The 42,169-nt window shown below is 69.4% G+C and carries 30 protein-coding genes and 1 tRNA gene (1 of these 31 only partly in view); 19 read left to right on the forward strand and 12 right to left on the reverse strand.

Annotated features, from left to right (window positions below; translation table 11 throughout):
- The 5 genes from ACH442_RS37190 to ACH442_RS37210 all read left to right on the forward strand — a co-directional run.
- A protein-coding gene (locus tag ACH442_RS37190; protein WP_396342791.1) for an RRQRL motif-containing zinc-binding protein crosses the window boundary here: on the forward strand, positions 1-104 show its end. The gene continues 268 nt to the left of window position 1, outside the view; only the last 104 of its 372 coding nucleotides appear in the window; its start codon lies off the left edge, out of view; the stop codon is at positions 102-104.
- Positions 101-1,324 carry a bifunctional DNA primase/polymerase gene (locus tag ACH442_RS37195; protein WP_396342824.1) on the forward strand — a complete coding sequence of 408 codons (1,224 nt, stop codon included), beginning with the start codon at positions 101-103 and terminating at the stop codon, positions 1,322-1,324. The genes ACH442_RS37190 and ACH442_RS37195 overlap by 4 nt, the downstream gene beginning before the upstream one ends.
- Positions 1,321-2,439 (forward strand): AAA family ATPase, encoded by a 1,119-nt coding sequence (locus ACH442_RS37200; protein WP_396342792.1) that lies wholly within the window; start codon positions 1,321-1,323, stop codon positions 2,437-2,439. The genes ACH442_RS37195 and ACH442_RS37200 overlap by 4 nt, the downstream gene beginning before the upstream one ends.
- Before the next feature lie 182 nt (positions 2,440-2,621).
- Positions 2,622-2,858 (forward strand): AlpA family transcriptional regulator, encoded by a 237-nt coding sequence (locus ACH442_RS37205; RefSeq protein WP_285691907.1) that lies wholly within the window; start codon positions 2,622-2,624, stop codon positions 2,856-2,858.
- Positions 2,859-2,947: 89 nt separating this feature from the next.
- Entirely contained in the window at positions 2,948-4,063 is a 1,116-nt protein-coding gene (locus ACH442_RS37210; RefSeq protein WP_396342793.1) for a tyrosine-type recombinase/integrase, read from the forward strand.
- Positions 4,064-4,143: 80 nt separating this feature from the next.
- On the opposite strand, the gene ACH442_RS37215 is transcribed toward ACH442_RS37210, so the two are convergent.
- The 3 genes from ACH442_RS37215 to cmk all read right to left on the reverse strand — a co-directional run bounded on the left by ACH442_RS37215 (position 4,144) and on the right by cmk (position 6,382).
- Positions 4,144-4,217, reverse strand: a tRNA-Pro gene (locus tag ACH442_RS37215).
- A 51-nt stretch (positions 4,218-4,268) separates the two neighbouring features.
- Positions 4,269-5,705, reverse strand: a complete 1,437-nt coding sequence (der, locus tag ACH442_RS37220) for a ribosome biogenesis GTPase Der (protein WP_396342794.1) — start codon at positions 5,703-5,705, stop codon at positions 4,269-4,271.
- Positions 5,702-6,382 (reverse strand): (d)CMP kinase, encoded by a 681-nt coding sequence (gene cmk / locus ACH442_RS37225; protein WP_396342795.1) that lies wholly within the window; start codon positions 6,380-6,382, stop codon positions 5,702-5,704. Before cmk ends, der begins: the two co-directional genes overlap by 4 nt.
- A 318-nt stretch (positions 6,383-6,700) precedes the next feature.
- Here cmk and ACH442_RS37230 point away from each other — a divergent pair, with 318 nt between their 5' ends.
- Positions 6,701-7,540, forward strand: a complete 840-nt coding sequence (locus ACH442_RS37230; protein WP_396342796.1) for a hypothetical protein — start codon at positions 6,701-6,703, stop codon at positions 7,538-7,540.
- On the opposite strand, the gene ACH442_RS37235 is transcribed toward ACH442_RS37230, so the two are convergent.
- On the reverse strand, positions 7,484-8,023 hold the full coding sequence (locus tag ACH442_RS37235; RefSeq protein WP_396342797.1) for a GNAT family N-acetyltransferase: 540 nt from the start codon (positions 8,021-8,023) through the stop codon (positions 7,484-7,486). The two genes, ACH442_RS37230 and ACH442_RS37235, sit on opposite strands and share 57 nt — an antisense overlap.
- A 164-nt stretch (positions 8,024-8,187) precedes the next feature.
- Here ACH442_RS37235 and ACH442_RS37240 point away from each other — a divergent pair, with 164 nt between their 5' ends.
- The gene (locus tag ACH442_RS37240) at positions 8,188-8,517 is read left to right on the forward strand and encodes a hypothetical protein (protein ID WP_396342798.1); all 330 of its coding nucleotides are present in this window, start codon (positions 8,188-8,190) and stop codon (positions 8,515-8,517) included.
- Between the two features lie 5 nt (positions 8,518-8,522).
- On the opposite strand, the gene ACH442_RS37245 is transcribed toward ACH442_RS37240, so the two are convergent.
- Complete coding sequence (locus ACH442_RS37245) at positions 8,523-9,407, reverse strand: glycosyl hydrolase (protein WP_396342799.1); 885 nt, start codon at positions 9,405-9,407, stop codon at positions 8,523-8,525.
- Positions 9,408-9,602: 195 nt separating this feature from the next.
- On the opposite strand from ACH442_RS37245, the gene ACH442_RS37250 reads away from it, so the two are divergent.
- On the forward strand, positions 9,603-11,690 hold the full coding sequence (locus ACH442_RS37250; RefSeq protein WP_396342800.1) for a bifunctional polysaccharide deacetylase/glycosyltransferase family 2 protein: 2,088 nt from the start codon (positions 9,603-9,605) through the stop codon (positions 11,688-11,690).
- Between the two features lie 181 nt (positions 11,691-11,871).
- A complete protein-coding gene (locus tag ACH442_RS37255) occupies positions 11,872-12,765 on the forward strand; it encodes a DMT family transporter (RefSeq protein ID WP_396342801.1) in 894 nt (297 codons plus the stop codon).
- Between the two features lie 732 nt (positions 12,766-13,497).
- On the opposite strand, the gene ACH442_RS37260 is transcribed toward ACH442_RS37255, so the two are convergent.
- Positions 13,498-14,031, reverse strand: coding sequence for a nucleotidyltransferase domain-containing protein (locus ACH442_RS37260; RefSeq protein ID WP_396342802.1), 534 nt, complete (start codon positions 14,029-14,031; stop codon positions 13,498-13,500).
- Positions 14,032-14,386: 355 nt separating this feature from the next.
- On the opposite strand from ACH442_RS37260, the gene ACH442_RS37265 reads away from it, so the two are divergent.
- The 5 genes from ACH442_RS37265 (at position 14,387) to ACH442_RS37285 (ending at position 17,569) form a co-directional block, all read left to right on the forward strand.
- Positions 14,387-15,232, forward strand: a complete 846-nt coding sequence (locus tag ACH442_RS37265; RefSeq protein WP_396342803.1) for a hypothetical protein — start codon at positions 14,387-14,389, stop codon at positions 15,230-15,232.
- A gap of 95 nt (positions 15,233-15,327) precedes the next feature.
- On the forward strand, positions 15,328-15,753 hold the full coding sequence (locus tag ACH442_RS37270) for a ricin-type beta-trefoil lectin domain protein (protein WP_396342805.1): 426 nt from the start codon (positions 15,328-15,330) through the stop codon (positions 15,751-15,753).
- 41 nt (positions 15,754-15,794) lie between these two features.
- Entirely contained in the window at positions 15,795-16,745 is a 951-nt protein-coding gene (locus ACH442_RS37275; protein WP_396342806.1) for an NADP-dependent oxidoreductase, read from the forward strand.
- Between the two features lie 10 nt (positions 16,746-16,755).
- The gene (locus tag ACH442_RS37280) at positions 16,756-17,376 is read left to right on the forward strand and encodes a DUF2625 family protein (protein WP_396342807.1); all 621 of its coding nucleotides are present in this window, start codon (positions 16,756-16,758) and stop codon (positions 17,374-17,376) included.
- A 49-nt stretch (positions 17,377-17,425) separates the two neighbouring features.
- Positions 17,426-17,569 carry a hypothetical protein gene (locus ACH442_RS37285; protein ID WP_396342808.1) on the forward strand — a complete coding sequence of 48 codons (144 nt, stop codon included), beginning with the start codon at positions 17,426-17,428 and terminating at the stop codon, positions 17,567-17,569.
- 50 nt (positions 17,570-17,619) lie between these two features.
- Here the strand turns inward: ACH442_RS37285 and ACH442_RS37290 are convergent, their stop codons facing one another.
- Positions 17,620-18,834: an MFS transporter gene (locus ACH442_RS37290; protein WP_396342809.1), complete on the reverse strand. Its 1,215-nt coding sequence runs from the start codon at positions 18,832-18,834 to the stop codon at positions 17,620-17,622.
- 81 nt (positions 18,835-18,915) lie between these two features.
- On the opposite strand from ACH442_RS37290, the gene ACH442_RS37295 reads away from it, so the two are divergent.
- The 3 genes from ACH442_RS37295 to ACH442_RS37305 all read left to right on the forward strand — a co-directional run bounded on the left by ACH442_RS37295 (position 18,916) and on the right by ACH442_RS37305 (position 23,582).
- Positions 18,916-19,809, forward strand: a complete 894-nt coding sequence (locus ACH442_RS37295; protein WP_396342810.1) for a LysR family transcriptional regulator — start codon at positions 18,916-18,918, stop codon at positions 19,807-19,809.
- A gap of 71 nt (positions 19,810-19,880) precedes the next feature.
- The gene (locus ACH442_RS37300; RefSeq protein ID WP_396342811.1) at positions 19,881-21,098 is read left to right on the forward strand and encodes an alpha/beta hydrolase family protein; all 1,218 of its coding nucleotides are present in this window, start codon (positions 19,881-19,883) and stop codon (positions 21,096-21,098) included.
- Between the two features lie 93 nt (positions 21,099-21,191).
- Positions 21,192-23,582 (forward strand): transglycosylase domain-containing protein, encoded by a 2,391-nt coding sequence (locus ACH442_RS37305; protein WP_396342812.1) that lies wholly within the window; start codon positions 21,192-21,194, stop codon positions 23,580-23,582.
- Positions 23,583-23,794: 212 nt separating this feature from the next.
- Here ACH442_RS37305 and ACH442_RS37310 read toward each other — a convergent pair whose 3' ends face one another.
- The 3 genes from ACH442_RS37310 to ACH442_RS37320 all read right to left on the reverse strand — a co-directional run bounded on the left by ACH442_RS37310 (position 23,795) and on the right by ACH442_RS37320 (position 26,283).
- On the reverse strand, positions 23,795-24,697 hold the full coding sequence (locus ACH442_RS37310; protein WP_396342813.1) for a hypothetical protein: 903 nt from the start codon (positions 24,695-24,697) through the stop codon (positions 23,795-23,797).
- A gap of 174 nt (positions 24,698-24,871) precedes the next feature.
- Positions 24,872-25,168 carry a hypothetical protein gene (locus ACH442_RS37315; RefSeq protein ID WP_396342814.1) on the reverse strand — a complete coding sequence of 99 codons (297 nt, stop codon included), beginning with the start codon at positions 25,166-25,168 and terminating at the stop codon, positions 24,872-24,874.
- A complete protein-coding gene (locus ACH442_RS37320) occupies positions 25,165-26,283 on the reverse strand; it encodes an RNA ligase RtcB family protein (protein WP_396342815.1) in 1,119 nt (372 codons plus the stop codon). The genes ACH442_RS37315 and ACH442_RS37320 overlap by 4 nt, the downstream gene beginning before the upstream one ends.
- Before the next feature lie 174 nt (positions 26,284-26,457).
- Between ACH442_RS37320 and ACH442_RS37325 the strand changes: the two genes are divergently transcribed.
- Positions 26,458-27,852: an AMP-binding protein gene (locus tag ACH442_RS37325; protein ID WP_396342816.1), complete on the forward strand. Its 1,395-nt coding sequence runs from the start codon at positions 26,458-26,460 to the stop codon at positions 27,850-27,852.
- Between the two features lie 10 nt (positions 27,853-27,862).
- Positions 27,863-29,743 (forward strand): purple acid phosphatase family protein, encoded by a 1,881-nt coding sequence (locus tag ACH442_RS37330; RefSeq protein ID WP_396342817.1) that lies wholly within the window; start codon positions 27,863-27,865, stop codon positions 29,741-29,743.
- 94 nt (positions 29,744-29,837) lie between these two features.
- Here ACH442_RS37330 and ACH442_RS37335 read toward each other — a convergent pair whose 3' ends face one another.
- Together ACH442_RS37335 and ACH442_RS37340 are read right to left on the reverse strand one after the other, a co-directional pair.
- Positions 29,838-30,275 (reverse strand): hypothetical protein, encoded by a 438-nt coding sequence (locus ACH442_RS37335; RefSeq protein WP_396342818.1) that lies wholly within the window; start codon positions 30,273-30,275, stop codon positions 29,838-29,840.
- A gap of 7 nt (positions 30,276-30,282) precedes the next feature.
- Positions 30,283-41,832 carry a LamG-like jellyroll fold domain-containing protein gene (locus ACH442_RS37340; RefSeq protein ID WP_396342819.1) on the reverse strand — a complete coding sequence of 3,850 codons (11,550 nt, stop codon included), beginning with the start codon at positions 41,830-41,832 and terminating at the stop codon, positions 30,283-30,285.
- Between the last annotated feature and the right edge of the window lie 337 nt (positions 41,833-42,169).

Consider the following 42,169-nt stretch of genomic DNA (forward strand, 5'->3'; position numbering starts at 1 on the left):
GCGCCCGCCGCACCTGCCCGACCTGCCGTGAGGTGCGCGGCTACTACATCCCACGATCGCTCGGCGAGTGCCTGACCTGCCACGACGCACGGCCGGGCCGATGACCGGCGGGCACTGGATCGCCGCGAGCAAGGCCCTCGGCCGCCTCGTGCCGGCCGAATCGCCCTACCCGCACATCTGCGACCGCACCATCGCCGCCGAGGACACCGTCTCCGGCCAGCCGCTCACGGTCGCCCGGTGGGAGAAGCCCCGCTACTGCGCCGCCTGCGCCGAGGCAGCCATGCCGGACCGCAGGATTTCCCGTCCGACCCGTGGAGCTCCACTACCTCCACCGCAAATCTTCCTGTCCACACCCGACACCGGGAGGCCGAACACCATGCCCGACACCGCAACCCTGCGCGAGACGGCCCTCGCCGCCGCCGCGCGCGGCTGGCACGTCTTCCCCCTGCGGCCCGACGACAAGCGGCCCGCCTTCCCCGACCACCCGGCCGACGCCTGCACCGGCACCGACCGGCGCTGCCGCGACGGACACACCGGCTGGGAGCAGCGCGCCACCATCGACCCCGACCGGATCCGGCGCGGCTGGGCCAGCACGCCGTACGGCGTCGGCATCGCCTGCGGCCCGTCCGGCCTGGTCGTCGTCGACCTGGACGTGGCCAAGCCCGACCAGACCCCGCCGCCGGGCTGCCCGCACCCGACCGCGACCGACGGCGTCGACGTGCTCGCCGACCTGTGCGCCACCGCCGGACAGCCGTTCCCGTCCGACACCCACGCCGTGACCACGGGGAGGGGCGGCGTCCACCTGTACTTCCGGCACCCGGCCGCCGGTCCAGCCCTGCGCAACACGGCCGGGGCGCGCGGCAACGGCCTCGGCTGGCTAGTCGACACCCGCGCCCACGGCGGCTACGTCGTCGCGGCCGGGAGCACCGTCGCCGGACGGCCGTACACGGTCGCCCGTGACCTGCCGGTCGCCGACCTGCCCGGCTGGCTCGCCGAACGTCTCGCCCCGGCGCCGCTGCCGCCGCAACGCCCGGTTCTGGTCGACCTGCCGGGCGGCCGGGCCGGTGCCTACCTGGACGCCGCGATCGGCCGCCAGCTCGACCACCTCCGGCACGCGGCCGAGGGCGAGCGCAACCACACGCTCTACGTGTCCGCGGTCGCCCTCGGCCAGCTCGCCGCCGGGGGAGCGCTGCCCGCCGAACAGGCCGAGGCGCTGCTGACCGAGACGGCGCTGTCGATCGGGCTGTCCCCGTTCGAGATCCGCCGCACGATCCGCTCCGGCTTCACGGCCGGTGCGAAGCGTCCCCGGACGGTGGCCGCATGAGCCGCGTGCCGGCCGAACGGCCCGACCGCCCGAGCCTGCACGTCGCCGGGCCGGACGACGCCGCCGAGGTCCTGTCGCCCGAGCAGACGCGGCCCGCCCGGATCCGCACGTCCTGGTCGGCCGCCGACATCATGGCGATGGAGTTCGCCCCGCCCAAGTGGGCCGTGCCCGGAGTGCTGTCCGAGGGCGTCAACCTGCTGTGCGGCCCGCCCAAGGTCGGCAAGTCCTGGATGTCGCTCGGCCTCGGCGTCGACGTCGCCCTCGGCGGCAAGGCGTTCGGCTCGATCCCGGTCGAGGCCGGGCCGGTCCTGTACCTTGCCCTGGAGGACACCGCCCGGCGGCTGCAATCGCGGCTGTCCAAGGTCCTCGGCCAGCGTAAGGCCCCGGCAGGGCTCACCCTGGCCACCGAGTGCCCGCCGCTGCCGCAGGGCGGCGACCAGGCCATCGCCGCGTGGCTCGACCGCAACCCGGCCGCGCGGATGGTCATCATCGACGTGTTCGCCAAGCTCCGGGGCAACTCCGCTCCCGGCGCATCGGCGTACGACGCGGACTACGCCGCCGTGGGCCGGGCGAAGAAGGTCGCCGATGACTACGGCGTCGCGTTCGTGCTGGTCCACCACGTGCGCAAGGCTGGATCCGACGACTTCCTCACCGAAGTCTCCGGCACCAACGGCCTCGCCGGGGCCGCCGACGCGACCCTCGTGCTCAAGCGGGCGCGCAACCAGGGTGACGGCGTCCTGCACGTCACCGGCCGCGACGTCGACGAGAACGAGTACGCCCTGAGCTTCGACCCCGCTGTCGGTGCCTGGCAGATGCTCGACGGTCCGGCCGAGGACCACCAGGTCGGCGAGACCCGCGCCGCGATCCTGCGGTTCCTGCGGGCAACGCCTGGCAGCACTCCGGCGGGCATCGCCAGCGCCGTAGGGCTCAAGGCGGCGACCGTGCGGCAGACGTGCTCGCGGATGCTCGCCGATGGGCAGCTCGCCGCCGAACCGGGCGGCCGGTACCGCGTACCCGGTGTCACCGGTGTCACTCCTGTCACTGCCGTCACTCAACCCGCGCTGACCTGCGAAAACGACGGTGACACGGCCAGTGACTGTGAGGGGGATGACTGATCATGGGAGATTGGCTGAAACAGGGAGATAGCGGCACGATCAGGGCGACATGCATAGGAACACACCAGGCGAGCCGAGATCTTGGCTCAGAACGGCTCTCAGCGGGCCGCGCACAGGGCCGCAGAGACATCGACCCCCACACCCTCGCCATCACCGCACCGCAGCACCGGGAGGCCGTCACCGTGCGACTCAGGGCCGTCGACAGCATCGACACGACCGCCGCAGAGGCCGAACTGATCACCACCGAGGAGCTGGCGCGCATGCTGCGCGTCGACCCGTCCAGCGTGCGCCGCTGGCGTACCGCCCGTCCGATCCAGGGACCGCCGTTCATCGCCCTGTCCGAGCGCGTGATCATGTACGCGATCGAGGACGTACGGGCGTGGCTGGCGAGCCGTCGCGTCACTCCGGAGGCAGCGTGAGCAGCACAGCACAACACCCGCCCCTCACTGTTTCAGTCAAGTCCGACGTGGAGTACCGCGCCGGGCGACCCAAGCCCTACAAGGCTCGCGTGCGCTGGATCGACCCCACAACCGGGGACCGCCGGTCCAAGTCGCAGTCGACGGAGACCCGTGACGAGGCCGACGAATGGATCAAGAGCATGATCCAAGCGGCACAGGGCGGGATCGACCCCGCCGCCGCTACCCAGTGCCTCGCCGAGTACGGCGAGAACGTGATGCCCCTGGCGACCCGAGGGTTGGAGCGCAAGACCCTTGATCCGTATCTCGCGGGGTGGCGCCTGCGCGTCGTGCCGACCCTCGGCCACATCTCCACGGCCGCGATCACCAACGGCGTCGTGGACCGAGCTGTCTACTCGTGGATCGAGGACGAGTGCAGCCGATCCACCGTCAAGAACACCCTTGCCATCCTGGTCAGGGTGCTCGAACAGGCCAAGCGTGACGGCATCGTGGATCACAACGTCGCGCACGTGAAGGGCTGGCAGCGCGAGTACCAGCAGGCCGAGGACGAGTTGGACGACCCGCGCACGCTCGCCCTGCCGAGCTGGGAGGCCCTGACCACCCTCGCGGACGCCCTCGTCGCTCGCTCGCGCGGCCACTTCACCGGATGGGGGCACATCGTCACCTTCGCTGCCTGCACGGCCGCCCGGATCGGCGAGGTGTCCGGCGTCCGGGCCGGGGACATCGACCGGGCAACGTGGACGTGGACCGTGCGCCGGCAGACCACACCGGGACCGGGCGGTCTGATCGACAAGGGCACCAAGGGCAAGCGTGCTCGCAAGGTGCCGATCATCGAAGAGGTCCGGCCGATGGTGAGCGAGCGGCTTGCCTCGGCGGCAGGCCCGGACGCACGGCTGTTCACCGGACCGCGCGGCGGCCGGATCAGCACGGCGGTACTGCGCGACGCCACGCACTGGGACGAGGTGGTCGCCGCGCTGGGCTACGAGCACCTGCGTCGGCACGACCTGCGGCACACCGGCCTGACCTGGCTCGCCGACGCGGGCGTGAAGGTGCACGTCCTACGGAAGATCGCCGGACACGGATCGCTGACCACCACACAGCGGTACCTGCACCCGGATCAGCGCTCGATCAACGAGGCGGGAGACGCCCTCAGCGCCCATCTGAAGGCGCCCCGGTCCCCAAGCGGTCCCCAAATCCGGGCAGCCTAGTAGGAATATTCGGATCTAGCAGAATGACAGAAGGGCCGCTGACCAGGGTTTATACCCTAGCTAGCGGCCCTTCAAGATTGTCGGGCTGACAGGATTTGAACCTGCGACCCCTTGACCCCCAGTCAAGTGCGCTACCAAGCTGCGCTACAGCCCGATCCCGCCCCGAACCGCAGCCCGGCGCGACATCTCCTAAAGCTTACCAACCTCACCCATGCGCTTTCCCGCGACCCCCCGGCCCCGTCTTCTTGCGGGGTTTGACGGACAGCTCGATGGGGGTGCCTTCGAAGCCGAACTCCTCGCGGAGTTTGCGTTCGATGAAGCGGAGGTACCCGGCGTCGAACGGGCCGGTGGTGAACAGGACGAAGCGCGGCGGGGCGACTCCGGCCTGGGTGGCGAAGAGTGTTCGGGGGGCGCGCCCACCGCGTACGGGATGAGGGGTTGCCTGGGTCAGGGCGGTCAGCCACTGGTTGAGGGCACCGGTGGGGATCCGCTGTTCCCACGACTTGAGGGCGCGGCGGACGGCGGGGGCGAGTTTGTCGACGGCGCGGCCGGTTTTGGCGGAGATGTTGACGCGGACGGCCCACGTCACCCGTTTGAGGTCGCGGTCGATTTCCTTGTCGAGGTAGAACCGGCGGTCTTCGTCGACGAGGTCCCACTTGTTGAAGGCGATGACGAGGGCACGACCGGATTCGATCACCTGGGAGATGACGCGCTGGTCCTGTTCGCTGATGACTTCGCCGGCGTCGAGGAGGACGACACCGACTTCGGCGGCTTCGACGGCTCCGGCGGTGCGCAGTGCGGCGTAGTACTCCGTACCGGAGGCCTGGTGGACTCGTTTGCGCAGGCCGGCCGTGTCGACGAGCTGCCAGATCTCGCCGTCCATCTCGACGAGGCTGTCGACCGGGTCGACGGTGGTGCCGGCGACCGAGTCGACGACGGCGCGTTCCTCTTTGGCGATCCGGTTGAGCAGGCTGGATTTGCCGACGTTGGGGCGACCGACGAGGGCGATGCGCCGGGGGCCGCGCGGGGCGCCTTCGATGATCGGCGGGGTCGGCGGGAGCGCTTCGAGGATGTCGTCGAGCAGGTCGCCGGAGCCGCGGCCGTGCAGCGCGGAGATCGGGTGCGGTTCGCCGAGGCCGAGTGACCAGAGCGACACCGCCTCGAGTTCGAGGTTCTGGTTGTCGGCCTTGTTGGCGACGAGGATCACCGGTTTGTGGCTGCGGCGCAGCATCTTGACCGCGGCCTCGTCGACGTCGGTGGCGCCGACCGTCACGTCGACCACGAAGATCACCACGTCGGCGGTCTGTACCGCGATCTCGGCCTGGGCGGCGATGGCGGCGGCCCGGTCCTTGGCGTCGGGTTCCCAGCCGCCGGTGTCGACGACGGTGAATCGCCGGCCGGTCCACTGCGCGTCGTAGGGGACGCGGTCGCGGGTCACGCCCGGGACGTCCTCGACGACCGCTTGGCGGCGGCCGATGATGCGGTTGACCAGCGTCGATTTGCCGACGTTGGGGCGACCGACGACGGCGACCACCGGCACCGGGCCGGAGTAGGAGTCGTCGTCGACGGCGGATTCTGTTGACGCGAAGTCGAACCCGCCTTCGAAATCGTTGATGTCGAGCCCGGCGGGAAAGTCAGTCACTTACTTACCTTGCTGTTCAGCAGTGCGAGAATGTGCTGCACGACCTCGTCGATGCCCATTCCGGTGGTGTCCACCTCGATGGCGTCGGAGGCCTGGCGCAGCGGGTCGGTGGCGCGGCTGGAGTCCAGCTTGTCGCGGCGCGCCAGGTCCGCCTCGGTGGCGGTGACGTCGGTGGCGTCCTCGGCGCTGCGCCGTTGCGCGCGGGCGGCGGCGGACGCGGTCAGGTAGACCTTGAGGTCGGCGTCGGGCGCGACGACCGACGCGATGTCGCGGCCTTCGACGACGATCCGCGGGTGCGCCGCGATCACCGCTTTCTGCAGCGCGACGAGGTGTTTGCGCACGGCCGGGACCGCGGCGACGGCGGAGACGGCGGCGGTGACTTCGGGGCCGCGGATCGGCGCGTCGACGTTCGTCCCGTTCGCGGCGAAATGCGGCGCTTGCGGGTCGGTGCCGATCGACAGCTCGGTCTCCAGGGCGATCTTGGTGATCGCGTCCGGGTCGGTCAGGTCCGCCCCGGCCTGCAGGACGGCCCAGGTCACCGCGCGGTACATCGCACCGGTGTCCAGGTAGACGCCGTCAACCGTGGTGGCCAGTCGCCGCGAGACGGTGGATTTGCCCGATCCGGACGGGCCGTCGACCGCGACGACGCACCTCTCCGGCCGTTCTTCTAGCGCCACCGCTCCTCCTGACATCCCCACGGCAACAACCCTCCCATTGTGCCCGCCGCCGCGTCCCCCGACGAACGTGGGGCTCGAACCCCCTGCGCCTGCGGCGCGGAACCCCGCGTTTCCCTCACGGCAAGCCTCGGAGCAGGCCAATCAGGGGGTACGGACGGTCAGCGCCCCCGTCGCGGGGACGGGCCGGGCGGCCTCGACAGCGGGTCCGAATCCAGCCTACCCGACCCCCGGGTCACCCGCCGATCGGGTGAACACCCCTCTTGACCTGCGCATACATATGCCTAGGCTGACACCTACGTCGATCCGTCAGGAGTGTGGATGTACGCGGGTAGGGCCCGACCCCGATCCCTGTCAGAGCAGCGTCGCTGGCCGCGGTTCCCGCCACCGGACGCGATTCTGGAAGGCCTCGCCGTCAATCCCGCGCTCCCCGACGACCTCCTGGTGACCCTGATCCGGGTCCACGGCGGCCCGGCCGCGACCGGTCTGGCCGAGCGCCGGCCGCTGGCCGATGCCGCCGTGACCGCCATGGCCCGGCACCCGGATCCGTGGGTGCGCGCGGCTCTCGGCGCGAACGGCGCGGGCGGTCCGGAGATCCGGTTGCGGCTGCTCGGCGACCGGGATCCGTACGTGCGGCGGCGGGTGGAGCCCGACCTGCGCGACGAAATGCCCGATGAGCCGGTCGGGCCCGGCCGGCCGTGGAGTCTCGGCGACCTGAACGGCAGCCGTGGCTACGACCGCGCCACGATCCTGCGGGGGCCGCTCGACGACGAGCTGATGGCCTGGGTCCTGGCCGAGGGCGACGAATACGACCTGACCGATCTCGCCCACAATCCGCACCTGCCGCCGACGGCCGGCCTGGCCCGCTTCGCCGAGGACGCGCGTCCGCACGCCCGCCTGCTCGCCGCCCGCGATCCGCAGGTCGACCCGCGGGTCCTGCAGCGCCTGCTCGGTGACCCGGACGAATCGGTGCGATGGGCCGTCGCACGGTCACCGCTCATGCCCGTACGGGAAATAATTGCTCTTCTCGATGATGCGGAACTGTGCGGATCGGCGGCGGCGAATCCGGCGCTGCCGGTGGCGGAAATGGCGCGGCGGATCGGGTCACCAGACGTCGCCGTCACGCCAGTCGCAGATGATCGGGGCGAATTCGTCGAGTGATGCGCCGCCCGGCACGCGGCGGATCAGCGTGCTGCCGTCGTCGTCGGGGGTGCGGGTCACGCCGGACGGGGTCAGAGCCGCGGTGCCGCCCGGCCAGGGCTGCCAGCCGCGGCCGCGGTAGAGGTTGCCGGCGGCCCTGGACGCGGAGAGTGCGCCCAGGTCGTAGGCATGATCGATGAGGCGTTCGGCCTCGGCCGTGACGGCCGAGGCGCACCCGCGGCGGCGGTGGGCCGGTTGCACGGCGACCGCCTCGACATAGCCACATCGCAGTGACATTCCTCGATGTAAAAACTGTCGTTGAACGACCGATCCGTGTGCGATCAGGGTGCCGTCCACGCTGACCAGAATGTGCTGGCCACCGAGCGAATGGTTCCAGTCGTGGTCGTCGAAACAGCCACCGAAGGCCTCGTCCAGCAGGGCGCGGATCCGGGCGCGGTCGCCCGCGGTCAGGTCGGCGGTGTGCACCGTGCGGAGAACGGTCATGCCGCATGATCGCAGAATTGCTCCGCAAATGCGGTAATCGCCACGGATACGAAGGGTCACAATTTTGCACAGAACGCACTGGGGGCCGGCACAGTTCCCGCCCAGATTGCATTCCTAGGTTGCTGCCGGGAAGAAATTTGCTCTGTCCGGGAGGGACCAGCGCGATGATCTACGCGTCTACCAGACTCAACGAATCCGACGGGACGAAGGTGTTCGTCGATTCCAGCGGACGGCGGAAGCGGATTCTCGCGCTGTTCGGCGGGGCGGCCGCGCTCGGTGCGCTCGCCTACATCGGCGTGGTGATAGCCAGTGTCGTCCAGGCACCGGCGGCGGAACTCACGACGAAAGCGACCGTGTCGAGCACCGCCACGGCAACGGCCACCGCTACCGCCACGAAACCCGCGACCACCACGGCGAAGGCGTCGACTCCGGCCTCGGCGCCGCCCGGTTCCCGAAATCCCGGCCCGATGGGTGCGCCGGGCGGCCCGCGGTGATCCGGCTATCCGGTGAAAAGCGACGTGAACGCGTATTCGTCCTGCGAGATCCCGCTGCAAGTACCACTCAGCGTGCCCGCGGCGCAATCACCGTTGTCCCGATTGACCGACCAGAAGCGCAGAAATCCGAGCCCGTTCTCGCGGGCATATCCGGCGAGAGTCCGCGCGTCGTCGATCGTCGTGACCGCCCCGGTGTCATTGACGCCGATCATCGGCGTCACCCCGAGCATGCCGTAGATCTGCGCCGCGTTCAGACCTGTCCAGACAGCGGCGAGATCGCCGCGGACCGCCTCGGTCGCGGTCACCATCGCCGTCCCCCAGTCGCCACCCGCTGCGAAGTTCATCACCATCGCGTTGACGTTGACCTGCAGGTTCGCCGCCGCAGCCGCGCGCAGCAGGGAGACACCCCCGTCGGTCAGCCCGGCCGTCCCGACCGGAACGGTGAACGTGATCTCGGCGTCACGCGACTGCTGCAGGCTGGTCAGCGCGCTGATCACGGTGGTGACGTCGACGTCCTGCTCGATGTCGACGTCCAGGTGATTGCTCCCGGCAAGATCCAGGGCTTTCCCGTACGCCGTAGCCAGTTCCGTCGCATCACAGGACTGCTCGAGATACGTGCCGGTCGCCCCGCCGGTGGAAATGACCGCCTGCCCGCCGAGCGCCGTGATCTTCGCGATCTCGGCCTGAACAGCGCTGTCGGTGAGCGCTTTCGTGCCGCCCCACGTCGGCGTGCACGTCCCCGCCTTGTCAGCGAGCAGGAATGCGAGCGTGAAATCCGAGAGTCCCGTTGCCGCGTGAATCGCGGCGACATCCGCCGTCCCGCTGACGACATCGAGATAGGGCGCTACCGCGAACTCGGCCGCAGCCGCGCTCGGAGCGGTACTCGGCACGGCACTCGGCGTGACGACAACGGGATCGGCGGAACTGCACGCGCTCACGAGCAGAGTTAGCGCGGCTGAGAGACAGATCAGGCAGCGACGAATCGGGTCCATCGCCGGATGGTGACATCGCTTCCTTTGATCGCCCTATGGGAATGCCTGTCCACAGAAAGGAAAAATGTGCCGAAGGAACCGCGAAGAATCCGGGTGCCGAAACCACGCTGGATCGTCTTCGCCGTGCTGATCAGCCTGTTCGCCAGCATTCTGCTGGTGAACGGCCTGGTCCAGGGCGAATTCACCCAGGACGGCGCGACCGCCTCCACGTCGCAGACCGATCAGGTCCCGGGTGAGGCACTCGAGGGCGGCCCGATCATCCAGACCGACGGCACCACGACCACGACGGTCTCCGTCCCGGACAAGCAGATCGTGCTGACCTTCGACGACGGCCCGAACCCGGACTACACCCCGGAGATCCTCGAGGTCCTGCAGAAGTACGACGTCCCGGCCACATTCTTCATGATCGGCTCGCAGATCGCGGAGTACCCGGACGTCGTCAAGGAGGTCGCCGAGTCCGGCAACGAGATCGGCATTCACACGTTCACGCACCCGGAGCTCTCCGGCACGAGCGAGTGGCGCCGTACCGTCGAAATGGAGGAGACGCAGCTCGCGCTCGCCGGCGCCGCGGGCGTGACCAGCGTGATCTTCCGGCCACCCTACTCGTCGACGGTCGCCGCCCTCGACAACAACAACTGGGCGGTCATGCAGGACATGGGTGAGCGCGGCTACCTGACCGTCGTCAACAACCTGGATAGCCGCGACTGGGAGGCCGACGTCACGGTCGACGACATCGTCGACGCGGTCACGCCCGACGACGGCTCCGGCGCGATCCTGCTCTTCCACGACGGTGGTGGCGACCGTTCGCTGACCGTCGAAGCCCTCGAGAGAGTGATCCCGGCACTCAAGGCGGCCGGTTACACGTTCACCACCGTCGCCGCGACCTCCGGAATGGACACGGTCAACCCGGCCGCGACCACCAACGAGCGTCTGCTCGGCTCGGGGATCGTCGGGGCGGTGCAGATCGCCGAGAACGTGTCGATCTGGTTCACGGTGTTGTTGCTGGTCTTCGGCGTCCTCACGGTCGCCCGGCTGCTGATGATGCTGGTGCTCGGACGGCGGCACGCGCGGCGTGCCCGGAGCGGGCACGTGTGGGGTCCGGCCTATACCGAACCGGTCACGGTGGTCGTTCCGGCGTACAACGAAAAAGAATGCATCGCCGACACGGTGCGATCGCTGGCGGCGAGCACCCATCCGATCCGGATCATCGTGGTCGACGACGGGTCGACAGACGGGACGGCCGAGATCGCCGAATCGCTCGGCTACCGCAACGTCACGGTGATCTGGCAGCCGAACAGCGGCAAACCGGCCGCGCTCAACACCGGCATCGCGGCCGCGGACACCGAGGTGGTCGTCATGATGGACGGCGACACCGTGTTCGAACCCGACACCGTGCGCCACCTGGTGCAGCCGTTCGCCGACCACCGCGTCGGGGCGGTCGCCGGCAACGCGAAGATCGCCAACCGAACCGGGATGATCGCGCTCTGGCAGCACATCGAATACGTCGTCGGGTTCAGCATCGACCGTCGCGCCCACGACGTGATGGGCTGCATGGCGACCGTGCCCGGAGCGGTCGGTGCCTTCCGCACCGCCGCATTGAAGCAGGTCGACGGCCTCAGCGACGACACCCTGGCCGAGGACACCGACCTGACGATCGCGATCGTGCGAGCCGGCTGGCGGGTCGTCTACGAGGAGCAGGCGCGGGCCTGGACCGAAGCGCCACGGACCGTCTCGCAGTTGTGGCGGCAGCGGTACCGGTGGAGTTACGGGACCATGCAGGCGATGTGGAAACACCGCGGGGCGCTCGTCGAGAAAGGCAGCTTCGGACGCCGCGGCCTGCTCAACCTCGCGCTGTTCCAGACGCTGATGCCCCTGCTGTCACCGCTGATCGACGTGTTCCTGATCTACGGGCTGCTCTTCCTCGACCCGGTCGAGACGATCGTGGCATGGCTCGCCATGCTCGCCACGCAGATCCTCAGCACCGCCTACGCGTTCCGGCTGGACAAGGAGTCGCTGAAGCCGCTGTGGCGGGTACCGATCCAGCAGTTCGTCTATCGCCAGCTCATGTATCTGGTGCTGATCCAGTCGACGCTCGCCGCCGTGGGCGGGATCCGGCTCGGCTGGCAGAAACTTCAGCGGGCCGGCGGGCTCAGCGCCCTCCTCGGATCGAGAGCGTCCTGATCTCTCCGCCGTTTTGAGTGCTCCGGCAGCTTTCGGGCGACACGCTGCTTTTAGGGTGCCTCGGCTTCTTCTAGGATGCCTCGGCCGCTTCTGGGGTGCCTCGGCCGCTCCTGGGGGTGCCTCGGCCGCCGCCGCGCATATTGCGGCGGCGGCCGAACAGTCACGGCTCTACGGTGTGCCCATGTCCGTCTCCGCTGTGCCCGACGACCGCGTCCGCCCCTCGATCACCGTCCTCACCGCCGTCGTGATCACGGTCACCGCCTGGGCGTCCGCGTTCGTGGCCATCCGCGCCGTCCACGCACACTTCTCCGCGGGCTCGCTCGCTCTCGGACGCCTCGCGACCGGCGCGGTGGCGCTTACCATCGCGGTCCTCGCGACCCGCACCTGGGTCCGGCCGACCGCCCGTGAATGGGTCCGGGTCGCAGGCGTCGGCGTCATCTGGTTCGGCCTCTACAACGTCACCCTCAACGCCGCCGAGCAGCGCCTCGACGCCGGTACCTCGGCGATGCTGGTCAACGTCGGACCGATTCTGATCGCCGTGCTGGCCGGGATCTTCCTCGGCGAGGGCTTCCCCCGCAGCCTCCTGACCGGCGCCGGCGTCGCCTTCGCCGGCGTCCTGCTGATCGGCTTCGCGGGCCGCGGCGGCGCCTCCGCCGACCCGCTCGGCGTGACCCTCTGCCTGATCTCCGCCGCCGCCTGGGCCGTAGGCGTCACCCTGCAGAAACCCACGCTCCGCCGCCTGCCCGCCCTGCAGGTCACGCAGATGGCCTGCGTCGTCGGCATGATCGTCACGCTGCCGTTCGCCGGCAGTCTCGCCGGCGACCTGCGCTCGGCCCCGGCCGGCTCGATCGCCGGTGTGATCTACCTAGGCCTGGTCCCGACCGCGCTGGCGTTCGGCACCTGGGCCTACGCCCTGGCCAACATGAGCGCGGGCCGGCTGGGCGTCACGACCTACCTCGTGCCACCGCTGACGATCCTGCTCGCCTGGCCGACCCTGTCCGAAACCCCCCACCTCCTGGCTCTCGTCGGGGGCGCTGTCGCCCTGGTCGGCGTGGCCCTCGCCCGCCGCCGCTGACCAGGTGGCGGCCACGCGCCGACGTAGGCGCCGCGCAACTCGCCGAACGCGCGGCCCCCGCCCACCGCCGCCGACCCCGGGCGGCGGCCACGCGTCGACGTTGACGCCGCGCAACTCGCCGAACGCGCGGCACTCGCCTGCCGGCCAGGACGCCACGCGAGGCTCACCCGGCGTTGACCGCACGCTGCGGTCCAGGCGGGCGCCATCGGTGCCGGCCTCAGTCAAAGGCTTTGCCGGTACGGCCGTGGGACCGGCTCGCCGTCGATGATTCCACGCTCCGAAGATCGTTTGGAGTTGTCCACAGTGTCGGTTCGTCCACAGGGCAGCCCCACGATCTTCGGATTTCGCGGGAGAATGACGGTGGGTAGGAGCTCCCCCCTCGGGAGGGTGGGGTCTGCGCTTCGGCGGGGCGGATCGGCGGCCGGATCTTGGCCGAGTGACGGTGTCCCAGCTCGGCCGTGCACCCGGGTCGCCGACACGGCCACCGGACAAGTGGCCGGCTCGCGGGATGTGCCATCGGCCGCACGCGCCTCATTCCCGCGGGCTCGTTCCACCGATCGGCGCACGCCCCGGTCACAAGAGCTCGTTCCGGGCGACCGACACGCGCCGCACTCCCCCTGGCCCGTTCCGCCAGCCGACACACCTCGGGCTCCGTGCCCGCCACTCGAACGATCACCGCGCCGGGGCTTTCACGGCGTACGCCGGAACGCTTTTGATCGGAAACCTCAGACGTCACGCACGGTAGCCGTCGAACAGTGGACCGCCGGCGTTCTCGAGCACCTCCTTGACGAGCGCGGCCGGGTCGTCGCGGGCCGACAGCCGGCGTTCGGCGAGGATCGGGTCGTGTTCGCGCAGCTCGCGCAGTAACCATTTGCCGCTGCTGACCCAGCGTCCGCCCAGGGAAAGCATCGCCTCCCCTACCCGCGTCCAGAAGGTCGTCGCGATTACTGTGCGTTCGCCCGGGTCGGTGGCGTGGTGCAGGTCGTCGAGGCCGTCGGTGAGGCGGTAGCGCATCCAGTCGTGTTGTTCGCGGGTCGGTGGGCCGGGGCCGTCGGCGAGGACCCGCGCGCACCGGGCGGGCAGGTCGCCGGGGTCGCCGAGCAGGACGACGCCTTGGGCGAGCATGCGGTGGGTGCTGGGTTTGCGTTTGGCGCGTTCGCTTTCCAGGGTTCCGGTGAGTCCGGCCCGGGTGTGGACGAGGAGTTCGACGGGCCAGCCCTCGTGGCGAGGGCTTTCGCGGTGTCCGGGGTCGGTCTCGTCGAGCACGACGATGTCCAGGTCGGAGCCGGCGGTGCGGTGTGACGACGCTGCGGGTGAGCATCGCCCAGTCCGCGGGCGGGGAGCGCCGGTGGACGAGTTCGCGGGCGACATCGATCGGGTCCATGCGGGGGTCATCCCGCCTTGACCGGTTCCGACCATGCCGGGCGGAGCGGACCACCCGTTCGCTCGATTCGGGCAATTTTTTCCAGCTTTTTTGAACAGCGCTGTGACCTGCGATTTCACCCCCTGATGCGGGCTGCTGGGGCGGGGCGGTCGCGGATCGGTGTTGAACCGGGCGGGCTGCGGGCCCCGTATGGCCCCCCAACCGGTGAACATCGACGTCCAACGACGAGGAGTGATCATGAGGTCGCGCACGTACCGACGTAACCTGGGTAACCGGCGGAAGACGATCGGCGCGGTGGTGGTCGCGGGGGTGCTGGCGGTGTCCGGCGTCGCCGGCGTGCAGTTCGCGAACGCGAGCACGACGCCCAAGGCGGGCAACCTGTTGAACGTGGACGGTCAGCAGTTCGACGTGTCGAAGTGTCAGCAGGTGCAGGTCAACGCGGGTGCCGTGGTCTGTGACGGCGAGGAGTTGCAGCCGGTCAAGGCGCAGGACGCGGGTGCGGCGGCGACCGGTGCGGCGCAGGCTCTGGAAGTGGCGTGTGACCAGTTCGCGGCGGATGCCGCGGCGGCTGCCGGTGAGCAGGCGGGCGCGGCCGCGGACCAGAGCGCGGCGGAGAACAAGGCCGACAACAAGAAGCTGGCCAAGAAGTATCTCAAGTCGTTGAAGGGTGCCAAGGGGGCCAAGGGCGCCGGTAAGCAGGAGGCGGCCGGCCGGCCGGGCGCGGCCGACGACCAGAACGCCGAGGATCAGAACGCGGGCGATCAGGGCGCGGCCGACCAGAACGCCGGTGACCAGGGCGCGGCCGACCAGAACGCCGGCGACCAGGGCGCGGCCGACCAGAACGCCGGTGACCAGGGCGCGGCGGCGAACGATGCCGCGGCGACCGCGGTGACCTCCGCCCAGGCGAGCCTGCTGCAGGCGTGTCTGGCCCTGGCCGACGCGAAGGCCGTGGTGGCTGCTGGTGCCGGCGCGGGCGCTGACGACCAGGGCGCGGCGGGTGACCAGGGTGCCGGTGCCGACGAGCAGGGCGCGGCGGGCGACGCCGGGGCGGCGAGCTCGGCTCCGGCCACCAAGAAGAAGTAACTGCCGACGGCGTACGGGAAATGGGGGGGCTTTTCTGCCTGCCCCTTTCCCGTTTTCCTGCGGTCGGGCGGCGGGCATTCCTAGAGTGAATGGTCATGCGCCGCCTCACCCGTTTCCTGGCCGCTCTGACGACCGGCATGGCGGCCTCCGCGCCCGTCGTGGCACCGCCGCCGCTGCATCAGGGCTGGATCCGCCCGAAGGCCGACGACAGCCGTTGCCTGACCGGCGGGGCGGCCGGAACGATTCTGAGCCTTCGTCCGTGCGGTGACGGAACGGCCGGGCAGGAATGGTTCCAGGCGAGTACCGGAAAGTTCTACAACGGCGAGAACTGCATCAGATCCGAGGGTACGGTCGTCCGGGTCGCCGCCTGCAACGGCGCCGATCCGGCCCAGGAGTGGTGGTTCGTCGACACCATTCGCAACGGCCGGTACGGTCCGTGCCTCACCGAGGAGCACAACGGCCAGGTCCGGCTGCGCGCGTGCACGGGGCGGATCGAGCAGAAGTGGGTTTCCACGTCTTAATCGGTTGACCGTCCGATCCGCCGATCCCTAGCGTCGCCGCCATGCGCGCAGTGGTAGCGACCGGCTATGGCCCTCCCGAACAGTTCACGCTCGCCGAGGTGCCGACCCCGGAACCCGGCCCGGGTCAACTCCAGGTGCGGGTCGCGGCGGCAGCATTGAACCCGGCCGATCTCGCACTGCCGCGCGGCGATCTGCGCAGCCTGGTCGAGCTGCCGTTTCCGCACGTTCTCGGCAATGATTTCGCCGGGACGGTCACAGCCCTCGGGGCCGGCGTGTCCGGCTACGCGATCGGCGACGAGATCTTCGGCCACGCGGTGCCACGGGTCATGCGGACGATGGCCGGTTCTGATCGGCCGTCTCTCGGGACCGGAACCCTTGCCGAGTACGTCGTGATCGAGGCCGCGACCCCGTTCGTCGCCCACCGTCCGGCCGCCCTGTCGCCCGTCGACGCCGCGGCGCTGGGCACCAGCGGCCTGACCGCCCGGGCCGTGGCGCTCACCGCAGCCGTCGCACCCGGCGAGACGGTGCTGGTCGTGGGAGCCACCGGCGGGATGGGAACCGTGCTGATCCCGCTGCTCGACGCCGCGAAGGCCACGGTCGTCGCCACCGGGCGGGCCGGTGACGCGGAGCTGCTGCGGGGGCTCGGCGCGACCGAGGTGATCGGGTACAGCGACTATCCGGCGGGGGTGGACGTGGCGGTCAACTTCGCGGTGCCGGGCCCGTCGCTGGCGCCGATCGCGGCGGCGTTGCGTCCGGGTGGTCGTCTCTACACGGTGACGTTCCCGCCGCCGCGACCGGAATGGATCGGGCGCGACGACGTCTCGTACCAGCTGGTCCTGGACACGAACGCGACCCTGGGCACGATGACCGACGTCGCCGCCGACGGGTTACGGGCGTACGTCTCGGCGCGTTACCCGCTGCCGGAAGGAGCCCGTGCCTATGCCGACCTGGCGAAGGAGCACACCGTCGGGAAGCGCGTGATCGTCATGTGATGATCAGCGAATGGATCCTTCCGCGTGGGACGAGATCACGGCGACGATCGAGGCCGCACCGTACCCGGTCCGAGTGCTTCCGGCGGATCCGGAGAATGCCGAAGCCGCGCTGGCCGCACTCGGTGTGACCACCAGGTCGTGGCTCGGCGCCGTGGTCGCGAACACCGGCGGCCTGTTGATCGATCACGGCTGGATGCGGGTGCTGGGCAGTGGCGCCGAAGGCCTGCCCGATGTGCTCGCCGGAGCAAATCCGGAATTGCGCGGGCTGATGGTGGCCTACGACATTCTCGGCGGGCAGTTCGCGTGGATCCCGAACGAGCCGGGCAAGCCGCCGACCGTGCACTACTTCGCTCCTGACACCCTCGAATGGGAGGACCTGGGGCAGGGCTACACCGATTGGCTGTACGCCGTGCTGGCCGGCTCGCTGGACGCCTTCTACGAGAATCTGCGCTGGCCCGGGTGGGAGTCCGAGGCCGGCGCGCTCGCCGCGGATCAGGGTCTGACCGTTTTTCCTCCACCCTGGACCAAGGAGGGACAGGACATGGCGGCGACCACGCGCAGCCCTGCTCCGCTGCTGCAGATCGTCGACTTCCACCACGACGTGGTGCGACAACTGGGTGGGTACGACTGATGTCAATGCCCACGTGGACGCGGCATGGGTTGTGGAATGGCGTGAGGGCGTGCGGCGACTGGTGCCTCGGGTGATCGACGGGTTCGAGGAACGGTTCGGGTTTCCGCCCGGTGAGCACGAGGTCGCCGACGGCATCGCCGGGGAGGAGTGGGACGGGGCGGCGGCTGACGACGTACCGGGAGCCGCAGACTGAAGCCCGCACCCTGTTCCGGGGTGCGGGCTTCAGAGATGTGAGCAGGGCGGTCAGGCGGTGCGGCGGGTGGTCATCGCGGCGACCGCGGCGAGCAGGCCCAGCATCAGGACGACGAAGCCGGTCATCGCGGCCAGCGCCGTGAACGTCTGGGTGGCGAGTCCGACGCCGATCACCGGCAGGGTCAGGCCGAGGTAGCCGATCAGGAACAGTCCGGCCAGTGATTCACCGCGGCGGGCCGGGGCGGCGAGGGCGGTGACCGAGCCGATCGCGACCTTGAGCAGGGTGCCCGCGCCGACGCCGACGATCACACCCCCGACGACGAAGGTCGGCAGGCTGGCCAGGTACATCCCGGTGAGCAGGATCAGGACGCCGGCGGCCTGGGCGGTGAGGCCGAGGGTGAGTTTGGCGGTGGCACCGAGCCGGCCGGTGAGGGCCTGGGTGACGGCCGCGGCGCCGAAGACGGCGAAGACGAGGGCGCCGGCCAGGATGCGCGACGGGTGGTGCAGCGTGCCGGCCACGAATCCGGGGGCGACCGAGGTGAACAGGCCGAAGACGGCGAACGCGGCGAACGCGGCGGCGAGGTATCCGGCGACGGTGCGGTCCGCGCTGATCTTCTGCGGGCGGTAGGCGGGCTTGACCGGCCGCTCCTGCACGGTCTCCGGGGTCAGGGCCACGGCGACCAGCGCGAGGACGAGGAGGACGGCGAAGACGACATACGGCGTGCGGAGCGGCGAGACGACGTACGCGGAAAGCAGGCCGGCCACCAGCGACCCGGCGCCGAGCCCACCGGTGTTGGCCGCGGTGGAGACCACCTCGAAGCGCTGCCGGGACGCCCCGGGCCGGTGCGCCGCGTGCAGTTCGTGCAGGTAGGCGGTCGCCGTGGCGGTGATCAGGCCGACGCCGAGGCCGGTGACGAACCGGGCGGCCAGCAGCACCGGCAGGGACGTGCCGGTGAGGAAGAGGACGGCGGCGACCAGTTCCAGCCCCAGCGCGGGGATCAGGATCTTCTTGCGGCCGACCCAGTCGGAGACGTGCCCGGCGAGGATCAGGCTGATGATGACGCCGACGGCGTAGACGGCGAAGACGATGGTCACGGTGAACGTGGAGAAGCCGTCCCGGGCCACGTAGAGCGGGTAGAGCGGGGTCGGGACGGTGGAGAACGCCATCGCGATCAGGAAGACGGCGGCGATCATCCAGAACCCGGCGCCGTGCCGGGTCTTCACAGGCGCTTCGGTGAGACGCGGAGCAGGAGCCAGAAGTGTCATGCCCTCAGCTTCCGCACCAGCAAGCATCACGTCCAACGAAAGATGGTGGAGAGAAGAATCAGTTTCAGTGATACTTGCAGCGTGGAGCTGCGCCAGTTGGAGTACTTCGTCGCGGTCGCCGAGGAGCAGCACTTCTCCCGCGCCGCGACCCGCCTGCACGTCGTGCAGTCCGCGGTCTCCGCGGCGATCAAGAGCCTGGAACGCGAGCTCGGCGCCGCGTTGCTGGACCGTAACGCCAAGCGGGTGCTGCTCACCGACGCCGGCGCGGCGCTCCTGCCACGGGCGCGCATCGCGCTGGACGCGGCGCGCGACGCCCGGGACGCGGTCGGCGAGGTGCGCGGCGGCCTCCGGGGGACGTTGCGGCTGGGCGTGCTGACCTCGATCCGGCTGCTCGACCTGCCGTCGCTGCTCGGTGAGTACCATCGCCGGCACCCGGGCGTGCTGCTGCAGACGACCGCCGCGCCGTCGGGTTCGGCCGGCCTGGTCGAGCAGCTGACCGAGCACCGGCTCGACCTGGCGTTCGTGTCGGTGCCCGGGCCGCCGCCGCCCGGCATCCGGCTGATCGACCTGGCGTTCGCGCCGCTGCACCTGGTGGTTCCGGCCGATCATCGGTTGGCCGGGCGCGGGAGAGTGCCGATCACCGCGCTGGACGGGCTGGACTTCATCGACTCGCCGGTCGGTTTCGGCAACCGGGCGGTCGCCGACCGGGCGTTCGCCGCGGCCGGCGTCCGGCGCCGGGTCACGATCGAGATCAGCGACATCAGCACCGGCCCCAGCTATGCCGAGCACGGGCTGGGCGTCGCACTGCTCCCCGGTTTCGTGCTGGAGGGCGCGGCCGGCGTGGCGGTCCTGGAGGTGACCGGCGCCGACCTGCAGTGGCCGATGTCGCTGGCGATTCCCGCCGACCGCGCGCCGGGCGCGGCCACGCGAGCCCTGATCTCCCTGGTCAGGTCGGTTTTCCCCGATCCGGGGTAGTGCTGTCACCACCCCTGGGACTAACGCCTGCAGGATCGATACGGTCCCTCCGGATCCCTAGCGTCGTTCTCATGAGGACACTTCGACGCACCATCGCGGCAGTGCTGTTCGCGGCCGTCGCCGCGACAGCGGTCACCACGCCGGCCACGGCCGGCACACCCCCGGCCGGCCGAGGCTCACTGGTCTCGGCCACACCCCTCGCGACCTACGATTCCCCGGCCCGGGTCCGCGACCTGCTCTCCGCCGGTGGTTTCGCCGACCCGATCACTCGGTACGGCGTGAGCCTGCAGCGCCTCGTCTACCGCACGATCGACCCGCAGGGCCGCCCGGCCGTCGCCAGCGGTCTGCTCGTGCTCCCGCTCAGCACCGCCCGTCACCTGCGCACGGTGTCGTTCGCGCACGGCACGTCGGTCTATCGCGGCGACGCCCCGTCGGTCGGCGAGGACACGTTCCTGACCGGCCCGGCGATCTCCTTCGCGAGTGCCGGGTTCGCCGCGGTCGCCCCCGACTACCTGGGGCTCGGCAGTGGCACCGGCCCGCACCCGTGGATGGACGTGCGCAGCGAGACCAGTGCTTCGCTCGACCTGCTCCGCGCGGCCCGGGTGTTCACCGCCCGGCAGGGTACCGGGCTGGACCGTGAGGTCTACGCGTCCGGCTTCTCCCAGGGCGCCTCGGCCGCGCTGGGACTGGCCCGGGCGCTGCAGGAGGGAGCCGACCCGTGGTTCCGGATCGCGGCGGTGGCACCGGTCAGCGGGGCCTACGCGATGCGACGGGTGGAGATCCCGGCGGTCTTCACGCCCGAGGTGCAGCCGCGGCTGGCGGCGGCTTACATGGCCTACCTGCTGACGTCCTACGACCGTCTGCACGACATCTACCGCGATCCGGCCGAGGTCTTCATGCCCGCCTACGTCGGGATCGGGGACCTGTTCGACGCCGGCCATCCGGGGCCGGAAGTGCTGGCAGGGGTGCCGGACACGGTCGACGAGCTGCTCACCGACGGCGGAAAGGCGTTGCTGCGGCAGCCGAACGACCGGTTCGCGGCGGCGCTGCGCGAGGCCGACAGTGTCTGTGAATGGGCACCCCGGGTGCCGGTACGGCTGTACTTCTCCCCCGGGGACGAGCAAGCTGTCACCGGCAACACGGTCGCCTGCCGGCAGTCCTTCGCCACCCACGGCGTCCGCGTTCCGCCGGTCGACGTCGGGGTGGACACGTCCTACAGCGGGATGGTCCACGAGGGGTCGGAGCTGTTGGCGGTTTCACAGATCGTGCGCTGGTTTGCGGGTCTGTAGTTAAATGCGCGGTTGGCCCGATCCCCCGTGATCGGGCCGACGGCATGACGACCGTCACACTTCTCGCCGAAGGACTAACCGGGGCCCTCGCTGATGCGTCTATCTCACGTGCGAAACAACTTCACAAAGGTGTCGTCCCTGCTGGTGTGCGGTCTCCTGGCCGGTGTGGTGGTGGCCGCGGCCGCCTTCCCCGCCGCCGCGATGTCCGGTCTCGCCGCCAAGGCCGGCGGGACGTCGTTCGCAAGCCTGCCCAGTGAGCTGAAGGATTTCAGTTCCCCACAGGTCACTCGCGTCTACGCCTCGGACGGCCGCACCCTGCTGGCGCAGTTCCACGACGAGTTCCGCAGCGATGTCCCGATCAAGGACATCTCCAAGAACATCCAGAACGCGATCATCGCCGCCGAGGACCGGAAGTTCTACCAGCACAACGGCGTCGACCTCAAGGGTGTCGCCCGCGCGTTCGTCAGCAACAACCAGGGCGGTTCCCAGCAGGGCGCCTCGACCCTCACGATGCAGTACGTGCGGATGGCCCTGGCCTACTCGGCCACCAACCCGCAGGAGGTGATCGATGCGACGAAGGACACCCCGACGCGCAAGCTCACCGAGATGAAGTACGCGTTGCAGATCGAGAAGGAGCTCACCAAGGAGCAGATTCTCGAGCGCTATCTCAACATCGCGCCCTTCGGTAACCAGGCCTACGGCATCTACGCCGCCAGCCAGGTCTACTTCAACAAGACGCCCAGCAAGCTCGACGTCGCCGAGGCGGCCATGCTCGCCGGCATGGTGAAGGCCCCGACCAGCTTCAACCCGACCATCAAGACGGGCCACGAGCAGATCCAGGCGCGGCGCGACAACTACATCCTGCCGGGCATGGTGGCGATGGGCGCGATCACGCAGGCCGACGCCGACAAGGCGAAGACCGAGAAGATCCCGACCAAGGTCAAGTCCATCGCGAACGGCTGCATCTCGGTCCCGAAGAACAACTGGGGCTTCTTCTGCGACTACTTCTACCGCTGGTGGATGGACCAGGACGCGTTCGGCGCCACGACGTACGACCGGGAGCGCCGGCTGAAGAGCGGCGGCTACAAGGTCGTCACCACGCTGGACATCAAGGGGCAGAACTCGGCCCGGGCCGAGATCACCGAGCGCCAGTCCGACAGCAGCCAGAACGCGCTGCTGCTGGCCGGCGTCGAGCCGGGCACCGGCCGGGTCCGGATCCTGGCCACCAACCGGACGTACGGGCTGGACGACCCGGCCCACCCCACGAACAAGCTCTCGCCCGACCCGGCGAAGAAGGCCAAGAAGATCCGCGGCTCGTTCCCCAAGACGACGAACCCGCTGATCACCGGCGGTGGCGACATCACCGGTTACCAGGCCGGCTCGGTCTTCAAGATGTTCACGATGGTGGCCGCGCTGGAGAAGGGCTTCCCGCTCAGCTACCCGATCAACTCGCCGGCCACCTACCACTCGCAGTACAAGACGTCGCCGAGCGACTCGTCGGCCTGCCCGAACTCCAGTGACTGGTGCCCGAGCAACGCGAGCGCCAAGGAGGCCGGCGTCTTCAACATGTGGACCGGTTTCGGCAAGTCGGTCAACACGTACTTCGTGCCGCTGGAGGAGAAGGCCGGCGCGGAGAACGTGGTCGACGTCGCGAAGCGGTTCGGCGTCCAGTTCCGCGTCCCGAAGGAGGCCGAGATGGCCAACGACGAGGACCAGGCCGCCGGCTGGGGTTCGTTCACCCTCGGCACCATGAACTCCACGCCGCTGGACATGGCGAACGCGTACGCGACGCTGGCCGGTGACGGCAAGCACTGCGACCCCACGCCGATCACCCAGATCACCACCGAGAGCGGCGAGAAGATCGACGTCGGCAAGCCGCACTGCACGCAGGCCACCACCAAGGACGTGGCCCGGGCGACCATCGACGCGGCCCGCTGCCCGGTCGGCGACTCGGCCCAGCTCGGCAGCTGCGCCGGTGGCACCGCCGCCGACACCCACGGGATCGTCGGGCACCCGGTGTTCGGCAAGACCGGCACCACCGACGCCGACAAGACCGCGTCGCTGATCGTCGGCACCACGTCGCTGGTCGTGGCCGGTTACATGGCCAATCCGGACTGGCAGAACCACAAGGAACACATGTCCCACGACGTCATCAACGACGCCGTGCAGCACACGCTGGCCGACTTCATGAAGGGCAAGCCGAGCGTCCAGTTCAAGACGCCCGGCAACGACAAGATGTCGACCGGCGACCTGCGCAACGTGCCGGACGTGACCTGTGACTCGATCGCCGACGCGAAGGACAAGATCAGCGGCGCCGGCTTCGACCCCGTGGTCGGTTCCAAGGTCGACTCGGACTGCCCGGCGGACACCGCCGCCGGCACCTCCGAGAGCCGCACGGTCAAGGGCGGCGCGGTGACGATCCAGGTCAGCAACGGCAAGAAGAACCAGCCGCAACCCGGGCAGTCCGCGCCGGGCGGCAACTAGCGATCGGTGCTGACGGACGGGCGGGAGACGAGGTCTCCCGCCCGTTCCCGTTCCACGGTGCTCACGCGGTGAGCTGCTCGCTCAGCAGATCCAGGCGCAGGATGACCGGCTCGACGGAGCGGTGCCGCTCCACCTCCGGGCCACTGCTTCTTTCACCCAGGACCCACGAGCATCGACCCGAAGGGAAGCGGCCCGGTGGCGGGGACACCCGCTCAGCGGCTGGGGGCCCGGGCCGGGGCCGGTGCGGCGGCGCTGAGCCGGATGCTGGTCGCGGGGGCGGCGGAGACCAGGCTGAACAGGCCCAGCAGCGTCGGCTGCTGCTGGGTGAGGCCGTCGGCGTAACCGAGCAGGTTCTCCGGGGTGGTGGACGCGGCCGCCTCGACCAGGTCGTGCAGGAAACCGGCCAGCGACTCGGGCTGGTCGTGCGGGTCGGCCAGCAGCTCCACATACGCCCGGGCCAGGTCCTCGTCGGCGGCCAGCAGCGCACCGGCCGGGACGGTGGTGACCTCCAGGACGAACCGCGGGGCCAGCCGGGTCATGGCGTCGTCGCCGAGCACCACCGCGGCGGCCTCGTGCACGGCCGCGGAGCAGGACGCCCGGACCGGGCGGGGAAGCCTACGGGTGTCGAGCTGGTCGGCGAGGGCCGCCCGCAGTTCCCGGACCACCGCGGAGTTGTCGCGGCCGGCCCCGGCGTGGGCGAGGATCTCCCGGATCGGCGCGAGGCGCAGCGGGTCGTCGTGCGGGACCTCGGCCCGGCGGACGTGGACGTGGTCGACCTGGGTCAGGTCGCAGTTGTCGGTGCCGGCCGGGGACGTGGAGTCGCGGGCGTGCACGGTGTACGGCGGGAACATCACCCCGAGCCCGTACGTCCGCGCCTCGGCCCCGCCGTCCAGGGTGACCGTGTGGTACTCGGGGCGGATCCGGCCGGCGCTGGAGAAGCGCAGTTGATAGTTGCGCAGCGGCCGGGCCTCCACGTCCAGCCCCCGGCTCTCCAGCTCGCCCTGCCGGAGCAGGCTCAGCAGCCCGAAGACGCGCAGGTCGTCGGCGGGCGGCTCGGCCTGTTCCGGGGACGGGGAGGGCGGGAAGATCAGCATCTCGATGGAGGACGGGGACACGGCGGGTTCCTCCTCGTGCTGTTCCGGGCGGGATGCCGGAGGAGAAGACGGGACCTCGCGCAACAGACACCCCCCACGGCTTCGGGACGCAACTCATCGAGCCTGACAGATCGCGAGCGGCGCGGACAGAGCCAGTCGGCGCAACTTTGATCGACTTCGGAGCGCCGGAACCGATTACGGGCGCTCGGTCCGGGTCGGATCACCGCGGATCAGGTCGTCGTGCAGGCGCCACCGGGCGGTGACCGTCGCCTGCCCGGCGGTCGCGTCCGACCTCTGCAGACGCTCGCGCAGAAGGTGCAGGGCGAGCCGCCGGTTCAGCGTGAACCGGCGTTCGGTGTCCACCGTCTCCACGCGGTCGACGACCACTTCCCGGGTACGGGCGTCGGCCTCCAGCCGCCGCAGCAACTGCGCGACCGCCCACGAGCACTCCTCCGGCCCCCGCCCGGCCGACATCAGCAGATGCGTGCTCATCGGCGGCCCTTGCGCTCGCGCGCGACGTCCGCGGTCTTGTACGTCACCAGCGGCACCGTGCTCACCACCCGGGTCGCCAGCTCGAACGACACCAGGTCACCGATCACCTGCTCGATGCGTTTGTACGCGGTCGGCGCCTCCTCGAACAGCAGCTGCCGGTCCCCGCACACCACGAGCGAGCCCAGCGGCGTACGCCGGAGCTCCTCGACCGTGTGTTTGGCCTTGCCCCGCCGGAGCGCGTCGGCGCGCGACATCTTGCGCCCCGCCCCGTGCGCGACGGAGTAGCCCGCCTCCGCGCCCGCGTGCCCGGCGACCGGGAACGACGGCGTGCCGCGGGTCCCGGCGACGAGCACGTCACGCCCGTCGCCGTTCGCGGCACCCTTGCGGTGCAGGTAGAACCCGTCGCGGACCTCCACCGAGTTGTGGCACTCGTCCACGATCGGCGGCTCGTGATCGGCGCCGAGCGCGTCGGCGATCCGGGCCGCCATGACCCGGCGGTTGAGCGACCCCCAACGCACGGCGTCGTCGTGCGCCGCGAGATACGCCGCCGGGTCCTCCGCCGGGCCGGCGCCGTGCACCTCGGTGTGCGCGCGCAGGATCCGCTCACCGAGACCGCGGGATCCGCTGTGGACGATCAGCACGAGGTCGCCGGCGGCGAGCCCGAGCCGCTCGGCGTGATCAGAATCGAACACGGTGCCGACTCGGGCCAATTCGGCGAAGTGATTTCCGCGGCCGACGGTGCCGAGGCTCTCGGTGTGGCCACCGGGAACGCCGGCCGCGTCGAAAAAAGAATGGTCGACGACGTCCAGGTCGGGGAAGCGGGCGGCCAGCTTCTCCGGCACCGGGCGCTTGAGCCGGAACGGGAAGACGGCGACGCCGCAGCCGATGTCCGACCCGACCAGGAACGGGTAGAGCACCGACGAGGTCATCGCGGCGCCGATCGGGGCGCCCTTACCGGGGTGCAGGTCGGGCAGGCCGGCGACGTGCCGCATGCCGGGCAGCGCGGCGACCTGGTGGCACTGGTCGACGGCGGCGGACTCGATCCAGCTGGACGGCGAGGCGAAAATGGACACGCGGGAAGACAAAGCAGATGCTCCACAGGAAAACGGCAGCACGACGGAAGGCGTGCCGGCGAAAGACAAGGACCTGGGGGTGGAGACATCAGTAAGTCATGCCCGGCACCTTTCCCGATCGCGTGCGGCCGGGCAACCGATTAACGGCGGTGCGTGATCGTAAACGGACAACGACATCACTACGGGACAGCCCGGCAAGCCTGGCATGATCCACCCATGCCCTTGCTTGCCGCGCTGTTGCAGGACGCCGACGTCGCCGACTTCGTGGTCACCCCGGACCGGCGGGTCACCCGGCACGAACTGCTCGGCTGGGCCTGCGGGCTGGCGGCCGGGATAGCCGGCCTGCGGATCGTCGCGGTGGAGGCGGCGCCCGGCCTGCCGACGATGGTCGCGGTCACCGCGGCGCTGCTCGCGGGCGTGCCGATCGTGCCGATCCCGCCGGACGCCGGCGAGCTGGAGCGCGCACACATCCTGCGGGACTCCGGCGCGCAGCTGATCCTCACCGACGAGCCGGCGGGGAGCGCTGCTGACGACGTACCCAGGAAAAGAATTTCCGGGGTGAAAGCCGGCAGCGTGCCGCCGGAGCCCGACCCGAACCTGCCCGGCCTCGTGCTCTACACCAGCGGCACCACGGGCGCGCCCAAGGGCGTCGTGCTCTCACGCGCCGCGCTCGCCGCCGACCTCGACGCACTCGCCGCCGCCTGGCTGTGGACCGCCGGCGACACGCTGGTGCACGGCCTCCCCCTTTACCACGTGCACGGACTCGTCCTGGGGGTGCTCGGCCCCCTGCGCATCGGCTCGAAACTGCATCACACCAGGAAACCCACCCCTGAGGCGTACGCCGAAAGCCCGGGTTCGATGTTCTTCGGCGTCCCCACGGTCTGGTCGCGGATCGCGGCCGCCCCGGTCTCGGCGGCCAAGCTGAAGGGGGCGCGTCTGCTGGTCTCCGGCAGCGCGGCGCTCCCCGTGCCGGTCTTCGACGCGATCCGTGAGCTGACCGGCCAGGCCCCGGTCGAGCGGTACGGCATGACCGAGACCCTGATCACGGTCAGCGCCCGTGCCGACGGTGAGCGCCGCGCCGGGCACGTCGGCCTGCCGCTGGAAGGCATCCACACCCGGCTGGTCGACGAGGTCGGCAACCCGCTGCCGGACGACGGAGTCAGCATCGGCAGCCTGCAGGTGTGCGGGCCGACGCTGCTCGACGGCTACCTGCGGGCCGGCGGGGTGCGCCCGGCCGAACTGATCGACGGCTGGTACCCGACCGGCGACGTGGCCACGATCGGGCCGGACGGCTGGCACCGGATCGTCGGCCGCGCCTCCACCGATCTGATCAAGAGCGGCGGCTACCGGATCGGCGCCGGTGAGGTCGAGGACGCGTTGCTGCTGCACCCGGCGGTGCACGAGGCGGCCGTGATCGGCACGCCGCACGACGACCTGGGCGAACAGGTGACCGCGTTCGTGGTGGCCGACCCGGTCACGCCGGAGGAGCTGATCGCGTTCGTCGCCGAGCGCCTGGCCGCCCACAAACGCCCCCGCACGATCCACTTCGTGTCCGGTTTGCCCCGCAACGCGATGGGCAAGATCCAGAAAAAGCAGCTCCTGGGCGATTAGCGTCTCTTGTGTGACTTTGACCCTCGACGAGTTCAGCGAGTGGAACCAGCAGCACCTCGCCCGCCAGGCCGTGACCCGGCGGTCGTTGCTCCTGGCCACGGCGGCCGGGCTGGGCAGCCAGTTCGCGGTCGCCCGGCGGGCGTTCGCGGCAGCCGGCGGCACGGCCGGGAACGCCGGCGTGGTCGTCTCCGGCCGGCACCTGTCGTTCGTGCCCGGCGCCGGTGACGTGCCCCGCGACGCCATGGCGGTGACCGCGCAGCTGGTCAGCAGCACCGGGACCATGCCGGCCGGGCTGCGCGCGTTCGTCGACGTCGGCGACGCGCCCGGAGCGTACGGCACCCGGGTCGAAGCCGGGATCACCCACCTGACCGGGCAGTACGCGATCCCGGGCGGCCCGGTCGGCAGCCAGTTCTACGCCAAGGCGCGGATCACCGGGCTGCGACCCGGCACCGTCCACCACTACCGGGTGCGGCTCTCCGACGGCACCGTGACCGGAGACGCCCATTTCACCACGGCACCGGAGACGGCCCGGCCGTTCACGTTCACGGCGTTCGCCGACGTCGGGACGGACACCGCGCCGAAAGATCCCGCGTACGCGTGGAAGGGCACGCCCACGGTCTGGCCGAAAGGGATCTTCGACAACGACGCGTACGGCATCCTCGACCCGATCGGCGGCCCGAAAGGCACCGACAAACAGCCCGCGTCGACCATCACCCGGCTGATGGGAACCCAGCGACCGGCGTTCACGCTGCTGGCCGGGGACATCTGCTACGCCAACCCGTCCGGGACGGGACTGCCGGCCGACGACACCACCGCACTCACCGGGCGGCCTCCGGTGGGGAAGAACCTGTTCAACCCGTACGTCTGGGATGTCTTCCTGAATCAGATCGAGCCGCAAGCGGCCTACACGCCGTGGATGTTCGCGACCGGCAACCACGACATGGAACCGCTCTACGGCAACACGAGCTACCTCGGCGGCAGCCCGGCCCACGGATACGGCGGGCACGTGCAGCGGCTCGACTTCCCGGCGACCGGGCCGAAGGACTGCCCGTCGGTCTACCGCATGGTCTACGGCAACGTCGGGGTGATCTCGCTCGACGCCAACGAACTGTCGTGGGAACTGCAGACGAACACCGGGTACTCCGGCGGGGCGCAGGTCACCTGGCTCAAGGAAACCCTCAAGCGCTGGCGGGCGGGCGGATCCGGGGTGGACTTCATCGTCGCGTTCTTTCACCACTGCGCGTTCTCGACGGCGCACAACCATGCGTCGGACGGTGGGGTGCGGGCGGCGGTCGATCCGCTGTTCACCAAGTATCGGGTGGACCTGGCCGTGCAAGGGCACAACCACCTCTTCGAACGAACCGACCCGATCAAGCACGGCAAGCGCACGAAGGCGGCGCCGGACGGGTCGACGGTGTACCCGGCCGAGGACGGGACGGTCTATGTGTGCGTGGGGTCGGGTGGGCGGCCGCGGTATCCGTTCCGGCCCGCTCCGGGCGCGGAGGCGCCGCCGCCGGCCGGGGTGACACCCAAGGGCGAGCAGAAGTTGCCGGAGGGGCAACGGTTCCGTGGGCACAAGCCGAGCGGCCGGGAGAACACCTCGTCGGCCGTGGCGAACAGTTACTTCTGGGCCAAGGAGAAGAACAAGCCGAAGAAGGGCAAGGGGGCGCCGACCGGGCTGCGGGTGCCGGAGGCGGTGGAGTGGTCGCAGGTTCGGTACGACGGGTACGCGTTCATCGCGGTCGACGTGGTGCCGCCGGCGCAGGCAAACGGGGAGACGACGCTGACGGTGCGGACGCTGGCGGACGCCTTGCCCGGGACCACCGACCCCTACACCGAGATCGACCGCATCACCCTCAAGCGGACGTCGTCTCCGCTCATCACCGGGTAGCCAGAACTGGCCTGCCTGATCAGCGGGCCTCGGGGGTGGTCTCGTGATCCCGGCGGCGCCAGGGCACCACCGACGAAACCACCCCCGGCTGACGTCAGCTGATCCGCTTCTCCTCGCCGGCCTCCAGCCCGGCCACGAAGGCCAGCCAGCGCACCGCCTCGGACGGGAACGGGCTGTCCTCGTGCTCCACGAGCATCGTCAGGCCGCGGCCATCATCGTCGAGGCGGACGTCCTTCAGGGTCCAGAACTCGTTCTCCGAGGAGAACCAGTAGAGCCAGCCCGACGCGGTCCAGCCCGACTCGTTCATGAACGCCACCGGATCGTCCGAGGCCAGCCACCGGGCACGCCACTGATTGCTCTCCTCGTCGGTCCGTTCCGGCGCGAAGGCGTCGACCAGCCAGCCCGGAAGGTCCTCGAGGACAAGCTGCCAATCATCGTCAAGACGGGTCTTCAGCAGCTGGAGCAGGCCAACAGTTTCCTGAACCCGCCCGTGCCCACCGGGCGCCGGGGCCAGTTCGATTTCGCTTATCATCCGCTGCCTATCCGATCTTTCCGCTGTTGGGAACAATGAATTCCATCATCAGCCCCAGATGAAGCGGCCGTAACCCGTACTGGTCCTTGTTGAAGGTTCCGTCCCGCTTCTTCTTGGTGAAGTCGACCAGGAACGGACGCGTCTTGAACTTCTTGGCCTCGGACTCCAGAACCATGTCTTGCCGCAGGTACTCAAGGAACTCGCGCCGGACCTTGAAGCTCTTGATCACCGTGTCCGGGAACTCGTCGATGTGCATGTCCCGGAATTCCTCCGCCCGAGCTCGGTCACCGAAATTCAGGAACAGTGGCTTCCGCTTGGCGTCCCTGATCAGGAAGCTGCCGTCGCCGTGCATCCTGATGCGTTCGTTACCGGCGCCTTCCACCCGGTAGACCGTGACCGTGTCGTCGCACTCATCGGCGTCGGCCTTGTTGTTGTTGTGGACCAGGACGGGATCCGCACCGGCCAGCACATAGTAGGTGTGGACACCGGCGACGGTGAGGTCACGCATGACCTCGGCACCGGCGAAGTTACGGACGCCGGTGACGTACTGGGTTTCGCCGTCGGGGCCGACCAGGGTCGACTCGCCGGGCACCAGTTCCGCGGCGTCGACCCACTTCTCGGTGGTCGCGTCCCAGAAGGGATGGTGCGCGGTCGTCTTGAGGGTCGTGGACTCGGTCGGTCCGCGGGTACTACGGCCGCCCTTGCCCTCGACCTGGGTCTCGGTTCCGGTCACGGCGTCGGCCGGCTTGGCGGAGACCGTGACGTCGGTCAGGTCCAGGTCACGGTTGGAGTGCAGCAGGGTGACCTGCCGCGAGCTGATCTCCCCGGTGGCCGGGTCCTTGGTCAGAACCGAGTCACCGACATTGACCTCGGAGATCGGCCGCGTCGTGCCATCGGCCATCAGCACCAGCGTCGAGGGATCGAAGCTGTGCGTGTTTTGCTGCACCTGCCGCTGCGGAATCGGGCAGGACGCCCCGCCGGTCTCGTTGTCGCTGTCCTCCCGATCGTCGTCGTCATCGTCCTCCTGCCGCGACGACGACTGCTTCTTCTTGTTCTTGCTGGGCTCGGACTTGTTGGCGGCCTTCGACTTCGTCTTCTGGGGCTTGCTCTTGTTGGGCTTGTCCTGCTTCTTCGGCGCCTTCTCCGGCTTCGGTTTCTTGGCAGGCTTCGACGGCGCCGGCTTCTTCTCCGGTTTCGGCTTCGGCTTGGGCTTCTTCTTCGCCGGCGGCTTCGGCTTCTTCTTCGGCGGCTTCGGCTTCTTCGGCACCTTGTTCATCAGGTCACCGAGCTTCTTACGCGCCGCATTCACCAGGTCCTGGGCCCGGCGCATCACCGTGCGCGCACCTTCGACGATGCGCTTCCACAACCGGTACCCGGAGAACGCCCGCTCAGCGGACTTGAAGAGCGACCGGCCGATCTTGAGTGCTTTGAGCGGGCCGACAGCGCTCAACGCCAGATCCACGCAGTCCATGATGCTGCCGCCGAGACAACCGACCACCGAGTTGTAGCCGATCATGTCGAGCAGCATCCCGACGCCGACCTGCAGCAGGATGTCGAGCAGGTTGGTGTTGCTCTCCCGCAGCGCCCGGACGTACTCGGCCTCCTGCGCCACGATCTGCGCGCCGACGGCCTTCATGTCCCGGTCGCGGGCCTGCATCGCCAGGTTGTAGACCTGCAGCGCGGCCTGGTACTTCTTCACCTCGCAGGCGTAGTCGTACTGACCGCACTTACCGCCCACACCTTCACCGGACGGGTCGGTGTTGGTCAGCGGGTTGCCCTCGGCGTACGCGAACCGGTTGGCTGCCCCGGAGTCCGGGTTCGGGTTGTTGTTCGCGGTGTCGCGGGTGTCGAACGCGCCGGTCTCCGGGTCGTACCAGCGGGAGTGCATGTTGACCTTGCCGGTGCCCTGGTCGGTCCACTCCTGCTGGAAGCCCAGCTTGCCGACCATGCCACCGGACGCGACGACCTTGCCCCACGGGTCGTAAGTGACCGAACCCGACAGTGTCGTGCCGGCCGCCCCGAACTCGCCGACCACATCACTGTGCACGTCGGTCCAGGCGTAGCGCTGGGTGCTGCCGGAGACCACACCGACCAGGTCGTCGGCGACGTCCCGGACATAACCCGTCGCGCCGTCGGAGGCCACGTCGTTGCCCAACCCCGTGTAGGTCAGGTTCGGCAGGATGACGCGACCCACGCCGTCGTACGAGTAGGTGGTCGTGCCCCCGGTCTTGGTGCCCTGGGTGATCACCTGGTTGAACGCGTCGGTCGTGGTCCTGGTCTCGATGCCGTTGACCACCGTCGAGGTGAGCGTGCCCCGCAGCGAGTACTCGTAGCTGGTGCCGGTCGAGTTCTCCCGCAGCAGCTCGTTGCGCTCGTCGTACTCGTACGTCTTCGTCCCGGCCTGAACCCGGTTACCGGACTTGTCGTAGGCGTAGACGACCGGGGTGACCCCGTTGTCGTAGCCGACGAGCCGGCTGGCCCAGTCGTACTTGTAGGTGTTGGTCCCGGCCCCGTTGAACCCGGTGGTCGTCTTCTTGACCATGTTGTCGTCCAGGTCGAACCCGTAGGCGATCTTGCCCACCGACGCCCCGGCCGACGTCTTGACCTCGTCGGACTCCAACTGCTTGTACTTGTTGTACGTGAACGTGCGGGTGTTACCGCCGTACTGGATGTCCTTGACCCGCGACAGCGCGTCGTAGCCGTACACCATGTGCACGCCGGCCGTGCTGTTGTCCACCTTCGACGGACGACCCAGGGTGTCGTACCCGTAGGTCGTCGTGCCCGCCCCATCGGTCCGCGACGTCAGGCCGCCGTCCGGGTTGTAGGCGTACGACGAGTTCCCCGACACCCCGGTGATCTTCGTGACCAGGCCACGGTCGTCGTACTCGACACTGTTCTCACCCGCCGAGCCGGTGAACGACGTCACGCGACCCGTCTTGTCGTACGCGAAGGTGCGGTCCTTGGTCGTGGCCTGCGCCCCCGTGCCGGAGCTCTTCTTGAGCCGGCCCATCACGTCGTACTCCGACGTGGTGCTGACCCCGCCCGGCGAGTCCAGACGCGTCGCCCGCCCCGCGGCGTCGTACGACATCGTGAACGTCCGGTCGTTGATCCCCGGCGTCCGCGTCGTGGCCGGCTCGATCTGCGACTCCGGCAACCCCCACGCGTTGTACGTGGTGATGAACCGGTTACCCCGGCCGTCGGTGAACCGGGTCTGCTGCCCGGCGACGTCGTAGCCGTACTTGGTCACGATCGCATCCGAGCCGCTGATCGGCTCCCGCTGCACCACCAGCTGCCCGAGCTCGTTGTACTCGAACGTGGTGTCGTGCCGGCTGCCGGCCGCATCGGTGTTCGCCGCCACCGCCGGGTTGTACGCGTTGCTGGCCGCGAGGGTGTTACCGGCGATGTCGAACCGCTGACTACGCGTCCGCAGCAGCTCGGCAGTACCGGCCGCGTACTCCGACGAGCTGACGCCGCGGCCGAGCAGGTCGTAGGTGACCGTCGAGTAGCTGCCGTCCGGCGCGATCGACTTCACCGGACGCCCGGCCCCGTCGTAGCGCGTCTTCGTGGCGTTGCCCGCGGCGTCGGTCACCACGGTCTGCTCACCCAGGCTGTTGTACTTCAGGCTGGTGACCACCCCACCGGCCGACTTCACGCTCGTCGGCCACGGGCTACCCGCGTCGTACGTGTAATTGGTCGTGAACCCGGTCCCGGCCTGCCGCACCGCCTCGGTCGCGGTGATCGTGCGACCCAGGTAGTCGACCGTCGACAGCGCCTGCGCCCCGGTCGGGTCGGTGTGCGCGAGCAGCTCACCGTTGTCGTCGTAGGAGTACCGGGTGACCCCGTCGTCCGGCGTGACCACCTTCGTCGTCCGGCCCAGCTGGTCATAGGTGTACTTCGTGACCGCACCCAGCGGATCGGTGCTGGTGATCACCTGACCGACGTTGTTGTACTCGACCTTGGTCTTGGCCCGGATCGCCGTGGTCGTGCCCGGCGCGGTGTACGCCGGCGACTCCTGCTCGATCATCTGACCCAGCGCGTCGTACTTGTTCGTCACGACCCGCCCGTACGGGTCCATCTGCTCGGTCGTGTCGCCGAACGTGTTGTACCCGATCCGGGAGATCGCCCGCTGCCGCACCTCGGCCGCGTCCCCGACGACCGTGCCGACCTCCGGGCTGACCGTCACGACCGGCCGGCCCACCTCGTCGTTGGTGACCGTCGTGACCGCACCACTCGGATCGGTCGCCGACGTCACCGTGCCGTCACTGTCCAGCCCGTACGACGTCCGGCTGATCTGCGCCCCGGCCACCGGCAACGTACCGGCCTGCACCTGGCCGACCTCAGCCGCGCTCAACGCCTTCTGGTACGCCTGCACGTCGTCGATCTGCCCGGCGAAGATCCCGGACGTCTCGTTCTGACCGCCCACGATCAGGCCGGTCGCCTGGTTGTTGAACTGCTTGGTCGTCGTCAGCGACGCCTTCACCACACCGTTGACGTACAGCTGAGCGACGTTGTCGCCACCGGCCACCGCGTTCGGCGTGACCGTGACCGCCAGATGCGCCCAATCGCCCGCGGTCGCCGACCCGCTCGTGTACGTGCTGGCACCACTCGGCCAGCTCGTCTCACCATTCGGCTCGCGCACCGCCATGGCCAGACGCCACGAGTCGGTCGCCTTCTCGTAGTACACCTTCAGCGCCGAACTGCCGATGTCACCACCGAGCGACGCCACGTACCGGTCGGCGTCCTTGCTGCTCAGCTTCGCCCACGCACTCAACGTGTACGGCTGCAACGTGTCGACCGGCGCCGGACCACTGATCGTGCCGTTCGCACCACCGGCGAACGACGCCGCCCCACCACGCTCCGTCGACCGGGTCACCGCACCCGCCAAGGTACCGATGCTGTTACCGGCCGCGTCCGCGGTGGTGGTCCCGGACGTCTCGTCCAGCTTCCACCGCAACGTCGGCGTGACCCCCGTGGTCAGGTAACCGGTCTGCTGCCGGATCCGGCCCAACCGGTCGTACGTGCTCCCGCCCGTCCCGAGGACCGTCGAACCGTCGCTGAGCGTGGTGTTCAGCAACTCGTCCTCAGCCGAGTACGTGTACGTGCTGATCCGGCTGGTCGCCGCTTCGTTGTCCTCGGTCACGTCGACCGTCGCGGTCAGGTTCCGGCCCGCCGCGTCATACGTCCGGGTCGTCTTGGTACGCCCGTTGTTGGTGATCTGCGTGACCAGGTTCCCGGCCACGTCGTAGGAGTTCTTCTCCAGGACGAACGCCTGCTTGCCGTCCGTCCGCGTCACCGACACCAACAGGTTGTTGTCGGTGTAGGTGTACTGGTTGACGAACCCCATCGCGTCGGTCTCCGACGCCAACCGGCCCGCCGGGTCGTACGCGAGCTGCCGCACCTTCAGATCACGCGCCGTCGCCGGCGCGTCGGGGTCACCGGTGAAGCCCTTGACGACCGTCGACACCTCGTTGCCGACCGCGTCGTAGTTGGTCATCACGGTCGAACCGTCGCTGTGCGTCTGCCGGTTGATCTGCCCGAACGAGTCGTAGCCGAACTCGACCGAGTTGCCCAGCTGATCCCACTCGGCGATGCGCCGCCCGTGGTCGTCGTAGTCGTAGGCGACCGTCCGGGACGCGTCACCGCCGGTGGCATCCGACACCGTCTCGGTCGTCATCAGACCGTCGACGTTGTACGACATCGTGGTGACCGGCGTGTGCTTGGCACCGGTGACGGCGTTGGTGATCACCGAGTCGGTCACCGTGACGACCCGGTCCAGGCGGTCGTGGATGTAGGAGACCGTGGAACCGGCGACGCCCTTGACGACGTCGATCTCCTTGAGCGTACGGCCGAGGCCGTCGTACTCGTACCGGGTGGTGGCGCCGGCCGGGTCGGTCGTCTCGGCGATGTCACCGTTCGGGTAGTACAGAATCGTCTGCATACCGCCACCGGGCTTGACCACCCGCCACGGCAGACCGGCCGGAGCCGCCCCGCCCTGGAAGCCACCACGCGTCGTGCCGTCGGTGTAGGTGATCGTCGTCCGCCGGCCCAGCGGGTCGGTCTCGCTGGTGCGGTTGCCCTGGTCGTCGTACTCGTACTTGGTCAGGTACTTGTTGTCGGCCGCCGACGACGAACCGGCGCCCCGGAGTTCGACGAGCTTGTCGTTGCGGCGGTTCTTCGGGTCCGGGTTCTGCGTGGTCGCGTCCGGGTAGTACAGCGAGTACGAGGTCGAGCAGTTGTTCTCCGACCGGTCCTGGCACGTCGTGACCGAGACGACATTTCCCCGTACGTCGTACTCGTTGATGGTCATGTTGCCGTTGGGGTCGGTGACCGTGCGCAGGTTGCCCTTGCCGCTGTAGCCGTACCGGGTCTCCTTGCCCAGCGCGTCGATCTCGACGACCTTGCGCGCGTACTGCAGGTCGTTCACGGTCGTGGTCCTGGTGACCTTGCCCTCGTAGTCCTTGGGCCCGGTGACCACGTAGTTGATCTGCCCGGACGGCGCGCCCTTGACCGCGTCCCGCGCCTTGAACTGGTACTGCGCCTGGGTCGCGTCGACGTCGGAGGCGTAGAACGCGACCTCGGCCAGGCTGCCCTTGTAGTACGGCGTGGTGTTGGAGTCCAGGTAGAACCAGTTGTTGCCGGCGGTCGAGCCGTCGACGTACCCGGCGCCGAGCGTGTACGTCGTCGGGTCGGACCCGGTCAGCTGGGACGGGGCCATCGGCGTGGTGCCGGTCGACGACTGGGTCTTCGCACCGTCGACGTACAACGCCTGCGAGAGGCCGTCGGTGGCCAGGACCACGTGGTGCCACTTGCCGTCGTTGACCGCGGTCTTGCTGGTCAGCGACGGGATCCAGGTCTGCGCGGCGCTGGCGTTGCAGGTGTACAGCTGAAGGTCGGTGCCGTTGGTCTTGGACGAGCTGGGCAGGTCCAGGCACATCCCCGAGTTCGGGTTCTTCAGCCCGCCGCTGACCGGTTCCCAGTTCTGCGACGCGTTGGCGTTACAGGTGGACAGCACGATCTTCGTGTTGATGGTCTTCGCGTTGTTCTGCGGTGTCAGGCACTTGCCGAACGCCCGGACCGTGCTCAGGTTCCCGTTGAGCGCCGTGCCGGGGACCAGCGTCCAGTTCTGCGCGTTGGTGTTGTTGCAGTCGTAGCTCTGCACGAGCGTGCCGTCGGCCGTCCCGCTGCTGGTCACGTCGACGCACTTGCCGGCGACCCCGACCGAGTTGAGCGGGCCGGTCGGCGTCAGCGACGGCGACAACGCGCGCAGCTTGCCGTCCGGCGTGATCCAGATGGTCGGCGTGTCGTAGCGCGCGGTGGTGCTCGACTTCATGCCGAGCAGCACGTCCTTGGTGGTGGTGGTGTTGAACCACATCGAGACCGAGCTGGGGCCGACCGGCGCGATGCCCTTGGGCAGGGTGACGTACGAGCTGGTGCCGTTGAACACCGCCGCCTTGCCCTGACCGGCGCCGAACGGGCCGTCGACCGAGCCGAGCGTGACCGAGTTGTAGGTCGCGGTACCACCGTTGACCTGGTTCACCGCGTCGGTGACGCCGGACTCGGCCATCCGCCAGTAGTTCGTCGGCGCGCCGCCGAGGACCCCGCTCTCGTACACCTTCGTCGTGCCGACGATCGCCGGCGTCTCGGGGACCCACGACTCGCCGTTGCCGTCCACCACCTTGCTCACCCGGCTGGAGACCGGGTCGTAGGAGATCTCCGCGGTGGCGTTGCCGGACGGACGCACGATCTTGGTCAGCAGGCTGACCGCGCTGCGCGAGTCGTACAGGTCGGCGGCCAGCTGCCCGTCGACCGACGTGTCGAACTGCGCCACCTCGGCGATCGAGCCGGTGAAGTAGTCCCGGGTGCCGAGGTTGCTGTTCGCGTTGGCGTGCGACTGGTTGGGCCAGCCGCCGCCGAGGAAGCCCTTGCCGATGAAGGACGAGGCCGGGGCGGTGTCCTGCACGGTCACCCCGGTCTCGGACGCGACCGGCTTGCCGTCCAGGTACAGGTCCTGCCGGTTGCCGGACGAGGTGAGCACCACGTGGTGCCAGGTGTCGTCGTTCACCTTGACCGGCGAGGTCACGCCGTTGACCGTGCTGGTCGCGGCCATCGGGGTGTGGATCCGGGTCAGGAACAGCTGGTCGACCGGGCGCGTCTTGCCACACGCCCAGATCTGCATCAGCGCGCCGGCCTGCGAGCCGTCACCGACCGAGTCCAGGCACAGCCCGGAGAAGTCGCTGACGATCTGGCCGTCGGCCTGCACGTCCCAGTGCTGGCTGCCGGCCGTCGAGGCGCAGGTGTTGATGACCAGGTCGGTGCCGTTGACCGCCTCCTGGTCCTCGGTGTCCACGCACTTGACGACGCCACCCGTGGTGACCTGCAGCTGCCGGGTGGTGGTCCAGGTGAAGACCTGGTTGGCGGTGCCGGCACAGGCCGCGAGGGCGAGCCGGGTCGCGTTGGTCGACACGTTGCCGGGAACCGTGAGGCACTGGCCCTGGCCGACCGCGGTGAGGGTGCCCAGCGAGGCGCCCAGCTTCGGGGCCTTGGCGAAGCCACCCATCAGCTGGCCGTCCGAGCCGAGGTAGAGCGTCGGGTTGTACGCCGTCTTGGTGGTGGCCGCGGTCGACGCGGCCGCCTCCATCGACTGGCCGTACAGCACGCCGTCACCGCCGTTGGCCGGCGCCTTGAACCACATGCTGATCGCTTGGTTGGCGCCGTCCGCGGCCAGGTTCGCCGGGATCTGCACCTGCGACGACGTGCCGTTGAAGCCGGCCGCGGTGGAGGTCGTGCCGGCCACCGGGCCGGGCTGGCCCAGCGTCACGCCGCTGTACGTGCCGACGTCGGCGCCGCCGTTCTCCAGCATCGAGCTGGCCGCGGTGGTGCCGGTGCTCTCGTTGAGCCGCCAGTACGAGTGCGGGCGCGCGTTGACCATCGCGGTCGAGTAGAGCGAGCCGGACGCGTTGTACTGGTAGGTGTTGCAGTCACCCCAGTTGTTGGGCGGGCACACCTTGGTCAGCGAGTTACCGGTGTACTCGTACTTCCAGGTGTTGACCGAGTCCCCGTTGCCCGGCTCGGCCGGGTCGGTGGCGACGTACTCCACCTTCTTCGGCGCGTTCGCGCTCCAGTACAGGCTGAGCGTACGACCGGACGCCGCCGTGATCTTGGCGAGCAGTCCGTTCTCGTACGTGAAGGTCTGGCCGCGCCCGGAGACGTCGGTGATCGACGCGACCGGGAACTGGTCGGAATCCGCCTGCAGCCGCTTGAACTCGTAGGTGGTGCCGTCCTTCTCGGTCAGCCGGTAGCCGCCACCCTCCTCGGCCGGGATCTCCCGGAACGTCGAGGCGAGACCGGCCGGTGACAGGTAAGAGCCGTCGTTGTTGCGACCGAAGGCCAGCTCGCGCCCGGTCGCGTAGGTCACCACGACCGTGTTGATCCGCTGCGTGCCGTTGATCGTCACCGGCTTCTCGGTCGCCTTGACGTCGGCGATGCTGGACCAGCCCGCGCCGAACGCCTGGCCGTCGCGCGGGTCGCTGCTGTTGTACGACCGGGTGATCTCCAGCGGCGGGCCGACGGTGTTGACCATCGCGTCGCGGACCGAGGTGGTGTAGTTGCCGATCGCCGGGTCGAAGCCCTGACCGGGGTTCTGCGACAGCACCGAGGTGATCGACGGCTGCGGGACCGGCGTGGTGATCAGGTTCTTGACCAGCGCGTCGTGGTTGTCGGCGAGGCCGTCACGGACCTGCACCGTCCAGTAGTACGACTCGTTCCAGGTGAACGTGCCGGCCGGAACGGTCCAGGACTTCTTGGCCTGCCAGCCCGAGGTGGTCAGCTGGACCTTGTTGTCCTTGTCGTAGACGAAGAAGTTGTATTCCAGCGTGTTCGGCCAGTTGTCCGGGTCGTGCGCGTCGGCGATCAGTTCCGGCGTCAGCGTCGCCGTGGTCGCCCCGTACGCCGGGTACTGCTCGTTGACCTGCGGGTCGGTGTTGTAGTCGTAGGTGACCTCGATGCGCGGGTCGGTCTCGTAACCGCCGTAGTTGGCCGAGGTGAACCGCTTGAACGCCGTCGAGTCGGTCTCCGACGCGGTCAGCGCCAGACCGAAGTTCGGCAGCGACCCGGTCGACCAGCCGTTGAACGTCTGCGTCGGCAACGACACCGAGCGCATCGCGCCCTTGCCGCGGTCACCGCCGGTGTTGCTGCAGGCCGGGCTGTTGTCGCTGATCACCCAGTTGGCGATCGGCGAGGAGTAGGTCGGGCCGGAGGAGAGCACGCCCTTGGCGTCCTCGATGCCGGCGACCGTCCAGGTCTTGGTGTTGCGGCGGATCTGGATCGGCTCGTGGTCGCCGCAGTTGTACGACCAGGTGTGGAACATGAACAGCTTGGCCGACTTGATCTGCGTGCCGACCAGGCCGTCGTCGTCGAACTGGTCGAAGTGCATGAACGAGCGGGAGATGGTGTCGCCGCCGTCCCACGTCCCGACCGGCAGGTTGTCGCCGTTGTGGGTGACCGTGGACGAGCTGTTGTCGACGAAGATGTCGCCGGTGTCGCTGGTCTCGATGGTCGGGTCGATCTTCACCGGGTACTGCCGGGCCGGGTCGTTCAGCCACGCCTGGTCGGCGGTGACCTTCAGCGCCGGCGCGCCGTCCACCGTGATCAGCTCGTAGGTGACCGCGTCGGACTCGGCCGGGGCGCCGGAGTGCGGGTCGACCTTGGAGTCCTGCATGTAGCCGCGGGGCACGCGCATCGCGACCTTGCCGTCCGCGTCGAGCAGGTCGAGCGAGCCGTCCTTCTGCGCCTTCGGGGTCAGGCCCTTGAGCTTGAGCGGGAACACCCACTCGTTCCCGGAGGCCGGCGAGTCCAGGACGATGGTCTCCTTGAGACCGTCGTTGGTCGACCGCAGCTGCAGGTCGGTGCCGGGCAGGATGTCGGCGTAGGTGGCGGTCGAGCCGTCCACGGTCGCCGGGACCGCGGCCGCGCCGGTCAGGTCGTACGCCATCGAGTGGCCCGAAGCCGTGGTCACCGTGGCCAGCGGGTCGTCGACCGGGGTCGCCGGGGTGGCGTCCGCACCGGTCGCGTCCAGGGACACGTCGATCGAGTTGGCGCCGCTGTCGAGCCGGCCGCCGCTCGCGGTCAGGTTGGTGTCGATCGGCTGGTAGGAGCCGTCGGCCGCCTTGTAATTGATCCGCGAGTCGAAGAAGACCCGGGTGTACGACCCGTCCTCGTTCTGGAACTCGTCGTACCGGGCAGTCGAGCGCTTCGGCAGCCGCTTGCTGGTGCCGCGGTCGAAACTGTCGGCGTTGCCCTGCCCCTTCGGGGTGGTCGTCGCCTTCTGCTGCGGACGGTCCGGCTGCGCCGCGTCCTTGATGCCCTTGCCCCGGCCGGGGGCGGTGCCCACCCCGCCGTTCGCCCGCGTCTCGTCGACCGGCACGTAGTGGTCGACGTCGCCGATGGCCCCACCGCGCGGCTGCCTCGGGATGCCCGTCGTCACCGCGGCCAGCGCGGGGATCTGCCGGAAGGCGTCCACCAGCCCGGAGATCGGCCATCCGTCGGTTTCCTCGGGCACGACTCCCGGTGGCACGCCCACCGACAGACCCAAGGCCAGCGCAGCTACGACAGCTATACGCCGTCTCATGTAGAGCCCCCGCTCTCAGCTTCCTTCAAGATTCGGCGAAGCATGCGGGACGATCATCAATATTCACAAGATCTTGTTCGAACGGCGTTCATCTGCATACCCTCCGTGGCGGCACGAAAAGACGAGGTCACGGGGGTTCTGCAGGTGAGCAAGTCACAGTTGCGTATCGACAGTCTTAGAGGACGTCTGATTAACGTATTTTGTGGTGTTATGCGATTTGAGGGTCTCGCCAGGTTGGGGTGTTTTCGTCCGTCAGCCGGCGGGCGAG

Source organism: Actinoplanes sp. NPDC020271, assembly GCF_044388125.1.
Taxonomy (GTDB): Bacteria; Actinomycetota; Actinomycetes; order Mycobacteriales; family Micromonosporaceae; genus Actinoplanes.

Coding starts and splice junctions, on each gene's coding strand:
- ACH442_RS37195 (WP_396342824.1), top strand. CDS start 101: ATGACCGGCGGGCACTGGATCGCCGCGAGCAAGGCCCTCGGCCGCCTC.
- ACH442_RS37200 (WP_396342792.1), top strand. CDS start 1,321: ATGAGCCGCGTGCCGGCCGAACGGCCCGACCGCCCGAGCCTGCACGTC.
- ACH442_RS37230 (WP_396342796.1), top strand. CDS start 6,701: ATGTACGCGGGTAGGGCCCGACCCCGATCCCTGTCAGAGCAGCGTCGC.
- ACH442_RS37235 (WP_396342797.1), bottom strand. CDS start 8,023: ATGACCGTTCTCCGCACGGTGCACACCGCCGACCTGACCGCGGGCGAC.
- ACH442_RS37240 (WP_396342798.1), top strand. CDS start 8,188: ATGATCTACGCGTCTACCAGACTCAACGAATCCGACGGGACGAAGGTG.
- ACH442_RS37255 (WP_396342801.1), top strand. CDS start 11,872: ATGTCCGTCTCCGCTGTGCCCGACGACCGCGTCCGCCCCTCGATCACC.
- ACH442_RS37265 (WP_396342803.1), top strand. CDS start 14,387: ATGAGGTCGCGCACGTACCGACGTAACCTGGGTAACCGGCGGAAGACG.
- ACH442_RS37270 (WP_396342805.1), top strand. CDS start 15,328: ATGCGCCGCCTCACCCGTTTCCTGGCCGCTCTGACGACCGGCATGGCG.
- ACH442_RS37275 (WP_396342806.1), top strand. CDS start 15,795: ATGCGCGCAGTGGTAGCGACCGGCTATGGCCCTCCCGAACAGTTCACG.
- ACH442_RS37280 (WP_396342807.1), top strand. CDS start 16,756: ATGGATCCTTCCGCGTGGGACGAGATCACGGCGACGATCGAGGCCGCA.
- ACH442_RS37290 (WP_396342809.1), bottom strand. CDS start 18,834: ATGACACTTCTGGCTCCTGCTCCGCGTCTCACCGAAGCGCCTGTGAAG.
- ACH442_RS37300 (WP_396342811.1), top strand. CDS start 19,881: ATGAGGACACTTCGACGCACCATCGCGGCAGTGCTGTTCGCGGCCGTC.
- ACH442_RS37305 (WP_396342812.1), top strand. CDS start 21,192: ATGCGTCTATCTCACGTGCGAAACAACTTCACAAAGGTGTCGTCCCTG.
- ACH442_RS37315 (WP_396342814.1), bottom strand. CDS start 25,168: ATGAGCACGCATCTGCTGATGTCGGCCGGGCGGGGGCCGGAGGAGTGC.
- ACH442_RS37325 (WP_396342816.1), top strand. CDS start 26,458: ATGCCCTTGCTTGCCGCGCTGTTGCAGGACGCCGACGTCGCCGACTTC.
- ACH442_RS37335 (WP_396342818.1), bottom strand. CDS start 30,275: ATGATAAGCGAAATCGAACTGGCCCCGGCGCCCGGTGGGCACGGGCGG.